Origin of the sequence: Paenibacillus mangrovi, assembly GCF_022898935.1 — a bacterium.
GTDB lineage: Bacteria > Bacillota > Bacilli > Paenibacillales > Paenibacillaceae > Paenibacillus_AQ > Paenibacillus_AQ mangrovi.
Map to the genome: position 1 here is coordinate 230,687 of NZ_JALIRP010000007.1, position 57,671 is coordinate 288,357.

At 46.6% G+C, this 57,671-nt stretch carries 43 protein-coding genes and 1 other annotated feature (2 of these 44 running past the window's edge); of the genes, 4 read left to right on the forward strand and 39 right to left on the reverse strand.

What is annotated here, in order from left to right:
- The 4 genes from MUG84_RS18165 to MUG84_RS18180 all read right to left on the reverse strand — a co-directional run.
- Positions 1-1,293, reverse strand: partial view of a discoidin domain-containing protein gene (locus MUG84_RS18165; RefSeq protein WP_244727333.1) — the 5' end (the start) only. It extends 3,213 nt beyond the left edge of the window; the window shows 1,293 of its 4,506 coding nt (coding positions 1-1,293); the start codon lies at positions 1,291-1,293; its stop codon lies off the left edge, out of view.
- A gap of 246 nt (positions 1,294-1,539) precedes the next feature.
- On the reverse strand, positions 1,540-2,625 hold the full coding sequence (asd, locus tag MUG84_RS18170) for an aspartate-semialdehyde dehydrogenase (RefSeq protein ID WP_244727337.1): 1,086 nt from the start codon (positions 2,623-2,625) through the stop codon (positions 1,540-1,542).
- 187 nt (positions 2,626-2,812) lie between these two features.
- Positions 2,813-3,072, reverse strand: a binding site (T-box leader).
- Positions 3,073-3,155: 83 nt separating this feature from the next.
- On the reverse strand, positions 3,156-4,157 hold the full coding sequence (locus MUG84_RS18175; RefSeq protein WP_244727339.1) for a VanZ family protein: 1,002 nt from the start codon (positions 4,155-4,157) through the stop codon (positions 3,156-3,158).
- Between the two features lie 263 nt (positions 4,158-4,420).
- Positions 4,421-5,305, reverse strand: coding sequence for a LysR family transcriptional regulator (locus MUG84_RS18180; RefSeq protein ID WP_244727341.1), 885 nt, complete (start codon positions 5,303-5,305; stop codon positions 4,421-4,423).
- Between the two features lie 182 nt (positions 5,306-5,487).
- Here MUG84_RS18180 and MUG84_RS18185 point away from each other — a divergent pair, with 182 nt between their 5' ends.
- Positions 5,488-7,083 (forward strand): DHA2 family efflux MFS transporter permease subunit, encoded by a 1,596-nt coding sequence (locus tag MUG84_RS18185; RefSeq protein ID WP_244727343.1) that lies wholly within the window; start codon positions 5,488-5,490, stop codon positions 7,081-7,083.
- A gap of 162 nt (positions 7,084-7,245) precedes the next feature.
- Positions 7,246-8,682, forward strand: a complete 1,437-nt coding sequence (gene pdxR / locus MUG84_RS18190; RefSeq protein WP_244727345.1) for a MocR-like pyridoxine biosynthesis transcription factor PdxR — start codon at positions 7,246-7,248, stop codon at positions 8,680-8,682.
- 77 nt (positions 8,683-8,759) lie between these two features.
- Here pdxR and MUG84_RS18195 read toward each other — a convergent pair whose 3' ends face one another.
- The 18 genes from MUG84_RS18195 to metE all read right to left on the reverse strand — a co-directional run bounded on the left by MUG84_RS18195 (position 8,760) and on the right by metE (position 30,430).
- Positions 8,760-8,963 (reverse strand): hypothetical protein, encoded by a 204-nt coding sequence (locus MUG84_RS18195; RefSeq protein WP_244727347.1) that lies wholly within the window; start codon positions 8,961-8,963, stop codon positions 8,760-8,762.
- Positions 8,964-9,066: 103 nt separating this feature from the next.
- Entirely contained in the window at positions 9,067-9,471 is a 405-nt protein-coding gene (locus MUG84_RS18200) for a helix-turn-helix domain-containing protein (protein WP_244727349.1), read from the reverse strand.
- 556 nt (positions 9,472-10,027) lie between these two features.
- A complete protein-coding gene (locus tag MUG84_RS18205) occupies positions 10,028-10,969 on the reverse strand; it encodes a GNAT family N-acetyltransferase (protein ID WP_244727351.1) in 942 nt (313 codons plus the stop codon).
- 66 nt (positions 10,970-11,035) lie between these two features.
- Positions 11,036-11,377 carry a hypothetical protein gene (locus tag MUG84_RS18210; protein WP_244727615.1) on the reverse strand — a complete coding sequence of 114 codons (342 nt, stop codon included), beginning with the start codon at positions 11,375-11,377 and terminating at the stop codon, positions 11,036-11,038.
- Between the two features lie 103 nt (positions 11,378-11,480).
- Positions 11,481-12,380, reverse strand: coding sequence for an alpha/beta hydrolase fold domain-containing protein (locus MUG84_RS18215; RefSeq protein ID WP_244727353.1), 900 nt, complete (start codon positions 12,378-12,380; stop codon positions 11,481-11,483).
- Between the two features lie 81 nt (positions 12,381-12,461).
- The gene (locus tag MUG84_RS18220; RefSeq protein ID WP_244727355.1) at positions 12,462-14,534 is read right to left on the reverse strand and encodes a multicopper oxidase domain-containing protein; all 2,073 of its coding nucleotides are present in this window, start codon (positions 14,532-14,534) and stop codon (positions 12,462-12,464) included.
- Positions 14,535-14,753: 219 nt separating this feature from the next.
- Positions 14,754-17,489: a hypothetical protein gene (locus tag MUG84_RS18225; RefSeq protein WP_244727357.1), complete on the reverse strand. Its 2,736-nt coding sequence runs from the start codon at positions 17,487-17,489 to the stop codon at positions 14,754-14,756.
- 13 nt (positions 17,490-17,502) lie between these two features.
- Positions 17,503-18,339 carry a carbohydrate ABC transporter permease gene (locus MUG84_RS18230; protein ID WP_244727359.1) on the reverse strand — a complete coding sequence of 279 codons (837 nt, stop codon included), beginning with the start codon at positions 18,337-18,339 and terminating at the stop codon, positions 17,503-17,505.
- Positions 18,340-18,354: 15 nt separating this feature from the next.
- Entirely contained in the window at positions 18,355-19,272 is a 918-nt protein-coding gene (locus tag MUG84_RS18235; RefSeq protein WP_244727361.1) for a carbohydrate ABC transporter permease, read from the reverse strand.
- 92 nt (positions 19,273-19,364) lie between these two features.
- Positions 19,365-20,720 carry an ABC transporter substrate-binding protein gene (locus MUG84_RS18240; RefSeq protein WP_244727363.1) on the reverse strand — a complete coding sequence of 452 codons (1,356 nt, stop codon included), beginning with the start codon at positions 20,718-20,720 and terminating at the stop codon, positions 19,365-19,367.
- A gap of 33 nt (positions 20,721-20,753) precedes the next feature.
- Positions 20,754-21,500 (reverse strand): sugar isomerase domain-containing protein, encoded by a 747-nt coding sequence (locus MUG84_RS18245; protein WP_244727365.1) that lies wholly within the window; start codon positions 21,498-21,500, stop codon positions 20,754-20,756.
- Positions 21,497-22,471 carry a BadF/BadG/BcrA/BcrD ATPase family protein gene (locus MUG84_RS18250; protein ID WP_244727367.1) on the reverse strand — a complete coding sequence of 325 codons (975 nt, stop codon included), beginning with the start codon at positions 22,469-22,471 and terminating at the stop codon, positions 21,497-21,499. Before MUG84_RS18250 ends, MUG84_RS18245 begins: the two co-directional genes overlap by 4 nt.
- 26 nt (positions 22,472-22,497) lie before the next feature.
- The gene (locus MUG84_RS18255; protein WP_244727369.1) at positions 22,498-23,175 is read right to left on the reverse strand and encodes an N-acetylmannosamine-6-phosphate 2-epimerase; all 678 of its coding nucleotides are present in this window, start codon (positions 23,173-23,175) and stop codon (positions 22,498-22,500) included.
- 13 nt (positions 23,176-23,188) lie between these two features.
- A complete protein-coding gene (locus MUG84_RS18260; RefSeq protein WP_244727371.1) occupies positions 23,189-24,064 on the reverse strand; it encodes a MurR/RpiR family transcriptional regulator in 876 nt (291 codons plus the stop codon).
- A 238-nt stretch (positions 24,065-24,302) separates the two neighbouring features.
- Positions 24,303-25,427 (reverse strand): Ger(x)C family spore germination protein, encoded by a 1,125-nt coding sequence (locus MUG84_RS18265; protein WP_244727373.1) that lies wholly within the window; start codon positions 25,425-25,427, stop codon positions 24,303-24,305.
- Entirely contained in the window at positions 25,424-26,518 is a 1,095-nt protein-coding gene (locus MUG84_RS18270; RefSeq protein ID WP_244727375.1) for a GerAB/ArcD/ProY family transporter, read from the reverse strand. Before MUG84_RS18270 ends, MUG84_RS18265 begins: the two co-directional genes overlap by 4 nt.
- A 45-nt stretch (positions 26,519-26,563) precedes the next feature.
- Complete coding sequence (locus MUG84_RS18275; RefSeq protein WP_244727377.1) at positions 26,564-27,982, reverse strand: spore germination protein; 1,419 nt, start codon at positions 27,980-27,982, stop codon at positions 26,564-26,566.
- A gap of 159 nt (positions 27,983-28,141) precedes the next feature.
- Positions 28,142-30,430: a 5-methyltetrahydropteroyltriglutamate--homocysteine S-methyltransferase gene (gene metE / locus MUG84_RS18280; protein WP_244727379.1), complete on the reverse strand. Its 2,289-nt coding sequence runs from the start codon at positions 30,428-30,430 to the stop codon at positions 28,142-28,144.
- 238 nt (positions 30,431-30,668) lie between these two features.
- On the opposite strand from metE, the gene MUG84_RS18285 reads away from it, so the two are divergent.
- The gene (locus tag MUG84_RS18285) at positions 30,669-31,538 is read left to right on the forward strand and encodes a CAP domain-containing protein (RefSeq protein ID WP_244727381.1); all 870 of its coding nucleotides are present in this window, start codon (positions 30,669-30,671) and stop codon (positions 31,536-31,538) included.
- A 178-nt stretch (positions 31,539-31,716) separates the two neighbouring features.
- Here the strand turns inward: MUG84_RS18285 and MUG84_RS18290 are convergent, their stop codons facing one another.
- The 6 genes from MUG84_RS18290 to MUG84_RS18315 form a co-directional block, all read right to left on the reverse strand.
- Positions 31,717-32,172 carry a GNAT family N-acetyltransferase gene (locus tag MUG84_RS18290; RefSeq protein ID WP_244727383.1) on the reverse strand — a complete coding sequence of 152 codons (456 nt, stop codon included), beginning with the start codon at positions 32,170-32,172 and terminating at the stop codon, positions 31,717-31,719.
- Positions 32,173-32,357: 185 nt separating this feature from the next.
- Complete coding sequence (locus MUG84_RS18295) at positions 32,358-33,497, reverse strand: toxic anion resistance protein (RefSeq protein ID WP_244727385.1); 1,140 nt, start codon at positions 33,495-33,497, stop codon at positions 32,358-32,360.
- A gap of 43 nt (positions 33,498-33,540) precedes the next feature.
- Complete coding sequence (locus MUG84_RS18300; RefSeq protein WP_244727387.1) at positions 33,541-35,229, reverse strand: vWA domain-containing protein; 1,689 nt, start codon at positions 35,227-35,229, stop codon at positions 33,541-33,543.
- 12 nt (positions 35,230-35,241) lie between these two features.
- Positions 35,242-35,979, reverse strand: coding sequence for a hypothetical protein (locus MUG84_RS18305; protein ID WP_244727390.1), 738 nt, complete (start codon positions 35,977-35,979; stop codon positions 35,242-35,244).
- 723 nt (positions 35,980-36,702) lie between these two features.
- A complete protein-coding gene (locus tag MUG84_RS18310) occupies positions 36,703-38,439 on the reverse strand; it encodes an ABC transporter ATP-binding protein (RefSeq protein WP_244727392.1) in 1,737 nt (578 codons plus the stop codon).
- A 227-nt stretch (positions 38,440-38,666) separates the two neighbouring features.
- A complete protein-coding gene (locus tag MUG84_RS18315; protein ID WP_244727394.1) occupies positions 38,667-39,197 on the reverse strand; it encodes a hypothetical protein in 531 nt (176 codons plus the stop codon).
- Between the two features lie 183 nt (positions 39,198-39,380).
- Here MUG84_RS18315 and MUG84_RS18320 point away from each other — a divergent pair, with 183 nt between their 5' ends.
- Positions 39,381-40,883, forward strand: coding sequence for a stalk domain-containing protein (locus tag MUG84_RS18320; protein WP_244727396.1), 1,503 nt, complete (start codon positions 39,381-39,383; stop codon positions 40,881-40,883).
- A 300-nt stretch (positions 40,884-41,183) separates the two neighbouring features.
- Here the strand turns inward: MUG84_RS18320 and MUG84_RS18325 are convergent, their stop codons facing one another.
- The 11 genes from MUG84_RS18325 to MUG84_RS18375 form a co-directional block, all read right to left on the reverse strand.
- Complete coding sequence (locus MUG84_RS18325; protein ID WP_244727398.1) at positions 41,184-45,572, reverse strand: fibronectin type III domain-containing protein; 4,389 nt, start codon at positions 45,570-45,572, stop codon at positions 41,184-41,186.
- 250 nt (positions 45,573-45,822) lie between these two features.
- Positions 45,823-47,397 carry an extracellular solute-binding protein gene (locus MUG84_RS18330; protein ID WP_244727400.1) on the reverse strand — a complete coding sequence of 525 codons (1,575 nt, stop codon included), beginning with the start codon at positions 47,395-47,397 and terminating at the stop codon, positions 45,823-45,825.
- Positions 47,398-47,454: 57 nt separating this feature from the next.
- Positions 47,455-48,384 carry a carbohydrate ABC transporter permease gene (locus MUG84_RS18335; protein ID WP_244727402.1) on the reverse strand — a complete coding sequence of 310 codons (930 nt, stop codon included), beginning with the start codon at positions 48,382-48,384 and terminating at the stop codon, positions 47,455-47,457.
- Between the two features lie 20 nt (positions 48,385-48,404).
- Positions 48,405-49,310, reverse strand: coding sequence for an ABC transporter permease (locus tag MUG84_RS18340; RefSeq protein ID WP_244727606.1), 906 nt, complete (start codon positions 49,308-49,310; stop codon positions 48,405-48,407).
- 299 nt (positions 49,311-49,609) lie between these two features.
- On the reverse strand, positions 49,610-51,898 hold the full coding sequence (locus tag MUG84_RS18345) for a helix-turn-helix domain-containing protein (RefSeq protein ID WP_244727404.1): 2,289 nt from the start codon (positions 51,896-51,898) through the stop codon (positions 49,610-49,612).
- A 25-nt stretch (positions 51,899-51,923) separates the two neighbouring features.
- The gene (locus MUG84_RS18350; protein ID WP_244727406.1) at positions 51,924-52,694 is read right to left on the reverse strand and encodes a DeoR/GlpR family DNA-binding transcription regulator; all 771 of its coding nucleotides are present in this window, start codon (positions 52,692-52,694) and stop codon (positions 51,924-51,926) included.
- Positions 52,695-52,794: 100 nt separating this feature from the next.
- Positions 52,795-53,349 carry a D-lyxose/D-mannose family sugar isomerase gene (locus MUG84_RS18355; RefSeq protein WP_244727408.1) on the reverse strand — a complete coding sequence of 185 codons (555 nt, stop codon included), beginning with the start codon at positions 53,347-53,349 and terminating at the stop codon, positions 52,795-52,797.
- Positions 53,350-53,443: 94 nt separating this feature from the next.
- Positions 53,444-54,658 (reverse strand): carbohydrate kinase family protein, encoded by a 1,215-nt coding sequence (locus MUG84_RS18360; protein WP_244727410.1) that lies wholly within the window; start codon positions 54,656-54,658, stop codon positions 53,444-53,446.
- Positions 54,655-55,821 (reverse strand): Gfo/Idh/MocA family protein, encoded by a 1,167-nt coding sequence (locus tag MUG84_RS18365; RefSeq protein ID WP_244727412.1) that lies wholly within the window; start codon positions 55,819-55,821, stop codon positions 54,655-54,657. The genes MUG84_RS18360 and MUG84_RS18365 overlap by 4 nt, the downstream gene beginning before the upstream one ends.
- Positions 55,821-56,663 carry a class I fructose-bisphosphate aldolase gene (locus MUG84_RS18370; RefSeq protein ID WP_244727415.1) on the reverse strand — a complete coding sequence of 281 codons (843 nt, stop codon included), beginning with the start codon at positions 56,661-56,663 and terminating at the stop codon, positions 55,821-55,823. Before MUG84_RS18370 ends, MUG84_RS18365 begins: the two co-directional genes overlap by 1 nt.
- A 373-nt stretch (positions 56,664-57,036) precedes the next feature.
- Positions 57,037-57,671: the final stretch of a hypothetical protein gene (locus tag MUG84_RS18375; RefSeq protein ID WP_244727417.1), read on the reverse strand. Its footprint extends 1,906 nt past the window's final position; the window shows 635 of its 2,541 coding nt (coding positions 1,907-2,541); the start codon falls outside the window, past its right edge; it ends in the stop codon at positions 57,037-57,039.

Below are 57,671 nucleotides of genomic sequence, written 5' to 3' on the forward strand. Positions count from 1 at the left end.
ATAGTCATGCGATATCCCTTTGGGAAGCTGATTGTGCCCGGCATCTTGCTTCAAGATCTGAAGTACGGACCTGGTTCCCCATAGGACTCCTTTTTCAGCTGGTGCCGTGATCGATACATAATCATCCACATTCAGTACATAACCTTCTACTCCCAAATAGTTCTGGGAAGCATCAAGAGATAAATAGAGATCTCCGGTAGAAGGTGCGCCTTGAATGGTCTCCAGCTCCAGCCCAGCGATGTCCTTCAGATCATCTTTCAGTATATTCGCCGTTGTCTGCAGCACCTCGTCATGATAGACGATCTTTGAAGAAGAGGTTAACGTAAACTGGCCGCTTTTCCCTACCCATTCCCGCAAGGAAGGAATAACCTTGGGCTCCGGATTCAGATCCGCTGTTTGCGTATGTAATCCGGGAACCGTGACCTCAAAGGAGGGCGTGATTCCTTTTTCATTAGGATTCGCTTCATTCTGCACCTGCAATATGACATGGACTTTACGATCCACTAATGGCGGATGAATAATGGCTTCTTTATCGATAACCGGGAGTGCATCACTGCCAAATACGGACACTCGATATCCTACCGGAACCGCAGGCAGCACAAGCTCAGTTTGACCTTTGTCAACCGGCTGCAGCCCTGTAATGCCATTGATAATTTTCGCGACGTTATCCTCCTTGAACACTTGGAACTCGTAAAAAGAATACCCGTAATAGATGCCTTCGACGGGCGCTCTTTCCACCCCTTGAAACTTAACATATTGGGCCTTTCTTGAAGGAAAATCAAGAACATCCTTTCCCCCGCTGCACACAATTATTCCATCATTTTCTTTGATATTGATCCAGTTTTCTCCATCTGTAGAAGTGTAGATTTTGTACGTTTTAGCTGGCGTTTGCCAATGGATGACGACTTGGCCAATGTCCTTCTGCTCGCCCAAGTCCACGATAAACCACTGATCGTCGGTTTTGTCAGATGACCAGCGTGTACCCATGTTGCCATCAACGGCATATTCCGGAAAAAGACCATAATCTACCTCATTGCCTGATACCTTAACGGGCTTCTTTAGGGCATAGTTTTCCGCCCCACCCCCTAAAGCGGTTTCAATTTGCGCTGTGTCTGTATCCGTATTCTGAATATCCGTAGGAATATCAGCTGCAGGCTCCTCCAAGTTGACCGGTTGGTCTGTGCTTTCATCGGCATATGCAGCGGGTTGATGCGAAGAAAAAACGATCGAAAATAAAAGTACAAACGTTAATAAATACGCAAATCCTTGTTTCATCCGTTGTCCAGTTTTCATTTTCTCATCCTCTTTTCCTTGAGTGAAATGGCAATGAACGTTTCCGCTCTTACTCCGGATATTCAATGATCATCAAAGCATCACCCTCTTTCCATATTTACTGTTTATCATAAGTGCAACGTTCCTTAATTCAGAAGAGATTCTTCTTGACTTTTATATACATTTGTTGCTGTTTGACCATTTTACTCGAGCAAAGAAAAAGAGGCTTTCCGGTACGGGCCGGAAAACCTCTTGAACATCCGTGTTTTATTTCGCCTGAATGTACCCTTCAGCTTTAAGCAGTTCGGCGATCAGGACAGCACCACCTGCGGCACCGCGCAATGTATTATGCGACAATCCTACAAACTTATAATCGTAGATGGAATCCTCGCGCAATCTTCCTACCGAAACGCCCATACCGCGCTCAATGTCACGATCCAGTTTCGTCTGAGGTCTGTTTTCTTCTTCAAAATACGTAATGAACTGCTTTGGCGCGCTTGGTAGACCCAGTTCCTGCGGACGACCTTGGAATTGGCGCCAGCGCTCAATGATTTCTTCTTTCGAAGGCTTGTTCTCGAACGATGCGAATACGGTAGCCAGATGGCCATCCGTTACAGGAACGCGAATGCACTGTGTCGTAATCAGAGGCGAGCTTGCTTTCACAATTTCACCATTTGAGATGCTGCCCCAGATGCGGAGCGGCTCCTGCTCGCTCTTTTCTTCCTCGCCGCCGATGTATGGGATCACATTATCCAGCATATCCGGCCAATCGGTAAAGTTCTTGCCAGCTCCAGAGATCGCTTGATAGGTGGAAGCAACTACTTTTGTCGGTTTGAAATCGAGCAATGCATGAAGAGCAGGAACATAGCTTTGAATGGAACAGTTCGGCTTCACGGCGATAAAACCAGTGCTCGTTCCAAGACGTTTTCTCTGAGCTGCAATGATTTCAATATGCTGAGGGTTAATTTCCGGAATAACCATCGGAACGTCAGGCGTCCAGCGATGAGCTGAATTATTGGAAATAACAGGCGTGCCTGTTTTGGCGTAAGCTTCTTCTAAGGCTTGGATTTCATTCTTTTTCATATCAACTGCGCAAAAAATAAAATCGACATCAGAAGCGACATCTTCAACTTTCGAAGCATCCTGAACGACGATATTTTTCACTTTTTCAGGAATGGAACCAGACATCTTCCATCTGTTTTGTACAGCTTCCTCATAAGTTTTGCCCGCTGAACTGCTGCTGGCTGCAATGGCCGTTACCTCAAACCAGGGATGCTCATCCAGCAGCTGTACAAAGCGCTGACCAACCATGCCTGTTCCTCCGACAATACCTGCTTTAAGCTTTTCTGACATACGTACTCATATCCTTTCGTAAATGGCATCAAGTTTCGTCGCATCGACTGTCATCCGTCAAAACAGAATATCAGTCAAAAACCTCTATTAGATAACTATTCAAACCATCTGAAATGGTACCTAACTTACATACGTACCGCGGGCTCCAAGGGTAACAACAAAAAAATCCCACCCCTAAGACCGTAGTCTCAGGGACGAGATATGTATGCTCGTGGTACCACCCTAGATTCGCCAATATGTCGCCATATTAGCCTCATCAAGTACAGCATTGCAAATGCATATACTATAGCTCTGTAACAGGAGCTCCTGGCACGTCATCCCCTTGATCCACGGTTCCGAAGTGCTGCTCTGAGGCTTTATTCAATAAACAACTCTTTACTCCTTTTCAGCGGACGGAGCTCTCTGTAAAAGAATTCATTTATTTACTCGTCTCTTCATCGCATTTATATATTACTGATTATAATATAAAAAAAATGACCGAAGGTAAACATTTTTTTAATTTTCTTAGTCTCACTTTTCGGATCTATGCGTCAGTTCCACCAATATTTCATCTTTTTAAATGTAACATCCCACAATTTTTCATTGCCCTCAACCGTGATTGTTAATTCATGGACTCTATTCAGTGGAACCTGGAAATCATGTGGTTGATTCTTCTCATTCTCGGTAGGACGACACACATCAGAAAGAGAGAACTCGTTCCCATCCCATGAAAATGTTACTGCACCATCATCATCCATATGATCGGGAATACCGCAATGTCCAGATATTATGATCTCTTTATTTCCCATCATGTAAGTGTATTTTTTAATTTGTTTGCCTTCACTGCCGTAAACATTAAGTTTGGGCACAACTTCCTCACCTCCAATAATAAAACTTTGCAGATCCTTACTCATTGAAGTATTTCCGGTCTTTTCGCGCAATTCATTTAATGCCTGGTCCGGTCCTTCTATTTTCGTGAAAAAACTTCTGTCTATGATCTCGGATAAACCCAGTACAGCTATCGAAAGGATAACCACGGAAGTGCCTGCGACAACAAGATTTTTCCAAACGTCTTTGGTACGAAATCCGATTTTGTATGCACAATAACCGATAGAAGCACCGATTGAATTTTGAATGGCGTCGTTGATATCAAAGCTGCCGAGAAAAGTGAGCATTTGTAAGGTTTCCAGGACAAGAATGGATAAGAAGAACAATGAAATAAATTTAACAAATCGGATACGATACAACAAAGGAATCAATATGCCGAATGGTATAAATGCCACAAGATTGCCCAATCCGACTAAATCCATGAGCGTAAAATGCTGAAAATCAGCCATTTTCGGAAATTTCAAAAATTCATCAGGAATATAGATGAACGTATATTCATGAACGACTTCTGATGCCCCTATTCGGCCGAAACCCAGGAACATAAAATATAAAATCAAAATGGTGTAAAGGATCGTTATTGTAAGAATAACCTTGTGCTGTTTGGTTTGATTTCCTATATTGGCTTGGTCAGCTAATTTTGTAGGAATCTCTTGTTTTGTTTCCATAGTTACCTCCTTTTTTTACAAAATATCCTCTTGTGTCTCTATCTGTTAAAATGCGTTGATTTCTACCTCAAGTATAACAAAAGTTCGCCATCCCTCCCCATTTATTTCCTCAAGCAAACCTTACAGCATCGTAAGGATTTGTGGTGAAGCTTTTATTGACATGCCAGCTTCAAACGTGCCACTCTCCCCTATATCCGTATAAAAGTGCTTTTCGAGACACAAAAAAGCGGTTCGAGATGAACCGCTTAATGGACAAGCTATCTCTAATTTTGTTCACAAAAATGATGACTACAAAATTCTTTAAATAACTTGGCGGCAGGTGACAGATAACATTTCTCCTTCCATGCCAAACCTATCGTGCAAGTACATTCCGTTTTTTTGACTGTCAACCAGGAAGTTCCATCCATCTTTAGTCCTGATGTGGAAGGCAACAATGAAACGCCAAGTCCGGCAGATACAAATCCTGCAGCCGTGGAAAGATCTTCTGCCTCAAAAGTAACTTTGGGATGAAAACCTGCGCTTTGGAAAATGTCATCCAATATTGAACGGAATCCACAGCTTGTGTTTAATCCGATAAACGGCTCTTCGGAAAAAGCGTGCAAATCAACCTCCCGTTGACCGGATAATTTGTGGCCCTTCGGAACAACAACATAAAGCTCCTCCGTAATTAGCGGCAACCACATCATTCCATCGCAGTTGATTTTTGGGGATGTGATGCAAAAGTCACTCGCCCCATTTTCTAACTTCTGGATAATGAATGAATTCGAGCCCTGGTAGAGTTCAAAATGAATGTTAGGGTATCGCTTGCGAAATGAACTGATCAAAGTTGGAATGAATTCGTTTCCGAGCGTGTGTAAAAAGGCCAAAGCAACCGTTCCTGATTCCGGATTCGTTAGTTCCTCAATCTCCTGCTTTCCTTTTCTGATCTCCAGAATGGCAGCTTCGACTCGTTTAGCAAACACTTCTCCGTATCGATTGAGCTGGACGTTCCGACCGCTCCGTTCAAACAGTGGCACACCAAGCTCTTCTTCCAATTTTCCAATAGAGTGACTGAGAGCAGGCTGAGTAATCGAGAGCTCCTCCGCGGCACGAGTTACATGCTGCAACCGCGCTACTGTTAAAAAGTACTCCAGTTGATTCCATTCCATAGATCAAGCAGCCTCCTTTTTAAATGAACAGAACTATTCCATAAATCTCGTGCATGTATTTGATGAAAACAATAAATTAGACGTATTGTTTTGTCAACAGATACAATGAAATTGACAGATCGATCCAATACCGTTCTAAGGATCTCTGCATATATGGCAAAAAAACAGGAGGATGATATACGATGGCTATGAAAGAACCGATTGGCACGATACAACGCCGTGGCCTACTTCTGACTTTCCTTTGTTTCGGCTTGTTCATGGTGTATCTGGACACAACGATTGTGAACGTTGCGCTTCCGGACATCCAAATCAAGTTGAATGCAGATATGTCAGTGTTGCAGTGGATTATCGACGCATACGCACTCACATTCTCATGCCTTTTGCTTTCTGCGGGCACTATCGGTGATGCTATTGGGCGTAAAAAGGTTTTTATTACCGGTCTGCTCGGATTCTCCCTAACCTCGATTGTTTGTGCAGTTTCCCCCTCCATCGAAATGCTGCTTGTGGGGCGCATTTTACAAGGAGTTTTCGGATCGTTTATGATCCCGGTTTCGCTTGCGATCATCAGAGGAATCTATGAGGAACCTGTTTCCAGAGCAAAAGCGATCGGGATATGGGCGGGGATCGGGGGAATAGCCTTCGCTGCCGGTCCAGTTGTGGGAGGATGGCTTGTCGAATACTACGGTTGGCAAAGTATTTTCTGGATCAATGTGCCCATTGGTATTGTAATCGCACTCGTGTTAGTTCGCATTTTGCATGAAAATCGGAGTGTGGCATCCCGAAAATTTGATATCATTGGACAAACGCTCTTTATCCTTGCCATTGGTGCGCTTAGCTACGCCTTAATTGAGGGGAATTCTTTAGGCTGGGATTCAGGGACAATAATTACAACGTTCATCGTTGCCGCAATCGCTCTTCTGCTATTTGTATTCCAGGAGTATCGATATGAAAAACCGCTGCTGCCACTTAGTCTATTCCGTAATCGGATCTTCACGATCGCATGCTCCGTTAATTTTCTTGGCTTATTCGGCTTGTATGGAGCTATCTTCTTGCTAACCCTGTACCTCCAGAACATTAACCATTTCTCTCCCATCGAGACTGGCATCCGGTTTTTGGCGCTTACGGCTGCGATTATGGTGGCCTCGTTCTTTGGTAGTGTGCTTGCTGCCAAGGTAAGCCCTAGACTTCTCATTGTCATTGGCTTGCTCATGGCTGGGGGAGGCCTCCTTGCACTTATCATGCTGGATGTGGGCAGCAGTTATGGCACATACTGGTGGGCACTCGTGCTTCTCGGTATCGGCGTCTCTTTAGTGGGCTCCTCGGCCACAGTGGCTCTTATGACGACCGTTCCGCCTGAGATTGCGGGTACCACGTCTGGGGTGTCTAACACTTTTCGTCAAGTGGGAGCTGTATTCGGAGTGGCCCTCTCTGGAGCGTTGGTTTCACAATATATCCATACCGCTTTGCCGTCCCAATTAGCTACCATGCAGCTTCCGGATGAAATAAAAGAACAGATCTCCATTGCATTCTCACGAGGAGACATGTCTTTATCTCAGGTTGATCCTGTTCCGGAGGATGTGAGACAACTTATACAATCTGCCGGTGCTCGGGTGTTCGTCGATGGAATACACCTTGCCTTCCTCGTCAGTGGAACTGGTACCTTATTAGCAGGAATCTGTGCACTTCTGTTTATGGGCCGAATATATCACAAAAGCAATAACAAAGCGTCAATGGAAAGCATCCAAAAGATAGGAAGCTCAAGTTTTGAAAAATCCTGACATGTTTTGTCCGGAGCGATTTGCCAAGGAGGTGTGCATCTTGCGCGGCTCCTTTCTTTTTTCATAACATCTCCTCTCCTACTGGTCCAATACTTTCCTTGGAAAAAATGCTATGATTAACATTACTGTTATGAAATTAGTTGCTAGCAAGGAAGTGAGTTTATGTGGAAGCCTGATCGTCAGAGTAAAAAGCCACTTTATGAGCAAATCGCAGATCATCTGGAGCAAAGAATCTCGTATGGTGAATTTCCGCCAGGGAGCTTGCTTCCATCCGAACGAAAATTAGCTGAACAATTAGGTGTAAACCGAAGTACTGTAATTTTGGCTTTCGCAGAGCTCAGGTCTATGGGAATCATCGAAAGTCGTTCTGGCAGCGGAACACGGGTGAGCAAATATAAGTGGGGAGCTACTCCAAGACATACCCCAAACTGGAAGAGATATACCGAAGGTGGGAGCTTCCTTCCCAACGTCCCTTTCCTTAGAAGAATTCGAGATGCGCTGAGCCAGAACCCTTCCATGATCGATTTTGCGAGCGGCGAGCTTTCCGGCGACTTATCACCTATGGACGAGATCGCGATGCTGATGAAGGATCATCATTACACCTCTTATCTCGGCTACGACAATCCGCAAGGATATATTCCGCTCAGGCAAGCGGTAGCTGCTTATCTTGATCAATATCGTGGCATCCAGACAACCGAATCATCCATACTGATTACATCGGGTTCTCAGCAGTCGTTATTTTTGATTACACAGTGTCTTCTGTCTCCAGGCGACGCTGTAGCTATAGAAGATCCATCTTACAGCTATTCCTTGCCCATGTTTCAATCTGCGGGACTCCGGTTATTCCGTCTGCCTGTAGACCATGATGGTGTCCGTCCGGAAGAAATCCGCTCCTTGTACAAGAAACATCGTATCAAAATGATTTTTACAAATCCGAATTATCAAAATCCGACAGGTACGTATCTTGCAGAGGACCGACGAAACAAACTGCTTGAAATCGCAAGTGAGCTGGGCCTTCCGATCGTTGAAGACGATCCTTACAGCCTAACAGATTACGAAGGGAAGTTCTGCTCGCCGCTGAAATCAATGGATCTGCATGGCAGCATCATTTATATTGGATCTTTCTCCAAAATCGCCGCTTCGGGTTTGCGCATTGGATGGATGGTTGCCCCGCATGCCATTGTGGAGAGATTGGCGGATGCGCGGCAGCAGATGGATTTTGGTCTAAGCGTGATTCCCCAACAGGTCGCAGCACAATTTTTGAAGTCGTCTTACTTCGAGCCTCACCTAAATCGTCTGCGGATGCAGCTCCTTTATAAACGGGATCTTATGATCGAAGCGCTGCAGAAAGAGCTTCCAGGACTAATCCATTTCAATATCCCTCAGGGTGGAATACATATGTGGTGCAAGCTGGTACCCGAAGTCAATGATACCAAGCTGCTGGAAGAAGGGATTAAAAATGGGGTTGTTTTCGTACCGGGCAGTGTATATGGATCAGATTCGGGCTTTGTAAGGTTCACTTTTGGCCGAGCCAAAGCGGATGACATCGGTCCCGGAATAACGAGATTCGCGGAAGCATTGCGGGACCTGATCAAATAACAGCATGGATAAAGAGTCAAACGAAAACAACCGTAGAGTATGGACCTCCGCGGTTGTTTTTTGATTTTCTGAATGCTTCACGTGTTCCAAACCACTATCATGATGATCGCCAGAACTACGGTGCAAGCAATATATATTCCAGTGAGACGCATCCACTTTTTCCCTGTATGCTGAAAATATTTTGAGTCTGCTTTTTTGTTGCTTTTGGATTGCCCAATCATCATCGTTGCGATAAAACCGGCTACCATCACAATGACGGCAATTATGAATAACCCGAGCATGTTTCCCCTCCTAGATGGGCTACTTATTCAAACATGTCTCATTATAATGAATTGTCCGTATTGTGACACCATCCATTTATCCAACGATTTGACCCATCCAATTCTAATATTCGCTTTCCGCTTGTTTCCGAATGGAATCCACCGTAAGCGTAAAGGCTTCAGCAGCTTTATAAGCATCCAGTGCGTTCTGAAGACGTTTAACCTGTTGGTCAAAACCGCTTGAATTTCCAACAAATTTCACGATCGAACTTGCGCTATGAAGCAGCTCTTCTCGAGCAGACTTGAGAGCACGGTTATGGGTTTTCTCGATCATCTGTATAGCCATATGTGTATAAATGGCCGAGAATTCCTTGTTATCGATTTCTTGTTCACGTGCGGCAAGATCACTTTCTCGAATCTCCCAATCTCCGGAATCATTTTTCGATGCCGTTAAGCGCCCATCATTGATCATATTCAGGACTGTCTTATAATGAACTCCCAGCAGCGCTGCTGCTTCCTTCGCATTCATTAGCTCCACTCCTTATCCATAGTTATCCTTATTTTAAAGGACAATTTGAGATAAGTAAATAATCGGAATTCAGTTCTGTTTGACCCCTACCAGTTGATTACAAACAAAGAGGCCAGGGGAAGATCCCTAGCCTTTGTCTTTTATTTTAGCCGATTAACCTTGAGATCAGAATAATCTCTGCCAGTCGCATGATGAGTCGTCTTCTACGTCCTCCAATGATGGCGCTTAGAATAAGAAAATCTGTACCAACCGATAAGAGTCTCCCAGTAAAAACACTGCCGGTGGTTGAAACCTGTACGGTTTTTCCTTGTAGTAATTTGGCTTGATCGCGAAATGTCACGGTCCTTCATCCCCCTTTCTCTTACTCATTTAAAACGCATAATATATTATTCCTGTTCTGTAAAGTTTGAAAGGGACAATATGGTAACAAGCCACAATAATCAGCAGTTCCGCGTCTATTTTTGCTAGGAAACACTCAATAAATAAGAAGAAAGCAAACACTTTCCCCGAAGGAAAATGTGTTTGCTTTCTTTCGTCAATCAAGCTTTTATTCTTCTTACTCATGAACAGGAATATACATACTTTGTATCTCTTGAACTCCTGCAACAAAACCAAGATTAACATAAACAGACTCTGCAGCATTTCCTTCCATGACATACAGTCTCAGAATAGGATAATCCTCTTTAAGAATCGAGAGCGCCCTTTTTAACATGAGCGTTGCAAGACCCCTTCCTCTGTACGAGGGTATGACACCAATACTATAAACAGCTGCCTGATTGTCCTGCAAACATAGGCGACAATTCGCAACGAGTTGGCCTGTGTGCTTATCATAAACAAGTGTGGACGCTTTAACTAAAAGTTCATTTGTGTAATAAGGATCTTCACTTGGTATAAAGTCATCTATAGAATGCTTTTTTCTCCTTGCTGCTTCAATACTTCCAGAAAAGCTATCAAAGTCACAGCGAGCTATTTCGTCTTCTTTCGTAAATCGCTTGATTCCACTCTCGTTTTCTTCGATTTGTGGGTAATCCACTCTAAAGTTCTCATCCCAATGAACCTCAAAATGATCTGTAGGCCGATGCATCCAGCGGCATCTAAACTCATCCGGCCAGAACCCTGCCCTCGCATATAAATCAACCTGGTCTGGAAGAATCTCGAAAGTTTTGATCGGTTTCGTTGGATCAGACCAATGGATTAACATTTTTTTCAGCAGTTTCAATACTTCAAACGTATCGTTAAACGGAGGAATGAAAAACAAGTGATATATCTTATTGGGTTCCATCCTTACGCCACCAATTTTACGATCTCCTTTTTGAATCCAAAAAGAATTTTTCTTCGGTGTATTGTACTTTTCTTCTCTAAAAAATCCGTTATAGCGCATATTATAATAGATTGAGCAGAAAATCCCCCATACCTCAGGCTCTGCTCTTTGAATTGAATATTCATCCGATAAATGAAACAAACAAGTATCTTCCGTGTGGCTGTTTATAAGATGCATATGTCGTTTCCCCCTCTAGTATTTTAGTTAATTGTAAAATTATATCATAATATGGAAAAACTTTATTTATCCTCTCTCTCGAATGCAGTGAAAAACAAATAAGACTACAAATGAACATCTCACTACCGACACACAGCACTCCACATGCAGCGTTACTCCAGACACGATAAGAAAAAGTAAGCCATCAGATAATCGTATAGATAAGGATACATCTCTTCCTCCATCCATTTTGAAAATTTTGAGCGGGATTCGTGTTCCAACAACTCTTTCAAAATGAAATAGACAGAAGTCGTAGGGCACCAGTATGCAAACGGCGCCAAGCGAAGATAACAGGCCGGAGACGATCATCAGTCCACGCTTCTCTCCAGCGATTTCGAGCAGTCGTGCAATCCCTGTTTTACGTGTCATTCTACCCTTCCCCCAATCCAAGAAGATCCAAAGTAAGCCCGACGAACCGATCTTATGGGTCCCCACATAATCGGCAAGAAGGGCAAAGCTTTCGTGTTTTATTTCAAGAGATCAAATCAATGATTTGTCTGATTGCTTTTTTGGCTTCTGGAATCGGCATCGCAGGAAAGACATGATTCATTTTCGGATATTCGTAGTAATTGATCATGACCCCTTCCTTTTTAGCTCGGTCTCTAAACTTTCGCGCATCAGCTAACATCAGCTCATGAGTTCCGATAAATAAGGAAATTTCCCCCAAGCCTTGAATATCACCGTTTATTGGGCTTAAAAGATAGTGATTCGGGTCTGTGTCGCCAGCATATAGTTTTCCGAGGATGGCGAGTCCATATGAACCTAAAGTGGTATCTTGTTTCTCGAAATTCTGAATATCCGGATTCGACAATGTGATATCTAACCACGGAGAGATTAATATAATTCGACTCGGTTGTGGCAGACTTTTTTCCTTTAACAATTGAGCTAATGCTAGTGCAAATCCACCGCCTGCCGAATCTCCCATAAATATAATATTTTGCGGAGAGGTTTTCATTAACAGCTTTTCATAAATGGGGAGCACTTGATCATAGGATTCATGATACTGATGATGAGGGACTTTTGGATGGACAGGTACAATCATGGTAGCATTGCTCATGTCTGCTATTTTACGCATGAATTTCCAATGCGCACCCCGAGGCTGATTTACATAACCTCCACCATGTAAATAAATAATATATTTTTCATTGGTTTGTCTATTTCCTTGTAAAAAATAACAATCCTTTCCATACGATTGTTCCATCGCAATATCCAGTTTCTGTTGGATTCCTCTAGGCAAAATATATGGTTTTGAATTCTCGATTCGCTTTTGTTCGAGGAATTTCGCAAACTTCTCTTTGTCTGAATAACGTTGTTTTAGACCACTCATTAATATAATATTTTCTATCAGTTTGCTCCGTATGCTTCGCTTCATCTCAATAAACCTCACTTTTTGTTTTTTCATACATAAGGAACGAGTAAATATTTTCAAAAATAATGTCTACAAAGTATTTGCTCATTCCGGCGGCAGGTTAACTGTCGCACTGCCCATTTCAAACGGTGAGTAGACGCCTTCATATGCGATGTGCGCCGACATCCCGACGGCGGCATGTTCGAGATTGTGACAATGATCCATCCAGATGCCAGGATTGTCAGCAATAAATGCCACTTCATACGTTTCCCCTGGAGCCACGTTCAGCGTATCGGTGATCCACGGACTGCCGGTAACAGCTTTGCCATTGCGGCTGAGAACTTGCATACGATGACCGTGCGGATGCATCGGATGATCGTCAAAGCCACGGTTTACGAATGTCATCTTTACGAGTTCACCCTCACGAACCATAAACATCGGGGCATCTGGAAAAACGGAACCGTTAATCGTATGCACAAAGTTAAACTTCCCATTATAAAAGCCGGGCCGGTTGTCGAATACAAGCGTATAATTCCGGTCGTACCGGGTATCGGGACCGAACATTGTCTGTGCGGGTGTTCCATAGGACGCGGGATCGAATATCGGTCCCTTAACGGCGTCCGGCGGCATTCCCTCATTCGATGGGCTAACAACGAGAACGTTGCCGTCATGGGCAAACGGTCCGGTTTGCCGTGAAATGCCGACAACCGTATCCGGCATAACGAACGTAACATCGTATCTTCCTCCGGCCGCCAAATCCAGACGGCTGTCGATCAAATCCTCCGGTTCAAGAATGTCGGTGCCGTCAATGGCCTCCACTTGAAACGGAACGCCCGAAATATGAATCTGGGCAGTCAAATTTTCCGCATTCACGAACCTCAGTCGAACGAGAGTTCCGGGTTCCGCAATTTTGCGCTGCAACCGGTTCAGTTCGCCCAAGGAAACGGTCGTTCCATTTTCCGCCTGCCAGTTGTGCAAGACGACCGCCATATCTGCCGTTTTCTGCGGCAGCGTTGTGTCCGGTTCTACAATGAAGACGCCGTAAAGTCCCATTTGCACTTGTTTGGACGATTGCTGATGGGAATGATACCAATACGTCCCCGTTTGCTCGGCAATGAAACGATATACATACTTCTCTTGCGGCATGACGGCATCTTGCGTCATTCCCGCGACTCCGTCTTCAGCGTTCTGAACGTTCACACCATGCCAATGGATCGTAACACCATCCTCAATGTCTTTGTTGATCAAGGTGACCTCGACCAATTCCCCTTGCTTCACTCGCAATTCCGGTCCGAGAATTTGCCCGTTGTAAGTCCAGGCTTCTTTAATCTCACCTGAATGCAGCGCAATCATCGTTTTTTTCGCTTCAAGCGTAAACGATCGGTCTGGGGTCCCGGTTCTTGGTCCGGTCAACTCGGCGACGCTCACGAATTGCGGTGAGATACCGTCGGTATGAGCATGCATATGGGCGTGCATATGATCGGCCATGCTCATCCGCTCTGCCAAGCGGCTTGACTGCGCTCCGAGCATAAACCAAACTGCGGAAACTAGCACGACCGTCAGTAACACTCCCAATTTTCGGAATACTCGCACTGCCAGAGTACCTGTTTCCGGCGACCCGGTTGCGACTAAGCGGTGGTAACGACTTTTTTGGCGAATCCATAGCAGATAAACGACAGCCACATAAACCGACCAAACCGCGATTACCGTTCCGATTTGTAGCGGCCATTGTGCAATAAACAACGCTTGAACCACAGCCGCAAGCGAGGCGACAAACGAAATGAGGACCGGGAACACCCAGCCTGGCGCGGCCGCCGCCAAACGTTCTTGGGCCGTAGGCGGTTCCTTCGAAGCTTTGACCGCAGCCGCCCGAATCGCCCTTGTGGCCGGAATCGAGAACAGTACGATCGCTGCGGCAGGGATCGCCAGCATCGGCAGCTGCATCGCCAATTTATCTTCGGCGAATACCCACCCGGACGCTGCTAGGACGACAACCGCCGTCACTTTGACGATAAAAACCAGTCCGCTTATTCCCATCCAAATGAGCGACGACCGTAAACGGGAATATAATTTTCCTTTTGTAGTCGCTCGATAGGTTCGGCTCACATTCCAGGCGGCAATTCCCGAAAAAATGGCCAATAATATCGTCGACGCCATATGAACCAACAACCAAATCATGTACAATTTCCTCCTCATAATACATTTTCCGATTTCGCAACTGATACTACACACCTTATATGAACGTTTCATGAATCAAATGGGGAAAAATGTAAAAAGAGATGAACGGATCGTTCACCTCTTCGCACATACGGGTTTTCTGCATCATGCTTCGCTTTCGCTTCGTCAATCAACTTGTTTAGCGCGGTATTGTCAACGCTTTGTCTTGTCAGCCTTTTCCTAATCCTTCACTGTATGAGCAGCAAGCATCGCGTAGCCTGTACTTGCCACATTCCAATCGGCCGGCAATTTCCCGTCCTTGATCGCTTTCGTCATCCGTGTCAGACTAACCATCGCACGATCGTGATCCCCCATGAGAGTTGCCACGTACGCGGCGATGCCATGCAGACCGGTTAACTGATCTGTAGAATGCCATTTTGGGAAATGTTTGTTTACAGCCGCATATATAGCTTTTGCCTTGTCACTGTCTGGAGCAACAGCGCCTGTTGCAATCGCCGTAAGCTGAGCACATGCATCCTCCCATTTACTCCAATCTACTGTAGTATGTTGATCCGCTGCATCTATCGACATCACGTATTGATTAGTCTCTTTATCCCAGAACTTATCTTCGATGCCTTTGCGAAGTAATTCCTTATAACTGTCGAAGTAAGATGCCGGACCGTCATCCTCAAAATGATTACGGAAGAGCCACACGCTATCCTCCATGCCTTGTAAAGCCAACAAATTATCCTGCAAATGTTTGACTTGCCCCTCTTTCTTCTGCCACATTAAACCATCAGCAGCCTGCAAAGACATCAATCCCAGACCGCCTGTCAGTATATCAAGCTGATATTGGGTAATCATGAACTTACCGGTGCTTTCGTAATAGGCGCGCTGCAGCGTGATGAAGGTAGCAATATTGGCGGCAGCGCTCTTATAGTCATCTGTAGATACCCAAGTTCCGCTCTGCTTATCCAGCTTCATTTCATACTTGGTTCCATAGACTCCGAACCGATCTCCCCAATTCCAGCTGCCCACATAATCCTTAATATATCGCTCAACCAGTTCCACCGTCTCTGGTCTTAACAATAAACCGAGCGCAGCGATATTGGACATCGTCGGATCGATATCGTTTTGCTTTCCATTCACTACAATAGCCCCGGTTTCCAACTGGCGTTTGGCCAACCAGCCCGACATCACATCCAACATTTCATCCTGCTTCGTAGCAGCCTGGCGTGAAATACGTATTGCAAGCTCATCGGTCTTGAGTACATCATTGCCTTTGGTAACGAAGGCCCATAGCTTAATATGATCAACAGCCTGATCCAATGGCAATCCGCGCAGCGTAAAGCGGTTTGCGCCATCAGATACAAGGAGATTTTCCCGATCCATATGATAAGTAATTTGCGCATCGGATAGATCCAACTGCTTGCCATCCTTATTGAAGGCTTTGATCTCGATTTGTGTACTTTCATTGCGTCGCAGAAGCTTGCGGTCAGCCTTGATCGTGACCTTAGCCATTCCTTCGCCTTCAGCCCCAAGACGGACCGTAACTCCCAAATCACGAGTATAATGATTATTGTTAAATCGATCCTTGGCATTTACTTTAACCTGATAATTGCCATTGACCAGCCCTTGCAGCGCAATCCCCCACGTTCCCGCTTCAGGTACTGCATGAAAGACCTTCTGTTCGCCTGTCAGCTGATGGGTAAATGTGACTTCGATATCTTGCAGGCCAACAGCTGTACCTGTTATTTGATAAGGAAGAGCTTCGATGACGGTCCCATCTTCCATCGAGGCCATATCGAATTGAATCGGCGTATCCGTCAACTTCAGCATTTGGGCAGCCGCGAGCATGCTCATGCCGCTCTCCATGACGTACCATGGCCACGGATGGTCCTTATCTACATAAGTGGCTTCAATCGATTGCAAAAATTGGTCGACACGCACCTTGTCACCCATCAACGCTGCCGAACTGGCAAGGACAGCCCATGGGAAAGCATCGCTCTTATCCAGTGTCGGCCAGCCGGGATGATATGCATTGAAGCTATTATACAACTGTATCGCCCGTTCGCTGTCGGGAGCGATGACACCTGCCCAAATCGGAGAAATCTGAGCCGTCGCATCGGCATAGAAGGTCCGCCAATCCGGATTCAGCAATGATCCTGACTCTGTTTTCCCCGGAGAATACATGTTTTTATTTTCAAGCCACAGCTCTGACTGAATCGCCGTATGAACCTGCTCTTTGATCGCATTAAATCTGGCCGCTTCGGCCGTGTCTCCAAAAATATGTTCAGCGATCCATGCCATATCGATGAGCCCTCGATACACCTCTGTGTTGTCCATCAAATACTTCACTTTATAGGTCGGCTTAGCCCAAGTCAGGCCATCCGTGTCCTGCGTGGATAGCATCGCCGAAGCGATCTGCAGGACTTTTTCCTTGTGCTCCGCTACATACGCCGTATCCCCTGTTACCTCTGCATATTTGCGCAGCACGTTCAAGAAGGTAGAAGCATAGGAATCCGTCGAGTCAAAATCTAGGGTAGCCGTTTCTGTCTGGCGATCCGTTTCTACGACATAATCGTATACCGAACCATCCGGCACATCTGGTCCTTTCCCTTCGTTCAAATGGGCAAAATACCAATCCATGTATTTTTTTGCGACGTTCGCATATTCCGGCTTTTCCAGCAAGCCGAGAAGAGCAATATGCGAGAAATAGGGAATAACCTTGTACTTTCCATTGTAGCTATCAATCGGCTTGCTGTACGTTGGAATTGCCCCATTCTCGAATTGCAGACTGGCAATCCACTCCGCTTCTGCGTCGATAATTTTTTGATACATTGCACTTGCATCCTTCACATCATTGAGATCTAGCGGCCCCTCGCTTGTATTTGAGTTCGCATAGCCTGGAGCAGCAGTCGTTACGACCATAATTGCAACAATAAAAAAGGCAACAACTTTTCTCAAATGAACCATTTTGGTTCCTCCTTTAGCCTTTTATCGCACCTGATGTAATCCCTTGGATGAATTGTTTTTGCATCACAATATACACAAGCACAACTGGCAGCACCATAATCGTGGAGGCCGCCATCAACAGTTCATACTGCGTCGTATACTGTCCGACGAATACCGATAAGCCCATTTGAATCGGCATCAGACGATTTTCCGAGAACAGAACCAACGCAAGCATAAACTCGTTCCACACCGATAATGTATTCAAAATCACAATCGTAGCAAGTGCCGGGCGGGCAATAGGCAGCATGATTTTATAATAGATTTGAAAGCTGCTCGCCCCGTCGATAATCGCCGCTTCCTCCAGCTCGCGCGACATGTCGTCAAAAAAGGCTTTCAGAATAAAAATCGATACTGGAAGGGCTGCGGCAATAAGCGGCAAAATATAGCCGATTCTTGTATTCGCCAATCCCAAATTGCTGACCACAATATAAATAGAAATAAAGGCACCGGGAATCGGGATCATCAACGTAGCCATAAAGCCAAAAAAAATAACCTTTTTTCCGGCCATATCCAGTCTTGCTATCGCATAGGAAGCCAGAGATGCAAATAAGACGACACAGAACACGACAATCAAGGAGTATACAACGCTGTTGAACGTGTAGATATTAAAATCACCCTGAAACCATGCATCTTTGTAATTTTCAAAATTAAGCGCATTATTCGGAATCAAACTACGGTTTGTAAAAATTTCATTCCGCTGCTTCAGTGAAGTAGAGATCATCCACACTAATGGAAATATAGATATGATGGTCCAAATGATCAGGGATAGATGAGTGATGCCTTTGAAAATGAGCGCTCCTGTATTGCGCATACTTTTATCCCCTCTCTAGTCTTTCTTCTGGGACAATTTTAATTGAATGAGCGACAAAATAAACAGCATCACGCCGAACACAATCGAGAAGGCACTCGCCATACCGAAGTTGGAATTTGTAAACGCTTCGCGATAGATACGTAGAGCTGGAACTTCTGTTGTATATCCAGGTCCCCCCATGGTCATGGCATAAACGTGATTGAAAATACCTAGTGCCCCAAGAATCGTTAGAATATTGACCAGCGTATATACTTTGCGCAGCGATGGAATCGTAATGTAGCGCAATTGCTGAAATCGACTCGCACCATCTATACTAGCCGCTTCATACAAGTCTTTCGGAATGCCTTGAAGCCCCGCTAGGAATAAAATGAACGAGCCGCCGACACCTTGCCACATCGAGCTGACCGCTACCGCATAGAGTGCCGTATCGATCGAACCAAGCCATACATGCGTATATTCGCCAAGACCAATGTCTTTCAGCAAACCGTTCAGAAGCCCCTTTGGCTCATAAATCCATTTCCATATATACCCCACTACAATGCCGGACAGAATAGGCGGAATATAAAATACGACACGGTAAAACTTACTGCCACGGATATTCGAATTTGTAGCTACAGACAATAACAACGCAATGGTATTCATAAATACAAGCGACAGCAGCGCAAAAATAATGCCATTGCCGACAGCTTCCCACCACCGAGTATCGGTAATGGCTGTCAGATAGTTTTTGAATCCGACATAATCATAGTTTTTATTGACACCATTGAAATTCGTAAAGCTGTATTGTACCGTACGAATGATAGGAAGCAGTGAAAACAATATAAATAGCAGCAACGCAGGCAAAACATAAGTCAAATTGAGATAGCGCTTCCTGACTTGCTTTCGCTTGCTTTTAAACTTCCCTTTTGTGCTTGGAAAGCTGCTTGCCCCCATACAATCACCCTCTGTATCATGCGTAATCAAATGAAAAGGTCCGGATTTCATAAGCAGGATGGGAAGCCTTGCCGCTCATCCATGCATTTCTACTATTTCTTTTCCTTCAGCGCCTTTTGCAGCTCCACATCCATTTCTTTCAGCACTTTATCTGGTGTCGACTGTCCAATGGCGATCAGCTGAATGCCTTTTTGCAGAACCGTCTCCACGCTAGGATCCGGGTACGAACCGCCGTTCTCGATGATATGATTCATACCGAGCGAGAAGTTGTGCAATGCTGGCGTCATGCCGCTCTCAGACGTAGCTGCTTCTATGTTGGCAGGCAAATTAAAGCTTTTCGATGCATATTTTTGCTGCTGCTCCTTCTCAACAAGGAATCTAACGAATTGCATGGCTGCTTCTTTATTTTTGGTATGATTGTCAATGACTAACGGAACCCCGATACCTCCGGGTATTTTCACATCATACGCCGCGTCTGCCGGCTTCGGTGGCTGGAATACATCATAATGCGTAAAATTTGGATTCATCTGATTGAACACGCCGATGGCCCAGGATCCGTCAAAAATCATCGCAACCTCTTCATTCACAAACATTTGCTCTGCCGCTGGCAAATCCATCGTAGCGATACCCTCCGCGTACGCACCATGTTTGTACAAGTCCTCGAATCGCTGCAATACTTTCAGATAACCGGAATCTACTAACGACTCGTCACCCTTCTTCACGTTCACTAGCTTCTCTTCACCTAAATAAGCAACCTCATAAGGTGCAGCCATGGAACCAGCCACCCAAGAGCCAATTCCTGTTGCAAACGGAACAATCCCTGCTGCTTTCAGCCTATCGACGTCAGTGAGAAGCTCATCCCATGTCGTTGGTGCGGAAGTAATGCCTACTTTTTCAAATAGCTTGGTATTGTACACAAACTGCATATTGTTCGTATCCATCGGGATCGCATACGTGCCGAATTTTTTTACGCCAAAAATATTGTTATTGTCAAAAGTAAACGTTTTCAAAATGGTGCTAGGGAACTTGTCGAACATATCTTTCATGTCACTAAGCTCCATGACATTTCCCGCCTCTACAAGCTGTCCCAGATCTCCTGCACCGCCCGCGAAAGTCATCACATCGGGTAACGCGTTATTTTGTGCCGAAGCCATGATCTTTTGCTTAAAGCCGTCACCGCCAAACAATTGAACATCTACCTTTATCCCTGTTTTTTGCTCAAAATCGGATGCCATTTCCTTTAATAAATCATCTCGGTCATTCAAATAATGCCAGAACACCAGTTTAACGTCTTTCTTATTTGTGACGTCAGTTTGATCGTTAGTCTGTGTCATATTTTTATCATTGGACGTAGTATCTTTGGAGTTGGAGCTACAGCCCGTCAAAGCAATCAACATGATGATGGATAAAATGAACATCCGCCATTTTACACGATGATCTTGTATCATTGTTTAGACCTCCTCAATTATGATACTATGGGGTTAATATGTTATTTTTCTATGTCCATACCGCTTTACAATCTCTTTGTTGTGCTCGTCGCCTCCATCGACATTGGCGCTAATGAATACTGGCGGAGTGCGATCCGCTTGGATGAAGCGTGCAATGATTTCTGCGGTCAACGATTGTGCGATCATCGCGCCGATAACACTGGAGGCAGAGCCGGCTTTTTCTGCAAAGCCTGGAATTTCCAATATTACATCCCCATACGGACAGCAATTATCGATCACAACATCTGCAATTTCATATAGCTTCTTGCCGCTGGGATGGCGGCTGTCTGCCCGCTGCGAATGATCGAGCGAAGTTACGGCAATCACTGGTATCCCTCTTCTTTGACTCTCCAGCCCCAGCTCGTTCGGAGCGCCGTTTCTACCGGAATTCGATACAATGATGAATGCGTCCTCCGGCTGAACCTCGTGCATTTCCATTAATCTGTGTGCCGTATGCGAATCTCTCTCTAAATCCACCAGATTAATGCCTGTGATCCCTTCCAGTGCAGCAATATCCTCAAGACCGACTAGCTTCACCGGTGCAAGCCCGCCGGCTCTGCCGCACATTTCCATCCCGAAAGCACGAGAATGGCCTGCACCGAAGACATGGATAATTCCGCCTTTTGACAAGCTTTCAAACAGTCTATCCGCAGCTTTGCTCATATTTCCCATCTGGGTACGTTCCACTTGTTGAATAATGTTTGTAATCGCTTCAAAAACCTCGTTCGCTCCAATGCTCATACCTCTTCTCCTTGTATTGCATTATTTACGATCGTCATATCCAGGCTTACCTGAAGCGCTTGCGCGCATAAAATGATGGCTCCAACTACCGGAGGGTATTGTGGCTTGGAGATGCTTACAGATGCATCATAGCGATGAATCGTTTCTATCATGCTGGTTACAACCCGTTCTGAATGTAAGACACCTCCTGTTGTGTATACAGTTTCCAGCTTCAGTGTGCTGTCATCCTCTCTTGCCTGCCGCAATACGGATATGGCGAGTCCGCCGAGCTCTTCTCCAGCTTGCTGCAAAATGGTCTGCGCCACTTCATCTCCTGCATTAGCAGCCTGTTCAACCAGCAGTGACAGCTGTGCAATATCGCTTCTTTGAATGATGTCTGCATGAATTCGTTTTTTGATTCCCCAAAAGGATTCCTCGCCGAAATAATCAAGAACTTGCCTACGGAGTACAGTTCTCTGACCGCGCGCTTCACTGTCACGAATCCCAGCTTTAATCGATTGAAGTCCAATCCAATAAGCACTGCCCTCATCTCCCAAAATATGACCGTAACCGCCGGCAACAAATTCCCGCCTGTCGCCGAAGTAATATCCTATGCTACCACCTCCCCCAATAATTAACACGCCATCGTTCTTCCCGTTGGAAGCCCCTGACAGATTGGCTTTTACATCGCCTTCAATCATAAATGCATCCACCTGAACACATTCGGCAACCCAGCTTTTAATTAAATATTCATGTTCTTTGTGTACACCGCTTATACTGATAAACGCCATATCAACTTTACGAATCAGCTTTGCTTGCTCGAGAAGCGCTTGGAGCGATTGCTGAATCGCTTGCTTGGTTTTCACCTGGCCGTTAAACGTCAACATATGATCTATTGACGGTCCACTGGCAAAAAGACAAGTGCTGTTCTCATGATCATAAAGGCAAGCTTTGGTTGACGTCTGCCCTCCGTCAATTCCAAGTAAAAGCATGGATGTATTCCTCCTAATCCAACCCTTTAAATCGCTCTAGCGAATCTCGCCGTAATTTCCCAAGGTGCTGTAATCGATGTTCCAATCACAACGCTGTGTGCGCCGCGTACTTTAATCGCCTCGCAAACATCGGATGGAAGGGCAAAACGTCCTTCACCTATGACCGGAATATTAACCTGCTCGACAATACGAGAAATTAATTCAAAATCCGGCCCTTCTGTTTTATGTTCCTTCGTATAGGAGGTATAACCAGCCATTGTTGTTGCTACTACATTGGCACCAAGTCGTTCTGCGCGCACAGCTTCTTCCACATTCGAAATGTCCGCCATAACTGGAAGCCTGAGACGTATTTGAATATCTTGAATCAACTGCTGAAGCTCCGCTTCATCTTCTCTCGACTGCACGGTAGCATCAACCGCAATCAGATCCGCCCCTGCTTCCGCCAGTACGCGAGCGCTTTCAAAGTCTGGTGTAATGATGCGAACACCGCGTTTATCCGGAAGCTTGTTAATGCCGATCACCGGTAGATCGACCGTTGTCTTAATCTCCCGTATATCATCGGCGCCATTCGCACGAATACCGCCTGCGCCTCCCATTAAAGCGCTTTCCGCCATGGCACGCATAAGTCTGGGATCCCCGTAGAACGGTGTTCCAGGCCATGCTTGACAAGAGACAATAATTTTGTTCTTCATCGTTTGGATCATGCTAGCACACTCCTTAATACAGTTTGTCGAGTATGGAATCTGTCGTCTTCCATAATTTTTTTATATCAAGCGACTGGTCTGACATTTGGAGCGTCAAACTTACGCTTAATAGCTCAATAACGTACAAGATCGAGGCTTTACTCTTGAAGCTTTCTAGAATATTGCTCAACCCGCGATTGAAGCAGACCAGACTAATATCCGAAACCTCTGTGATAGGGGATTTTCCATGCCCGGTGATGCAAATCGTCTTCGCCCCGGATTTACGAGCCGTCTGCATGACCGCCACAATATCCTTTGTACTGCCCTGTTGCGAAATACCGATTGCGACATCTCTCGAATCTAGATGCGCCGCCGCAATGGACTGCAGATGAATATCTACCTGTGCATCAACCATGAGTCCAAGTCCCAAAAGCTTAATCTTGAGCAGCTGAGCCATCGGGCCCGATTCCCCAAGCCCAAAGATATGAATTCTTCTGGCATTTACAATCGCCGCTACCGCTGATTCGAATACAGACTCTTCAATGTGTGCGGCGGCATCGAGAATGCTATTCGCTGCATTGTTCGCCAACTGCATGGGAAGGCTCTGAACTTCTTGCACCTGCGGAGCAGGCTGTCTACGCTCCAGCTCCTGAGCCAAACGAATTTTCAGCTCTTGATAACCCCGTAAATCGATCGTGCGACAAAATCTCGTAACCGTGGATTGCGCTACTTCAAGAACTTCGGCCACTTGTGTGACCGTATTATAAATGATCGTTTCCGGAGAATTCAGAATTAGATCGGCGATCCGTTTCTCCGTTACGCTTAAGTTTTCATAAGCATTCTGAATCATAGTAACTAAAGTCGGCCCTTCTACACTTCTTTCTTGAACAGGTCGTAATGCATCACTCATTATGATTTTTTCTCCTTTGGTGCTGGCTTTGGCATCAGTATAGCACCCACCCCTAATATATACAAGAATATTTTTTTCGTAATATATTTACGGATAAATATTTCTTTCCTATATCCTCTAGATGAGTAAAATACAATTTATTAAACAAGCATTTTAATTCGAAATAAAGGGATTCTTTTATTGGAATTGAAAAAGGAACCGAATAGGGTTCCTTGGCCACGAATTTTCGGCCAGTTCTTTACTGCGTAATGCCAGTATCAATAATGGAAACCTGAACATTCGTATGAAAATGTACTTTTTGATAATCCTCCTTCCAGTTCTTTTGTTTCCAAATTGGATTATGGTAAGCGATCAACTTTCTCCCTACTCCGAATATATCGCATTTTGCTTTCTGGAGCTCTCTGATGACATCTTTCGCATCGCTGGTCATCATGCTGGATAACTCTTGATTCAATCTTGCGATTGCTTTGTCATCAAGGAGATGGGTACCTGTATATTCTTCGAGAATCGCTCTAAGCTTTATGTTCAACGTGACATGTACATCACCGTTATTGGCTACGTTAACCTTGAAGGTGCGTTTAATCTTTTTTTTGCCAACATTGTAACTGAGTTCGCTCCGGCTCGAATCCGTGCTTCCGATATCAATTGTTTTGGTAAAGCGTGCGTTTCCACCCGTTTTTCCTTTCAGAAGAACCAGAAGAATAGATTGTTCGGTATCAAGCATTCCGCTGTAATATTGATCATGGAACAAGGCCACACCTTTGGCGGCAACTTCGTCCCCTTCCATGCCGATCAAAGGAAGCGCAAAATCCTGTCCAGGATCCTTTAAAGAATGAAAAACGGTATCCATGGTTTCGGGAGGATAAAAGAGACTCATATTCTCCAGGCTGGTGATTTTTGATGTAAGAAACTCCCCGATTTTCAGCTCTCCAATTTTTTTTTGATTAACAATATCCCCCGCTTCTTTGTCTGCGATCAGCATCCGTACATTGGAGGTCGGATTTTTGGGATCTCTGAAATTCACATCCATGGGAGCATCCAAACCGTTTATTGCTAGAGATTTACCAATAAGCTGCACGCCATTTTTGATCACTCGCATATTTCCTCTTACCCGGTTGCGCAATTCATTGCTTGCCCCCCGAGTCGAAAAGCCTGTCGCCGTATGTATTTCATTTTTGGTAGCAGACTGTTCGGTTTCCGGTGGAATAATGAGCTCAACCGTCTGCTTGATTTTATGATCCTTCGTCAGATCAAAAGCGATGCTGTAGGCAAGATTCATGTCCTTTAAATATTCGTGATCCCAGCAGCCAGTCGTCAAGGCGATGATGATGAACAACAGTAAGCCATCAAAAATTCGTTTCATACAGTCCTACCTGCCTTTCTCTTGACGAAGAGTGATACGATCATCAATACCGCTGGGATCGTGGCAATAAACAGGTACGCGGCAAACTCAGCCATTTGGTCAAAATGATGAATTGTGATGGGCGTAATTGGCAGCAATGCAATGAAATAGATGGCAATTTGAACGTAGGGCGCGAATGATCTGTGGTTTTTTTGCTTAAACAGTACGCTTAGCCCTATAGAAGCCGAATAACAGTAACTGACAATGGAACATACAAGCGTAATCGACCAGATCGACAGGAAAATGATATCGGCCCGGTCAAAGATGTAGAAGTTTAGTGATTTCACCAGATAAATAACGGGTTCCGGGATGATTCGCAGCTGGTCAGAAGTGAATACCATAAGACAGGTGCAGACCACGAAAGTGTAAAACAGCGTGACGAATAAATTCGACATGCTGATGATGAACAGCTTTTGTTTATCTGAAGCATCAATGAATGGGAAAATGATCAAAAACACTTCGAACCCGTACATCGAGTTCGTGGTATCCTTTGTCCCTCTGAGAATGTTCCAGAAACCTGTTTCCATGATCGGGAACATATACTCGATATGGGCTTGGGTTAGACCATAGCTTACAAATATAATTAACGGGATAAATAATCCAGATGCTAAAGAATAAAATCTAGCTAGTACCGTAAGCTTTTCTCTCGCCAGGTAGAATGTCATGATCGAGAACAAGCCCAGCAAGACCCATTTGGGAGTTTCCTGAAGTATCCAGCGCGAAAGAACCTCAATCGCACTAAGCATAATATTCGCTCCAAGAAAAAGGAAATATCCGATGTAGCAAATAATGAGCATCCTTCCTACAATAGGTCCTGCCAACTGAAGACAAATTTGAAACAGGTTGCGGCCGGGGAATTTCCTCATTAAAGCCCACATCATCAAGATGATGATCTGTGTAATGATCCCTGCCATGATGACAGAGATACCTCCCCCGCCCTTTGCAGTCTCACTCAGCTTGTATGGAATTGAGAGGACGCCTACCCCAATCTGCGCTTGGATAATAAACAAGAACTGCTGCTTTGGAGACATGAATTTTTCATCTTGAGCCATAGGGTCCTCTCTTTCTTCACGGTTTGATCTGAACCAGGTCAGTTATTATTTTGGGGAGCCGTCAGCCTTTTTCCGGATTCTCCAAATGGGGAAACGCATGAAAGCATCCTTGAAATTTTTCATCTTTAAAGGCGCCACAGGAAATAGGTATGGCTTCCCAAAGGATTCCAGCTTACACAGGTGAATAAACAAGATGGTCAGTCCAAAGGAGATGCCTATAAAACCGAAAAGGGAGGCGGCAATCATCAAGGGAAATCTTAAGATCCGAATCGCCGAACTCATCTCATTAGATGGAATCAGAAACGAAGAAATAGCGGTCATAGCCACGACAATAATCATGGTATATGACACAAACCCTGCTTTGACAATCGCATCTCCAATAACCAAACCGCCTACAATGCCAATCGTTTGGCCTACTCGGGATGGAAGCCGAAGACCCGCTTCTCTCAGAAATTCAAATATGAGCTCTAGTAACATCGCTTCCATTAACGGTGGGTACGGAACTCTCGTGAGTGACCCCTGCACCGTGAAGAACAATTGGATGGGCAATACATCGGAGTGAAAGGATACGATCGCAATGTAGAATGCCGGCAGCTGAAAAGCCGTAATGAAGCTGAGAAGCCTGATAAATCTCACAAAGGAAGCGATCATCCACCGATTGTTATAGTCGTCAGGCGTTTGGTAAAAGGCAAAAAAGCTTACCGGCACAATAAGTGCTGTGGGATCCCCTTCGAGCATCATAACGACATGTCCGTCCATAAGATAAGCTCCCGTATGGTCCGGCCGCTCCGTATTCAAATGCTGGGGGAAGATCGAATGCGGATTATCTTCTATTAATTCCTGAATGAACCCTGCAGACATAATGGCATCAAGGGATATGCTTTTCAGTCTCTTTTCAACCTTCTGAACCAACTCCTGCTCCGTCAAATTATGCATGTAAATCATAGCTACTCGTCTTGGTGCCGTATTGCCAATATTGAAGTATTTGACTGTAAGATCTGGTACACTGATTTGTTGACGGAGCAAAAATAAGTTTACAGTCAAATTCTCGATAAAACCGTTATGAGCTCCCCGAATAATCGCTTCATTTTCCGGTTCCGTTATGCTTCTGTCATAATTGGCTGGTGCGGTCAGAGTATAGAACACTGGCTTACCCTTCACAAAATAAAGACAGTAACCCTGCATTAGCCCTTGAATGCCATCCTCTAGTCTCTCATGAACTTCCAGATGCATCGTCGTAAAAAGCTCAGACAGATTGTCAGCTTCTTTAAGACGAAGCGGCGCTATAATATTCCGTTCAACAAGTATAGGATCAACCAGGGATTCCAAATACACCAATGCTGCCGGCATATCTTTGTAAAAATGATGCCTAATTTTGAGATCATCTGTATGGAACAGCGCATCCTGTATGTATGTGATATTTTGATCTACGGTAGAAAAGATGGTTTGAGATGATGGTTTCATGATCGATCGCCTGACTTTCCGGATTATGTTCTTTGGTAATTTTCCCACTCAATAGTAATTTATTCCGAGATGTAACATCGGCTCGATCATGATCCTGGATAAAAAAACAAAGAAGCCTGATGGCTCAGACTTCTTCGCAAGATATGAAAGCTGCTATTGTTATACGTTTACGGAATACTTCTCACGGGCAATCCGAGTTGCAGCAACCATGTTGCGCAAGGAACTAACCGTTTCATCGACTCCACGGGTTTTTAGTCCGCAGTCCGGATTGATCCAGAAAAGCTTCGGATCCAGCACGCACAGAGCGCGGTCAATCATTTGGGTCATTTCCTCAATTTGCGGTACACGCGGGCTATGAATATCATACACACCTAAGCCGATTCCCTGTTTATACGTATTCAATTCGAAGCTGTGAATGAGTTCTCCATGACTCCGGGATGTCTCGATTGAGATCACGTCAGCATCCATAGCTTCAATGGAATCGATCATGTCATGGAATTCGCAATAACACATATGTGTGTGAATTTGCGTTGTATCTTGAACCGTGCATGAGGTCATACGGAACGCTTTGACGGCCCATTCCAGATACTTGGCTTGTTCTTCTGTCTTAAGCGGCAAGCCTTCGCGAACCGCCGGCTCATCCACCTGAATCATACCAATACCGGCATCCTCCAACGCTTCAACCTCTTGTCTCAACGCATAAGCCAGCTGGTAGGCGATTTGTTCCCGCGTGATGTCCTCACGGACAAACGACCAGTTCATGATCGTGATCGGACCTGTCAGCATCCCTTTTACAGGACGCTTGGTCTTTGACTGGGCATACTTTGTCTCCTCGACCGTCATGGCTTTCTCGAAAGCGACATCTCCATATATAATCGGCGGTTTTACGCAGCGGGAACCGTATGATTGAACCCAGCCATACTGAGTAAATGCAAAGCCTGCAAGTTTTTCACCGAAAAATTCAACCATATCTGTTCTTTCAAATTCCCCATGAACTAGGACATCCAGTCCAATCTCTTCCTGCAGCTTAATCCAGGTATCAATCTGATCGCGGATGAAGCCTGCATATCGTTCGTTGTTCCATTCGCCTTTACGCCATAATTGGCGGGCTTTACGGACTTCAACGGATTGCGGAAAACTGCCGATGGTCGTTGTAGGCAAGAGCGGCAGCTGCCATTTCTGTTGTTGAACAATGTGTCGCTCAGCAAAAGGAAGATTACGTTTCGGCTCCTTCGAGCTAACGGCAGCAACTGCTTGCTGAATGTCCGTACGGTTGCGCTCGCTTGATTGTTTGAGTGCTTGAATAGCAAGCTCACATTCTTCCAGTTCTTTTACAACGGAGGCTTTGCCTGAAGAAATTGCTTTCGTCAATAGGACGATCTCGTCCAGTTTCTCATCTGCAAATGCGAGAGCATTCTTTAGTTCTGCCGAGAGTTTCGTTTCATTCTGTACCGTTACCGGAACATGAAGCAAACTACAGGATGACTGTACAATTAGCTTTTCTGCCACTACGTGTTCAGATAACTCTTCCAGGAGTGCTAGTTTTTCTTGAAGTGATGCTTTCCAGATACCGCGTCCATCGATGATTCCCGCACCAAGTACCTTGTCTTTGGGAAAACCATTTTCCTTGACTGATTGGAGATTACCAGCGTAACCATGCACGAAATCCAGACCAATGCCTTGAACCGGCAGCGCAGCGATGTCACTGTAATTCTCTACCGATTCAAAATAGGTTTGAAGCATGATGTTCAGTTCTGGTACCGATACGGCAAACGTTTCATAGATTGTCTTGAGGCGTCCGAGATCGGCATTTTCTAGTTTCGTGACAAGAATGGGCTCATCGATTTGTACCCATTGAACTCCCTCTTGCGCAAGCTCCTGCAAGATTTGTACATAGAGAGGAAGCAAACGTTTAAGCCATGCATCGGTTTCCGAAATATCGTAGCCTTTTGATAGTTTTAGGAAGGTTAATGGTCCAATAATGATCGGTTTACTTTCGATACCCAGCTTTTCTTTTGCTTCCCGGTATGCTGTCAGCGGCTTGTTTTCTGTGATGACAGGAGCAGCCCCATCTAGTTCGGGCACAATATAGTGATAGTTGGTATTAAACCATTTGGTCATTTCACTTGCAGCTGCTTCCTTCGTCCCGCGGGCAATGCCGTAGTAAACAGATACAGGTACTGCGCCGCCTTCATATGGAAAACGCTTCGGTACAATGCCGAACATCGTAGCTGTATCCAGTACATGATCATAATAGCTGAAATCATTGACAGGAATGAGATCGATACCCTTTTGCAGCTGTTTGCGTAAGTGATCTAAACGTATTTCCTGCAGTTTGCTGTTCAATTCCGTTTCCTCGATTTTACCTGCCCAGAACGCTTCGAGCGCCTTCTTCCATTCGCGGTCCGCACCAATGCGCGGGTATCCCAAAACACTGCTTTTCGCCATCTCTCGTACACCCCTATAACAAATTGTTACAAGTAAGATATCACGTATTTATCGTTATAGTGTAACTGGTATAAGCTATATCCAGTTATAGCCTTAGGCTATAGCAGACATGCAAAACACTGAAACATATGCCAGCTGACACGCTGCCGGAACTTTGTCATGAGGAATAAATCCAGGCCAAACAGTAAACCTTAATAGCGGTAATGCACAAAATTTAATGGACTAAGGAGATTTGTTGATGATAAAGTATATCGTGCCCGCCGTCTTCATTTTGGTTGCAGGCTGTACATCCAATAACAATGTGACCCCAAAGCAAGTAACTCAAACACCAATAACACAACAGCAAGTAAATCCCAATCCAGTCCAAATAACGTCCCAAACACGAAAAGCTGGACCGTTATATACCTCCACTCAAGCATCCTCCACTGCAACATCTTGGACGAATGCTAAAGTATCAGCAAAAGGAACACAAAACGGGATTCCTCCAGAATTGCTTAATTTGCTTCAACCGCCAGGTACCAATCAATCAGCAGGACAAGCACCAGCATCGCCGAACACTGGAAATAAGACGTACCCGGGATATAGTAATGGAAATGGTTATGGAAATGGAACCACCACAACTACTCCTGGACAGGGACAAACAACAACACCAGGACAAACAGCACCTGGACAAGCAACACCAGGTCAAACTACGCCTGGAAAAACAACATCTGGACAAACACCAGGAGCCCAAAAGGATTCATCCCAATACGCCCAGCAGGTACTGGATCTGGTCAACCAGGAAAGATCCAAAGCAGGATTAAGCTCTTTGAGTATGAATGATCAGTTGGCAAAAATGGCTATGGCAAAAGCAGAGGACATGTACAATAACAATTACTTTGACCACAACTCACCAACGTATGGATCACCCTTCGATATGATGAAGCAATACGGAATCACGTATAACACCGCTGGTGAAAATATCGCCAAAGGCCAGACCAGCCCTTCGCAGGTCATGAAAGATTGGATGAACAGTCCAGGTCATAAAGCCAATATCCTGAATAATAGCTACAAGAATATTGGTATAGCTTTTTATAATAATGAATGGGTTCAGGAATTTACGGGTTAACCCTGTGAATATGAAAAAGCTTAAGCCTTGTTTCATGACAAAGCTTAAGCTTTTTTGCATCCCCTTGATTCTCCCCTTTTGACTCATGGGCTTAAATCAGCCGCGATTGCGCTGCGATGCAGGAATCGTATAACCCGTTGGATATGAAAGGCTGATGTATTAACGGGCCAGAAGATATTTATAATTCCATGGTCATAAATACACTATTGGGATCCTCGACGTAATTCGAAAAAGGCTGGCAGTATTGAAAACCGAAGCTAGCATACAGTCTTCTGGCTGGCGCGAAAGCTTCCATGGAACCCGTCTCCAGGCTAAGTCGCTGGTATCCACGCTGTTTGGCTTCATCAATAATGTGTGCAAGAATTCTCCGGGCAACACCTCTTCTTAGGTGTGAGGATGAAGTACGCATCGATTTAATCTCCCCATGCTGTTCATCCAGTTCTTTCAGCGCACCACAGCCGGTCAATTCTCCCTGCTCCCATGCGCTCCAAAATGTCACGTCCTTACTTCGAAGTCCATCCAAATTCAGAGCATGCGTACTTTCAGGAGGAGAAAGCTCAGACATATTTTGAAGATGCTGTCCTACTAACTCAGCCACTTCCGGCCCGGTTAGATCGTCAATCTTAATATCCATTTGAATCACTCCTTCATGGCTGTGCAGAGAATAGTAAAGCGACTAGAGTTGTATAATCAACTTATCATAAAAAGAAGGTCCCGTCCTCACACGGCCTGTGAAGTCAAGAAAAACAAATAGCCCTCCACATGTGGAAGGGCCATGGTAATAAACATGCGCACAAGAATATGAGGTGATGATTCCTTTTATAAGCCTAATTTATGGCCTCTTTCCAGACGCTGAATCTGTTTTTCCCCACTGTCAGCCATTTCGCGGAATTGATTGATTGTATCACGCATTTTAGGCAGGGCTTCCTGCTTGTAGGTGCTGATCGAATCTAGCGCGGACAACACATCGGCAAAAGCCTGTTTCAAGGTATCTACCGAAATGCTGGCTTCAAGCGCCTGCTTTTGGATTTCAGCCCCTTGATTTTTCAGCATTCTGGATGTGCTCGAGATCAGTTCATTCGTGGTTTGATTTAAGAGCTCGATCTTCTTTAATACGATTTTTTGATTATAGAGGGCGCTCGCTACCGTAACGGAAATCTTCAGTGCGGAAACAGTAACGTTCTTGGCCCGATCTACGCCGCGGATCAGTTCCTTGTTGTTGCGGATAACCACTTCGATGGCCATGATCCCCTGCTGGTTGACGACCAGCATCTGCTGCAGGTCCATTACCCGCTGACGCAGCGGAAACAGCACTTCTTCAGTAATAAAACGGATTTTGTCGGGATCTTCATTACGCACTTTTGCCGCTTCGACCTGCGATTCGATCGATTCGTCCATAAGTCCACCGAGCTGAATTTCCTTTTGAAGCTTTTTGGTTAAATCCCGAAGCGTCTGCTGTTCGATTTCAAGCGTAGTGTTATCGTTCTTCAGGGTCTGCTTCCCTTTATCCAAAGAAACTACGATATCCGCAATAACGCTATCCGCCTTTTCAAACCGAAGGAAGTAGGCACGCAGCGGATTAAACAGCTTGCCGAGAAGGCCTGTTTTGGCAAAGTCGATTACGCTTGGGTCCAAGTCTTTCAGCTGTGTATGCAGCTCAACCAGACCTTTAGCAACATCCCCTCCCTCATCACCGGTTTTGGATAGTTTACCTACGGATACCTGCAACAAGGCATTTTTATCCGAAGACATTTTCATGGTGTTTAAACCGAAGGTATCGATGGACTGCAGAATTTCTTTCCGTTTATCCAGTGACTCGATATCCAGCTCCATAATGGCTGCCACGTTGGAATTTGCCAGCTCCTGGAGTTTTGCTACTTCCTCCGGCACAGGTTTTACCTCTTCTTCAATTGCTGCCTTAATCTCTTCCGGGTTTACTACTTCCATCGAAAACGACATATAAATCCCCCTTTGATTAGTTTAAGAATATTCGCAGTTTTGCTTACATTTGCACGTTGAACAGGTTGCCAATTTTGTAGACCACATCATCCGTATCCGCGTTAATGCTGGCAGCTTCATTAATGCTGGAAATGTTCTGAAGCGCCTTAATGTTCGCGTTGTACCCGATTGTATAAATCGGAATTTTGTATGCTTCAATCAGGCTCTTGATATCTTTGAGCGTATGCCCCTCATTCGTCTCCCCGTCGCTCAGAACGAAGATTAACGGCTTACTCGAAGGATTGACGGCCAGTTCATCCTGAAGCATTTTGATTGCCACCACGATTCCATCGAACGTAGCCGTCCCCCCGCCTGGCTGCAGACCTTCAACTGCTCCGACGAACATGGATTGCTGATTCGTATCATATTTTGCAATCGGCAAATTAATGGTGACATCACTTGAATAGGAGACCAGACCAATGCTGTTGTCTCTGCCTAAAAACTTCTGTCCCTTGAGCAAGGACTCTTTCAAGCGGTTCAAAGGTTCGCCCGCCATGCTGCCTGATACATCCGTCACGAATACAGCTGCAATCGATTTATTCCCGTTTTTCTTTTCCTTCCACAGCTTTTGCGCAGCAATCAGAAGATTCCCATCAACTGGAGCGAGCTCCGATTTGTAATCTTCAAGGCTGTTAAAGCCTTTATCCTTCGCAGCGGATTGATATTTGTCCTGAGAGACAAAATCCGCGAACTTGGTGATAATGTCACGCTTGTTCTGGGGCAGATCGCCAATGGCGTACAATGGACTGTCATGTCTAACCCCAAAAGGAGTAAACACATATCCACCCTTAAGTTCTGCCGCATTGACGAATGTTTGATATTCCAAAACGAACCCGTCAAGCGCTCCCGACTTGGCTGCATCCCGCATCTGGATGGTAGTCGACGCCGTGAATGGCACGTTCGCCTGGAATTTCTCAAAGCCCTGTACGGCTTTGTCTCCCAAGATATTTGAGCTATCGAATGTGCTCAGAGCGGTGACGAGGAAATTGAGGCCGGTAGAGCTGGCAAAAGGATCGGTATATCCCATCGAAAATTCGTTGTTCGCGATCGCCTCGGTCACGGTTTTGACATTTACGGCTCCGTACTTGCTTACAATGGCATCGTATTTAGACTTGGATAACACGATTCCAGGTACATTTCCGACGAGACGTTTGGATACCAGCTGTGTTTTGACACCGCTTGCCTTAACCATTTCACCCCATAATTCATTGGAAGGAGTAAATGCGTCGGGTATGTATTTTTTCGATTTAATGTAATCCACGCCTGTACCCGAAGCAATATTACGGATCTTGACGGATGCCGGTTTGCCGTTGACGATGATGTTGGCCTTATTGAACTCGGTCGCCACCTCCGTCAACCAGCCGTCTACGCCTGTTCCTGCTTTCTCCGGAGACGAGAATATTTCCACAAAATTATCCGTCGTGTTATTTACCGTCATTGGGAACTTGGATATATCCGGAAGCGATTCCCCTACATCTGCCGGATCAAGGTCAATTTGACCCTTAACGGGTGTATCGGTAGTTACTGAAATATTGGAGTACAGTTTGCCCAGCCGTTTGGCAGCATCTTGAGCAGTCACCTGCATTTTTGTTTTTCCTAAATTTGAAGTCAAGTTTACCCCCACATACACAAGGACAAATACGATGACCAAAATAATTCCGGATACTAGGAAAAATTTATTCTTCTTTGCCATTCACTGCACCTCTCACTGTTTATAATATTTGGTCTGCTTAATCAAAGAGTCGATCTCCTGCATACATGGCATATTGTCGATATCTCCAGGCTCCAAGCTGTCCAGACGAGAGATTTCCACCAGCAGTTTATCCAGCTTCAGCAGAATCTCTTCGTTGGTGCTTAAGGAATTTCGCATGAAAGAGATGAACTCGTTGTACACATTCGTCTTTTCCTGAAGCAGCTCACGGGAGAATTTGCCCGGCTTCTGGTTCATCACAATCAGAAACTCCGACTCGTCAAATATACTCAGCCTGTTCAGGATGCTTTTGATGTTCAGATAAAACAGCTTTTCAACCTCATACGTAACGGATTCAAACTTCTTATAGCTTAACTCCGCAGGATCAAATCTTTGATTCAGGACATTCAGCAGGGTGCCCCTTTTCTTTTTCATACGTTCCAGCTGCTCCAAAGCAAGATTGATGTCTTCCTCGAGCGATTTTACGTGTTTGTATTGATTCAACCCCTCTACATAATCTTCATGCGTCTTGATCTCTTTTACAGGCAGAACCACAGGAGGCTTAAACAATAGTACGTAACTCCCATACAGCAAAACGATCGCGCTCGCGACCAGTAATGTAACCCCAAACGCCGTGGAGAGAGCGCTTCCCCCGATCTCAACTCCAAGAAATCCGGGCGAGAGCACTAAGACGTTTAATACCAGAATCCCTATAACAAGTCCTGCAAATTTTATGTATTTGATTGGGTTCAATATCTTTTCCTCCTCTTGCCCCATCAAGAATATCTGGATGGTAATGAAGTGACGCCAAGGCCTAATTCATGCGCTTTCTCCGTGTTATCGGCAACCCGCGATGATCATGCCGCTTCGGTCAAGGAAGCAGTCATTCTGGTGACTCATGATTTGTTGTCATATGTAAAAGAATCACGTTTGAACCTATCCTTAAGGCTGCTGTTATCGTTGCTTTATACCTACGTTCTATTTCCGGATCGGTTCCGTCCGGTACGACAAAAATGGCCTGATGTGCTTCCCCTCCTGTGCTGGTATTCCTTCAATCCTCTTAATGCACTGTAAGCATTACATACTAATAATCATCTTTTCCTGATTTGTATGTAATGACCGCAGCATGAAAATTGTACCATAAGTTGCAGTCCGCCGGGACCATAAAAGTTTAAAAAGTTCCGTATTATTCTTGAGGCTTATATGGCCTGACGCTAAAGGTTTGAGCCGAATCTGTAAGAAGTTGCATGAATCATGATATGCAAAAGTCCGCGCTTTTTTTTCCGCCTTCCGTATGGGTATAAAGATTCATTCCAGCCGTAAGAAAAACGTCTATCGACGTACTTTCACAGAAGACAGACCGCTTTTGGATGTAGTTTTTCTTGCGATTATAGAATGGTTCAGCTTCGCTGAGATTTAAATTCTATAATCTTAAAAAACAAACCCGCCATGCATGATGGCGGGTTCTTTCAAATATTATGATTTCAAATGCATGTTGTACAGATTCGCGTATGTTCCATTTAAGGCGATAAGCTCTTCATGGGTTCCCTGCTCATCGATCCCATTCTCGTTCAGCACGACGATCCGCTGCGCGTTTCGAACCGTAGACAAACGGTGGGCTATCACCAGGGTAGTACGGTTATCGGATAACCTTTCGAGCGAATTTTGAACGGCCTTTTCGCTCTCATTGTCCAAAGCGCTTGTCGCTTCATCAAATATTAGGATCGGCGGATTTTTCAGGAAAACGCGCGCAATACTAAGCCTCTGCTTCTGACCGCCAGAGAGTTTAACGCCTCTTTGACCGATATCCGTGTCATATCCATCCGGAAGTTTCATAATGAAATCATGGGCATTCGCCTTTTTCGCCGCTTCCACGATCTCCTCCTTGCTTGCGTCCATTTTACCGTAACGGATGTTATCCGAAACCGTACCGGCAAATAAATAGACGTCCTGCTGAACAATGCCGATGTTTTTTCTTAGCGAACGAAGGCGAATGTCTCTGATATCCCGATCATCCAGAAGTATTTGCCCCTCATTCAACTCATAGAAGCGCGGAATCAAAGAACAGAGAGTGGACTTGCCGGCACCGGATGCTCCCACGATCGCAACATATTCCCCGACATCGATCTGCAGAGATACGTCCGTCAGGACATTTTGGTGCTCTTCAATATACTTGAAGCTTGCATGCACGAATTCCAATTTTCCCCGCACTTGTTCCAGTTCTATCGCGTTGGGGGAGTCTTGGATATCAGGCTCGATCTCCATAATCTCCATAAACCGGTCAAAACCCGTTATTCCTTCCTGATACAGCCTCGCGAAGTTCACCAATCTCTGAATGGGCTCGATTATGATGCCAATACATAAGAAAAAGGTCAGCAAATCGGCGAGCTCAAGTGAAGTATTCAGAATAGCAGCTCCGCCAAAAATGATAACGGCCACAGTTATCAACTGCGTGAACGCGATCAGTCCTTCGTAAAAGTATGTTTCACTTTTATAGCCATCTCTTCGGCTGTCAACAAAACGGTTGTTTTCGTAATCAAATTTTTGCTGCTCAATCTCTTCGTTTGTAAATGATTTCACAACACGGATACCCGAGAGGGAATCTTCAACCTGCGCATTGATGTCACCGATCCGATCCTTGCTTCTTCTTAAAGCTACATTCATTTTTTTATTGAAATAAAACGCGTAAACCGCCATTACCGGTAAAAAGAGAAAGACAATAAAGGTAAGCTTAACATCGATATAAGCCAAAATGATGAAAGCGCCCGTAAACTTGAGCAGTGAAATGACGATATCTTCAGGACCGTGATGGTAAAGTTCAGTTAGTGATAAGATGTCATTGGTGGTGCGGGTCATGAGTTGCCCTATTTTTTGTTCATCATAAAAACGGAACGATAGTTTCTGCAGATGATCAAACAGCTCTTTTCGCATGTCACTTTCCATCATGGCCCCCATCATATGACCCTTATAGGAAATAAACATGTTGCAAAATGTATGGACGATGATGAGGCCGATCATGACGGCACCAATCGTGTACATTTGAACCAATGTATTGGGCGTATTCTCTTGTAGAATCTGAACGGTAATATAGCGAATGCACATTGGAAGGATTAATGTAATGAGCGAAACGATCAACGCACAGACCATGTCGGCACATAATAATCCCAGATGAGGTTTGTAATACGATAACAATTTCTTGGTTCGTGAATTCAAATCTATCTCTCCTCCATGATTTGGAGGGTCAGATCATGATCGCCCTCCAAAGATGATTTATGTTCGCGATCATTGTATTTTTCATTAAAAACACCCTTCCCATTGGAATGTAGACATACAGTTCAATCATATTCCGATCTTCCTCGGTTGAATCAATAAGATATATTTATAATTAAAAAATATCAAAGGCCGCCGGATTGCCGGCAGCCTTTGGTCAACCGCAGTGATCATGGTTTTTCAATTTCTTCCCATTTCTTCGTAAACACGTCAAGTTTGATATACACTCGCTTGTGGTCTTTTAGAACATCTCCATAAACGTAGCCATCCCCATATCCTCCCGATACCCATAGTTCACGGTCGGGAACCATTCCGGTATGAGCAATAGCGGCGTTAGCAAGCTTTAAAATCTCTTTCCAATAGGTCGTACCATTCCAAATATCTTTGAAATTAGGTGATTCCTTGATGTACAGATTGGTCTCGGGTCCACCGGAGGTCTCATCGTAGACGGTTCCCGTCTTAGCGTTCACAGCATAGGTTCTGCCATTGGCTTCAGGGTCCGCTGGCCTGGACGTGAATAAGTAGGTATCCCCTTTCCGCGTAACGTCCCATCCGTTTACATCCATCTTTAGAGCCATCAATCGTGTCACTTCCTGCTCGCCCATAGGCATCACGTGCGGAGAAGGATTCCAACCTGACATACAGCAAAGCATAAGAATGGAAATGAATATGCTGTTCAAGAGCGCACCCCGTTTCATCATTCTGAAGTGAGCCTTCAGAAGTTACTACAGTTTAAGACGGAGTCCAGTGAAGAATGTTGTGTAATAACGTAAAAAACCGGGAAACGATTAGACGTTCCCGGCTTTGTGGAATTAGAGTCGCGCAACTTTTTCCCCTTTGTTCGCGTCATTAGATTCAATAAAACATGTCTCTGGAGGAATATTATGAAGAAATCTCTTTGCATGCCAGCACTCCATAAGCAGCTTGCAGTTATGGCTATTGCGGGTCTAGCCATTTCCCCTCAAGCTTCGGCTCTGACTGCTGCAAGCCCGGTTGCCGCTGTCCCATCATCCTTCCTTTCCGATTCTTCAGCTACTTCGATCCATATTCCTGTTACCCAAAGTACGGCCTTTAGTCAGGTAACAGCCGGCAATTACTATTCGGTCGGACTGCGAGCAGATGGTTCCGTTTGGACTTGGGGCCGAAATTTATATGGTGAACTGGGCATCACGGATACGACCGCAACTTCAAATATGATCGCACCTGTCCGATTAAGCACGCTTTCAGAAATGACTTCAATTGCTTCCAACGGCAACGGATATCAGCTTGGGGTTAGGAAAGACGGCAGTGTATGGGAATGGGGGAATCGTTATAGTACAGACAGAGAATCACAGCCGCCAAGGCAGTTGCCACAAATTTCAGATGTCTCCCAAGTCTCAACGTTGAATGAGATTAGTTTTGCGCTCACGAAGGATGGAACCGTAAAGGCATGGATGAGGGATCATGAAACCGGAGAATCCAGCAGGCCCGTCCAAGTCGAGGGACTCCGTAAAATTGTCCAATTGGATGCTGCGGCTGGAAAGGGATATGCTCTTGATTCGTCCGGATCTGTCTGGATCTTCTCGGCGGAGCTGAAGGACAAGCAGCTCAATCTCTCGTCTCCTTCACAGATATATGGATTACCGCCATTAAAGCAAATTTACGTGTACAATTCCACTGAGGCTTACGGAGTCGACGCCGCTGGATCTGCTTGGAAATGGTCTATCACGAACGCATCGTCCGTGATCAAACTGTCTGGAAAAGCTTCGAAGATCTATCCTCAGCTCAAGGTAAAAAGCATACAGGCTGCAAATGGATATGCTGTTCTGCTAACCCGCCAAGGAGAAGTGTGGACTTACGGCAAAAAGCCAGCAGGCAAAGAAGGAAAAGTGAAAGAACTTAGTGGCATTGTTTCCATCTCCGCCGGTGACACTCACTGTCTGGCGATCGACTCCAAAGGACAGGTATGGGGCTGGGGAGCCAATCAGTGGAATGAAATCGGGGTACCGAGGAATTCCGGGGATGGAATGGAGTATGTACCAGTACGCATCCAGACTCCAATTACGGTAGTCATCAATGGTAAACTGCTCCCTGCTTCTTTTCCAGCCATGATGAACAACAATCTGATCAGTGTTCCGTTGAAAAGTGTCGTGAAAGAGCTGGGCGCATCGCTTGACATTTCTCCTGTCACGAACGGCAGCGTATATACGATGAAGCACCAACAAAATACAGTCACTTTTCAAATAGGATCAACGGAAGCCGAATTGAACGGGCAAAAGCTGGCTTTGTCCAGCCCAGCCTATCTGATCACAGGTGCAACGATGATCCCCGCTTCCCTGTTGAAGCAAATGGGCATCCAGGTTGTTTGGGATTCCAAGCTCTCCACTCTCAGTATTAGCAGCTCTTAATACGCAAATGAACAAAAGAAGCGTATTCTGATTTCAGAATGCGCTTCTTCTTTTGAGCTTTGACAATGGTTCTCACTACCTGAACGACTCGGTTTATGTTAAGGCCGCAGTTATAGTTTCCTTCATTCCAGAATCTCTAATCTGATCTGCGATGGCTTTCCATCTGGATTCGTGACTTTCATGAGTAAGCTTAGGTACAAAGCCAGAAATCATCCGTATTCAAAAGCGCCTTGTCTCTTCCTTCTTTCCGCATTTGCAGCAGAGCTGCATGAGTTACCCGGTAAAAGTCGCAGCAGTCGTTTATTTGATCGGTCTAACCGACACTTGATCAATTTCCACGGTGTTAGCTGCTCCGGTACTCTTTAAGGCGAACCCGATTCCGCCTGAAGAGAGTGACGAGTCGCTGAATGCACCCACTACCGTTCCGTCAATGGACAGCTTGATATCGTTCCCGTTAACTTCCACTTGGTACGCATGCCAATCCGCCAGAGAGAATCCCGGCAGGAATGAACTGATATTAATGGCGGAACCAACTTGGACATTCGCTGCCGAATCAGCGTACTTCCACAGCTCCACCGCATTGGAATTTTTAAATTCCAAGAAGTAATAGCTCGTGCCCGAGGAGTACCGGAACATCGCCCGGAAACGGTCTCCCTTTGCATGAAAGTCCAGACTGTAATTCTGGGTACTGTATGGAAGCAGATTCGGCTTGACCACCACTCGTTGAGGGTAGGTCAGCGTCGTCGTTCCCATCAGCTCCGCTGAAGTTTCGCTCCCCTGGATTTGCCATGCCGTGCTGCCGAACAAGTCCCAGTTGGAGAGCCCGCCGTCAAATTTATCCTCGAATAAGGGCTTCACCGGGGGTACCGTTACAGCCCCTTCGCTAATCAGCCCCACATCGTCGAACCAAGCGGTACCCGCTCCGTTCAATTCAAGATCAATCCTGATCTTGGCCGCATCCGCAGGAGTAACGGCGTTCACCGTCAACTGCGTCCAACCATTCGTTCCTCTTACTTCGTTCGAGAAGGAAGCATTTCCTGTCACGGTCCCATCGCTCCTGTAACAGGTAATGACAGCGCGTGCTCCATCAGTCGCATTGACATCGCTGGTCTTAACCCAAGCTTTGAACGTATACGAAGCCGAAGAATCGATAGCGATCATATTGGTGTCGGACAGGCTCCATCCGCCCTTATCCTCTGAAGCGGCATTGACGATCTTGGCAGAACGGCTGCCTGTTCTTGCCAAATCAGAGTCCCAGGTAACGGAGGGATTACCTTCCGTGGACACTTCCGTCCAAAAGTCAGGAGTTCCGGTTCCATCCTCAAAACTGGCGTTAGGCACGGACACGGGTTCTCCCGTAGGGGTAATCGTCCAATCTGCGAAATTGTAAACCAGCTTCTCACCACCTTCGGTTGCCGTGAACACGTCGGAGTTAGGTTCCTGCTGCAGCCAAGGCGTGTCGAAGAGCTTAAATGAATTATAATCAATCGCCTTATTGTTGATCTTGTGTGTATTGTTGTAGGGTCCTTCGGCCGAATCGAAAGTGATATCCATCGTATCTCCACTTAAGCTTTGATAGATGAGACGTGGATTGGTATCGTTGATATGGCTGCTGTCTACCGATGTCTTGGCAAGAATGGCGCTCTTGAAACTGGCGAAATCCGCATATTCTGCCCGATCCGCCGTTTCCAGCACCCAGCCGTTCGTGTCGGCCTGGCTGCGGAGAATGTTGTAGCTGTATAGCAGCTGCGCTGTAGGATGCAGCTGCGTCGTCGTCTTGACCTTGTTTGACGGATCGGTTGACGTCTGGTAATACCAGGAAGTCGGCTTGACGAACTTGAAGGCGAAATACATTGTCCCCGCATTGCTGAACACCCATCCGGATTGCTCTTCTCTGCTGAGAATCGAGCCCGTGTCCGGGAACATGGCGTTGATATAGTTGGTCGTTGGGCTGTTCAGCAGTTTGAATACCCCGACCGCCGCCTTGCCATCCTGCATGATTCGGTGACTGGAAGGCTGGTCGTAATTTCCTATAGGAGCGGTGCCCTGATCGGTAGATAATCTAAACAAAGGATTCGCGGAATCGGATTGCCAGCGAAGAACAACGGGAAGATCCTCGATCCAGTTATCGACCCTGCTGTACTGCACCTCGGTTGCCAGGCCCCATGTCGGCTTTACATACGCCTGACGATAAATTTTCATCCCCCGCCCACTCGAATTTTGTAGATTGGACTTGCGTGACTCATATTCCTTAGAAGCGGTTTGCCCGATTCGAACCGCCATCTCGGGCGGCTCGTAGTCCATCCCTCTATAGAGGACTAGGCCCAGATATTCCAGGTACGGCCGGTAAAGCGATGGCGCCGAGCTGTCTGATTCGCCTACCGTTTGTTGTGCGCGATGCGATCCGAAATAAGACCACGCGAGCGCCGTATGGTCCGCCCCTCTCCAGGTAGGGTCGCTGGCCGAGACCGAGTCTCCTTTCGCTCTGCTCACAGAGGAGATGGTGTATCCGTCAATCCAGTCATTTGCCCATTCGAACCACATGACGTCCATCGCCATTTTGGCTTCCTGCTTCAAGTCAGGCTCATCGGTATATTGATAGATGGCGTTCAGGCACAAATAGGTCATAAATGTGTATTCCGGACTTTCGTACTCCGCCCACCCCTTGTGGACGCCGGCATGAATCATGTCTTCAATGTTCGTTTTATTCATGCTTTTCAGCTTGGCTCCCGAATTGCCGTTCAGGTCTACGAGGTCAGGAAAATACTGCCCGACCAGATATCCGGTTGCATAATTGCTCATCCGTAAATTTTCCGTTTGGGGCAGAGCAGCGTAAGCGTATGACGCAAAGTATTGTTTGACATGCTCCATCATGGCGCTGCTGAATTGATCTCCGGCCATCAGGTAGGCGTACATCTTGGCCATCGTCTTGTATTGCTCCCAATCATAGGTTTGAAATAGCGCGTCCAGCTTCTTCAGGTTGCCTGCGACATTCTGGCCATCCAGAATTTGAGCGACATATTCCGCAGTATTGATAGGTCCGCTCTCTTCCTGCATCGTCTTGGTTTTGTTCCACAGCCATTGTTTCCGGCTCTCGATTGTTCCCGGAAAAGGCGCATAGGTGCTCTCCACCGGCGGCGCTTCGCCGATGCTCACCTGTCCGAAAACGGCAGCAGCCAATCTGCTATTGGTATGGCTGGTAACCGCCAGCCCGATGTAGACGGTATCCGCCATGCTGATGGTTTCCCGCTTGATCATAATCCAGTTCGTCCCGTCGCTTGAATCGTATGCGCTGATCCCGCTCTGATCCCGCACAAGCTTCAACCAATATGGAGCCGTCGTCGTTGTTCCCGTCGTCAGGGTCGACGCTCCGGCAGACTGCTGGCGTGATTGGTAGATCGAGCCATGCGAAGGCGTAAGTGCCATGAACGCATATGGCGATTGCTTCGTCATGTCGCTGCGGATCATCAATCCCGCTTTCGTCCACTCGGCAGAATTCTGAACGCTGTCAACACGCGCTATGATCTGTCCATTCCCCGTCCACGGCCGATAGACATAATGGAACGCGTCCTCAGTTCCCCAAATGTCGCTGCCGGAGCCCTTCACCTCGTACGAGTTCGTATCGGAATCGTAACTCGCGCTGCCCGCAATCGTCACGCTGCCGATGTCCCGATCGCCAAAAGGCGCGGGAAGTCCACCTGCCGATGCGTCCGTCGTCACCGTTACTTCATTGCTGGGATCCGATACATTCCCCGCGCCATCCTTCGCTTTTACGGTATAACGGTACTCCGAGTTCGGCGATAATCCGCCGTCTTCAAGCGTTGTCACGAGTCCGCTTACGGATTGGGTCAGTACGCCATTTCTGTAAATGTCATATCCTTTCACACTCACATTATCCTGCGAAGCCGTCCAGCTTAAGGACGCGCTTGTGTCGGTCTTGCTCACGACGATCAGGTTTGATGGCGCCGTTGGCGCTTCGTCGTCCTGTACGGTACCCACCTCGTAGACCGCCAGATCGTCAATGACGTAGGCTTCGTCCGTCCCACCGGTGTCGACCCTAACAGAGAAGCCCAGCTCTACAGTCGAGATATTGCGCTGCCCGCCGTTGGGAGTCACCGTAAACCGGTAACTCGGAATGTCGCTGTCGGTCACCGTCTGAAGCGCCGCGGAAGAGGTATTCAGATAAGCTGCTGTCCCGGTAATGCTCGTGGCGCTCACCGGGAACCGTGGGATGAGATTATTATCGAAGTTGCCGAATTGAATCTGGGCATAGATGTCTTTGGCTACAGGCTTGTCGCTTACAGCGCTGCGATGGAGCTTATACTCGAGTATAAAATCCACCGGAGGGCTTCCGATCGGCAAATTATAAACTTCATTAATGCGATTCTTCAAGGTTCCGGAAGAGGTCCGGTAATAGAAGTAGCTCGACAGATTCGAGCCAAACGAGGCGTCGCGAAGCTCGAGCGCGTTGTTGCCATCCACCTGAACGATCTGCTGCGAGCCTCCTGATGCTGCATTGGAAAGCGTCAACGGACTGGATCCTCCGTTAAAGTGCACATCCATGTCTGCCGCCAATAAGTTGACCATCGAAGGCTCCAGGACCGCTTCCTCCGCATTGGCATGCATAATGGGTACATAACCGAGGACAAGCGTTAGAGCCAGCAACCAGCTTACGATTTTTTTGTTCATGAACTGGATCAACCTCCATCGTTAGATAAGAACTGCTTCTTGGCGTTCGCGAAATTTGCCGATATAGTCAGCTCTTCTTCCCTACCCATGTATAAAAGTTGATCACCCCCTTCCAGTCCCTGAAGTAGCCTTCACGTCCCCATCCGGCAATTCAATGCTGTAGCTCATTCTGTTCTGCAGTCAAAAAACGGGTACCCGGGCCATATGCCGAATACCCGCCGATGATCGACTGGACCGATGGGATCTCGCCTTATTTGCTCGCTAGAAACGCATCGATTTGCTTTTGAAGCTCAATCTGAATTTTTTTGGCGTTGGCTTCGCCCTCTTTTTTGAATTTCGCCCACGTCTCGTTCGGATCGGCCGCGCCGTCGAATAATGCGCTATAATATTTATCCTCAGTTGCGTTGTACAAGGATATCTCATTGATTACCGGGCTCGGATCGAACGAGAAGCCCGTCAAGATGCTGGTGGTTAGATTATTCGCATCCTTATTGAATTTATAGTGCTTAATCGTCTCTTCGTCGAAGCCGGCATTTAGACGGTCCATCGTAGGATTCCAGATCCAAGCATAAGGGAAGTAAGAGTAATTCGTGCCGATTTGCTTATATTGATCGTCTCCGACCGCTTCGTAATGCGTTCCTTCGATCCCATATGCGAGCAGGTCATAGTTTTCCTTCTGAGCCGTCCAATTCAGGAACATCATGGCGCGCTCTTTGTTTTTGCTGACCTTCGGAATGGCCTGGAAGTTCGCCTGCTTAAAATTGGTGATGTTCTTGCCCTTCTCCGTTTGGATGAAGGTAACCGCTTCCAATTCTGCGCCCGGAACGTTCTGGGCAACGGCAGCGCTCATGCTGGACGGAACGCCGAATTCGTTGTAGACGGCAACGGCGATTTTCCCGGAATTAATGACGGAATCAATGTCCTTCAGGGCGAGAATATCGGGATGAATCAGGCCATCGGTATACAGCTTTCTGGCATCTTCAATCCAGGACCAGACTCTTGGCTCCATCTCGTCGAACAGGTTATAGACCTTTCCGTCATTATTTTTGTAGTATAGAACCAGGCTTTGCCCCAAAGCGTCTGATCTTAGAATCTGTGGATCGTACTCCATGAAGGCTCTGAAAGCGCCCCACGAGACGTCTTTCTGTCCGGCTTGGCCGTAAGCGAGCAGCGGAATAACATCCTTCTCATTCTCCTTCACTTTGTAAGCGAATTTAATCAAATCGTCATAGGTTTGAATCGGAGGAAGGCCATACTTCTCCCTCAAATCCTTGCGGACCAAATACGTTCTTCCTGCCAAATGCGTGTTGCCAAGAGGAAGAGCGTAGATTTTGCCTTGAAATTTGTTGGCGTTAAACATTTGCTCGGATCTCACTTTAACGGCATCCTGACCGTACTTGCTCAGCAAATCTTCCAGCGGCTCGTAATAACCGGCGCTGATCATTTGTTCCATGTGCAGCCACGGTGCATCAAAGATCAGATCAACATCTTCACCGGATGCAAGCATGACCTGAGTCTTCTGGGCCAGATCTGACCAAGGTACGAATACGAGATTGAGCTTCACATTAATCGTGTCTGCCATCCGTTTCTCAGCTTCTTTGATGATGAGATCCATGTCGGCCGGCCTATCGCCCGGAAGTATAATCTTAAGCGTAACCGGATCCAGCTTGGTCGTTGCTGCTCCCGCAGATGGCGCCGTGCCGCCCTTTGAAGAAGAATCGCCGGCAGCATTACCAGTATCGTTGGAACTTGCGCTGCACCCGACTAACGTCGCCATCATAAGCGACAGGACCAGCATCATCGACCATCTTTTTCTTATTTTCATACTGTGACCTCCTAATGTGGTTGGTTCTATTCTCAACCGGATGTGTCCGGGTTAAGACTAGCCTTTCAGGGCGCCAATGGTAATTCCCTTGACAAAATACCTTTGAATGAATGGGTACAAAAAGAAAATCGGACCAATCGTTACGCATACCGTTGCCAATTGCACGCTATAAGTTGGGAGCGGCTGGGTATATGTGGTTTGACTTCCGCCGACATAGGCGCCGATATTAATGTTGGAGATCAACTGGCGAATCATCATCTGCAGCGGATGAAGCTTATAATCGTCGATGAACATGAGCGCCAGAAAGAAATCATTCCAATATTGCAGCGCATAGAATAAGCCTACTGTCGCGATGACCGGCTTGGAGATTGGCATGATGATCTTGAAGAAGATTTTCAGATCGTTGGCACCGTCGATTGTTGCCGCTTCATTAATCTCATAGGGCAGCGTTCTGAAGAAAGAAACCATAATGAAGGCAAAGAACGGATTCAACATGTAAGGAAGGATAAGCGCCCAGAGCGAATCCTTGAGGTGAAGCCAATTGGCGATAAGAATATAGAACCCGACCAAACCCGCTCCGAAGATCATCGTAAAATAGGTTAAAAAGGACAATACATTGCGGTACTTCACCTTGGGATGGGACAGCACGTAGGCGTACATAGCGGTAATCAGCACCGCGAGTACGGTACCTATGATCGTAACGGTCATGGATACGGCATAACTGCTGGCAATCTGCCTGCCATTCATTAGATATTGATAAGCGTCCAAGGAAAAATTCTGCGGAATCAGTTGATATCCGCTCCGCTTGATGGAAGATTCCGCGGCGAACGAATTAATGAACACGAGCCAGAAAGGAATAAAACAGATCAAGGCGAACGCGCCGCTAAACGCGTAGATAAAGAAAAGAAAAATCTTCTCGGATAGCGAGCGGTCTGTCTTTACCTTTATCGCTTTAACAGATTTGACCTGACGAATCGAACTTTCCATGTTGAGCCTCCCGAGTTCTTTTAGAATAAACTGGAATCCTTGTCGATTTTCTTGGCGATGGCATTAAAGATCAAGATCGTCACAAGCCCCATGACGGATTGATAGAGAATAACCGCGGAAGATTTGCTGAAATCGCCTAACTGCCGAAGCGCCCTGTAAGAGTAGGTGTCGATGACATCAGTGGTTGGATACAAAGGAGCGGTGTCTCCGACAATCCCGTATATCATTCCGAAATCTCCATAGAAAATCCGTCCAACCCCAAGCAAAGCCAGCACGATGAGAACGTTGCGAATTAATGGGATGGTAATATGAATGATTTGCTGAAACCGGGTGGCCCCGTCTATCTTGGCACTCTCGTAATATTCTCCGGAAATCCCCGTAATCGCGGCCAGAAAGATGATGGAGTAATAACCTGCGAATTTCCATACGTAAATGACCGTCAGAATGGCCGGCCAGACTTCGGGCATCAGGTACCAATTTTTCGGATCCAACCCATTGGCGGCCAATGTCCGGTTCAGAATGCCGTCCGTCGTGTTCAGAAAAGCAAACACCATCATGCTGACGACCAGCCATGAAATAAAGTACGGCATAAAGATAAACGACTGTGCGATCTTCTTGAAGACCACTTTTTGAATTTCATTCAGGAGGATCGCGAGCAGCAGGGCCATGCCCAGGCCGCAGACGATGAATAATCCATTGAGGAAGATCGTATTAAACGTAACCTTATACCAGTCGCTGCCCATAAAGAAGAACTTGAAATTATCGAAACCGACCCATTCACTCCCCCATATACCATCTGACAAACGATACCTTTTGAATGCGATCAAATGCCCAGCCATAGGCAAATAGGCGAATATTAGCAAAAACAGCAATCCCGGCAAAGATAGTACATATAAGTATTTGTTCTTGACGATTTCTCTGACCATTCCCACCTTGTGTCCGTCTCCTCTCCGCATAAGCGATTGTTTTTTCTACGACCAAGCTTAAAATTCCTGCGGGTGGTCTGTATAGTTCTAATAACGGAAGTAACGGCTTAAACCCCCTAAAAATCAAGGTTCTCAATTCGGAGATCGGGTTCGCAAAACGGAAAAACACCGTATATGAGCCCGCAATTCCGCTTTTTGCCCCTCGATTTCAGTGATCGCTGCCATTATGCGGGGATGGATGAGGGATGAGCCTTCATTAGAAAAGGCCTCCACCCGAACGGCTGGAGGCCTCCCATCTTTTATCCCATATCCCGGTATTGGCTCGGCGTCATTCCGGTCGCTTTTTTGAAGATCGTGAAGAAGTGGCTCTTCGTCTGGAAGCCGGCCCTCTCTCCGATATCCGTAACGGTCCAATGGGTCGAGACGAGCAATTCCTTCACCTTCGTGATGCGAGCCTGCAGAATATAATCAGACAGCGTCAGGTCCAGGACGTCTTTGAACAGTTGCCGCACATGCCTGGTCGATAAAGATAGGTGTTCGGCTATCTCCTCGATCGTGAGCATCGGGTCATGAAGGTGATTTTTGACGTAATCCACGATCTCGGTAACGATTTCATCTTTGCGGCTTGAACCTTTACGAAGACTTAATTCGTCGATAATACCGAGCAATTCCTTCTCCAACCAGCCCCTCACTCCAAAGAGCGTATCGAACGACTCCAGGATGTTCTCTATTCCTTCTATAGATTCAATGGAAGGAAGCTTGTTGAAGGACTTAAACAGCGTATATAACATCAATGAGAGCTGAAACCTGCTCTGTGAATAATGCATGGACTGCATATGAACGAAAATTTCATTCAAGCCTGCGATGACCTCTTCAGGCTTGCCCAATCGGACTTTCGTAATCAGTTCCTCCACCAGATTGTCATCAGCCAGTGGCTGAACACTTCGCATGTAATTTTCGAAATCGCCTTCCATATAAATTTTATCTTCACCTGAGACGAATTTAAGCATCGTCAATTCATGGATATGCTGGTATATAGCACGTATATCGTCGCTGATTCCCTTTCGCTCGCTGACCGATAACGTAATCCGGACTTGTGTCCAATGATATATCTGTTCTTTTACTTCCTCTAGGAGTGCCGTTATATGCTCACTAGAGAGCGGGTTGCCGGCTACCAGCAAAACGAGATGGTCGCTGCCCAGATCAATGGATTCTGCGTAGCCTCTTCTATTCATGATCTCTTCTGCAATGTTGCCCATTGCGTACTTGATTAATTTTCTGGAGGCGAAACTATACTTCTCTTTAAACGCGCTGTATCCGTTAATCCGAATAACGCTAACATACAGTCCTTCGTATTGAAACAGCTTGGTTTGTTCTCGAAGATACTGCTCAACCGGCGTTATCAGCTTGCCTTGAAGGACCCATTGCCTCAGGTATTCGGTCTTGATCACGTCGCGGTGCTCCCGCATAGACGAATTGAGCTGGACCATTCGATCCTCCAGCATCTCGATTCCGTAACGGATGACTTTATATTCTTCCGTCGGGCCATAATCGTTTTTTTTGTTGTTCAAGAGAAGACCGAACTTCATTTCCAATTGATTCGCCAGCTGCGAAAAGGGCATATAGGTTCGCCTTGAATTCCAGAATAAAATAGCGAGCAGCAAAGCGACCATGCAAGCAATAAACGCCATCATCTTCGCTTGGAACGATTGGAAGTCAGAGCGAATTCCTTCCATCTTGGCCATTTGATAGAGACTCCAGCCCTGCGGTTCAATGCGTGCATACTGAATCGACCATGAATCCCCTTCGTAAATCTGGGTTAGTTTCCCGGAGTCGTGGACCGATTTGGCAGCCAACTCGGCATATAGCTCCTTAGATTCGGAGGATCCGAGCATGACCTCACCTTTATCATCGAGAATAAAGGAATTGAACCCCGCATTCCCGTTATCCTTGAGCAAATACTGCTTCAATAAGGCATTATCCAGAAAAAGAACCAAATAACCGTATGAGGGCTGACCGGAAGGCACCGTTGGAATCATAAGCGCAAGCATCTGCAGTCCGTTTATCCGGTGAATGAAATACCGCTGGTAAGCGCTCCGTGGTTGCTTGGTCAAAGCCAAAATGTCCTGGTCCTTGAAAGGTTTGAACGAGGATATTCCATACTTGAGATCAATGACGTGTTCCGTCCTCATGTTGATCAAATAAGCATTCTCAAGGAATGGCTCGGTCGTCATATATCTCGTTCCGGCAGAAAGAGCCTCGACCTCCGCTTCCCCCGTCTCCATACCGGATGACATCCATGCTTGGATGTCTTTGTCGGCGTACATATTTAAACCGTATGCGATCATTTTGTTGAAGATAAATTCCGCATTGTCCCGTGAATGCGCAAGCTCCGCTTGATTCACTTTATCGATCTGTTTCATCGCGTATTTCGAGAACTGGCTTGTCAACAAGAAGATAAAGGGGACGGAAACAAGAGTAAACAGAAGGCATAACCCCAGAAAAATCCTGATATGCGTTTGCCTTGGAATAAAACGATTGTGTTCTACAAACGAACGCAGTTGTTGCAGTTTGGGGTACCGCAGCATGGCCGAACCTCCTGTGTACTGGGTGTCAATCCGCGATATCTACTTGAACGCCGTTATCGATGCACGCCTGCAAAAGGGCTTCATCTGGCGACTCGTCGGTAATCATTCGATGAATACCCGATAATGAAGCGAAGGAAACGAGCACTTTCGCGCCGAATTTGGTGTGATCCAGCACAATCACCGCATCGGACGACTGCCTGATGGCAATCTGTTTGATCTCCGTTTCATAGATATTGGAGTTGCTGAATCCATGTTCAATATCAACGCCCGTCGCCCCTAGGAAGACGCGATCAAATGCCATCCCCGCCAAGTTCTGGGCCGCCATGGGACCAACGAGGGAATGGGTGGATTCCAGAAGCATGCCGCCGGTCATCATCGTAGGAATTTGTTTGGCGGATAGTTCTGCCGCGACGTTTAATGCGTTGGTAACCACGGTAACATCCATCCCTTGAGGGAGGAACCGCGCTACCTGCAAAGTGGTCGTTCCTCCATCGAGAAACACGGACTCTCCGGGACGTATAAGAGCTGCAGCTCTGCGTCCGATCTTCATTTTCTCTTCCATGAATAAAACGGAGCGCTCTTTGAGCGCCACATCCTGACCTACGTATATGGCACCGCCGAATGTTCGTTTAATGGAACCCGCTTCTTCAAGCTTCTCCAGGTCACGCCGGATCGTCATTTCTGTCACTTGGAACGATTCTCTAAGGTCGGCGATCCGCATTTCTCCTGCCAGGGAGATGCGATCCAGCATCTGCTGCTGTCGTGCATTAAGTTGAATATGTGCTGTATTTCTCATTCCTGCCTCCTGGCTTTATTCATGTTTTAGATTCTACTATCGCCTTTTACAGGCTTCGATCGATTTCAAAAACGATATAGATTTGCGATGGTTCATGAGGCTAGTGTTCCTCATCCTCAACGATAACAGGCATTCGTGCTATCTTCGGATCCGTGAAAATATCGAATTCATCTCGGCTCGTGCTGGAGAACTCAGAGACGATCGCCCCTTCCGGGCCACCCTGGAACCAGTGCTTCGTCCCCGGAGGAATGGTATGCTGCTCTCCAGGATGCAGGACAATCTCGTGGAACACGGTGTAACAAGACTCGCTGCCAGCAGGGACAATAGCCTGGATCTCTGTCGTCTTCTCACCTTCAACATAGAGATACACACATCCCCAACGACAGCGGAACGTTTCCATTTTGCCGGGTTCCCCATGCACGGAAGGATGCAGATGTTCTGGACAGGTCTGCCTTGGGAAAAGCACGAGCTCCTTCGCACAGTAGCGATCCGTGTTGACGTACGTGATCAGTTCGAGTCCCTGCTCTTCCAGGTTGCCAAGCCCAAAGCCCGCCACTTCGATTTGACTTTGCTCCTCGGCCGACAGAACAATGCCGGCACGTGCGAACATCTCTGATGTCCGAGCCTGCGCCCGTCTTGCTTCACTTCTCATCATCCTCTTTTCTCCTCCCCTTCTATAGAGGGCCAGTGGAACAAAAGCCACGGTAGGAGTGGCTTGTTCTTCCAGCCAGTATTTTTCGCATGTCAATTCAACGTCTTAACTCCCATATGCCCGGTTTGCTCTCGTAAGTCCATCCCGGAAGCAATAGAGCTGCTTCGCTGCGATTCCAGCCTGCAGCCATTCGAGCCTGTACCTCGGCCCAGCTTCGAATCCCACTCACCGCATCGGCCCGCTCCACGTTGCAGGCGCCGACGCCTACCGCTCCGAGCAGCACTTCCTCGATTGTAGACCTTTTCCAAAGCCCTCCCAAAAAGCCCGCGATCGTGCAGTCGCCGGCTCCTGTCGTACCGACGACTTCAACTTGAAAACAAGGGGCCAGCAGTTCCCTATCCTGCCAGTCTGTTAGCCGCTCTTCATCCGGCGTGCACGCCCCCATGGCAGCAAGGCGCTCCCGACTGGAAGCCGTTCGCAGGTAGAAGCCGTACTCCCCGAGCTTTAAACCTATCATTGCCGCTCCCATGTTCAGCAATTGCTCGGAGAGCGAGCTGAGCAGAGGGCCGTCTGCATAGGCGATCATATCGGTTGTTCCGTGCTGCTCGGACAGCTCCCGGTAGACTTCTGGCCGGAGCATATAGACGATTTCCTCGAAGCTTGGCAGGAACACATCCACATAAGGAAGCACGCGGGCCAGAATAGCAGGCCAATCCACTTGCCCCGCTGGAGAGTCCGGATCCGGGCGTGCCAAATCCAGCGAAACGGTAAGCCCCTGCGCTTTGACTTTGTACAGCAAACGCTCCAGCTCCGTTCCGCCGTCCGCAAACATCCGTCGCATGAGTGGCGGATATCCAAAGTGAAACAGCTTCGCGCTCTGCAATGACTCTGCCGTGACATCCTCGGAAGCAAACGTATCGTTGGCTCCGGTGCAGTGCAGAAAAACCCGATCGACGCTCGGCGGACTGATTACGATCGAATAAGAGCTGCTCTCGCCGCGCGCCACGATCATGTCTCGAGCGAGCGCTTCCCCGTGACCCTTCAGAATTCCCATAATCAAGCCTCCGAATGGATCGTCCCCGATCTTACCCATCAGCTTAACTGGAAATCCGAGACGATGCAGGGCGAGTCCGGTGTTGGAGACTGCGCCGCCCGTAGACAGCACCGCCGGCCCGATCTCGACCAGCTTGCCGGGGACGAGCAGTTCTCCAAGCCCGCTGCCATGCTTATGGCCATGTATCGCCGGAATAACGTCCAGGCATATATGTCCGGCGATCACGATATCGGCTGCCGGCGATTGAAGCGCTCTCATTTCAAGCCCTCCCAGTCCACGGTGACCGTGCTTCCCGTGCGGTGCGAGTCTAATGCTGCGGTAAATATGCGATGGCTGCCTGCCGTTTCTTCGGGCAGTGCACAGTAGAACGGCTGCGTCATACGATCGCGGCCGTGAACGACCTCATCGCAAAAAGCGGCCCACATCTGCAGAATGGAGTCGGAGAAGCCAAATTCGAAGATCGCTCCCGTTATAGTGCCATACGCGCTTTTATAGGGCACATCAACAATATGCCAAGCTTGCTGGCCTCCTGGGACGTATGGAAGAGATGCAAGCTGCTTCGGGTTCTTCGTCGTAAATTCCGCCGAGAATTCCGTTCCTTGGATCCGGATAAACCAAGTGTTGGCGTGGCCAGGCGCAATCCTTTTCGTAGATAATACCATCGGGAATTGCTGGTCGGCTCTCTTCACCTCACAAGCAAGAATGGCGTTGTCCCACGTCTCGCACGGTGCTGCTCCTCCCCTGCCGTCGGGCCGCTCTTCGACAACCTTCGAAAGCAGCGCACGCACATTGGTCGGCTTCCAACCGAACCGCATCGGCAGGTGGAGAACATGAAGCCCGAGATCACCCATGCATCCGTATTCCCCATTGGTGGCACGCCGGCGTTTCCAATTGATCGGTTTCGTCGGATCCAGATCGCTGGAATGCCAGAAGCCGGCCTCCACCTCGATGATCCGTCCGAATCTGCCCTCGTTAACCCATTTGGCAATCTGCTGAGCACCGGGGAAAAAGGGGAATTCGGAGGAGCTGCGGACGATAACCTGCGGGTTCTCTCTTATCGCTGCCGCTATCGCTTCGTTCGCTTTGCGGTCGATGCCGAACGGTTTCTCTCCGAGTAGGTGCTTGCCAGCTTGGATGATATCGGTATAGATCTGCTCGTGAAGATTGTGGGGAACCGCACAGTAGACCGCCTCTACGGTGGGATCTGCCAGTAGATCCCTGTAATCGGTATAAGCATGGGTTACGCTTGGTACATTGTCCTTAAACCATTGCATCGCCGATTCATTGGCGTCGCACACCACTACGATACGAGGTTCGAAATCCACATTCGCCAGATGGCAAAAGCGGGCTGCCGCACTGGCAAACTCTTTGCCCATGAGGCCACAGCCGATAACACCGAAAGGAACGACTCTCTTGCCCATTAGGAATCAGCCCCCTTCAAAATCGCTAAACCCTGCTCCGCCGAAGCCCCTTCATGAACGATAGCCATGAGGGCTGATGTCATCGCTCCGGGATTGGGATGCTGAATGACATTTCGGCCGTATACGATACCGGAAGCGCCCTGTCTCATCAGCTCTTCCGTACGCTTCATAATCTCTTCATCGCTGGCCCGTCCTCCGCCGCGTACGAGAACAGGAACACCGGAGGCGACTTCAATGACGCGTGCGTATTCGCTCACATCGTCCGATGGATCCGCCTTAATGACGTCCGCGCCGAGTTCGACGCCTTGACGAACGAGAGACATGATTTTCTGAATATTGCCATCCGTCATGTACCCGCCCTTTACTTCGTTCGGAAGCATAACGAGCGGTTCAATCATTAGTGGCATTCCGTATTTCTCGCTCTCAGACTTCAGAAGCGTAATATTGCGCACGCATTGATGATGCAGCTCGGGCTGCCCAGGAAGAAGCAGCAAATTAATGCAAACGGCGACGGCATCCAATCGAACGGCTTGCTCAATAGCCCGGTCGATGAGCTCACTAAATAGATATTTGGGCAACTCAGTCCCATAGATGTTCGCTGCGTCCGTTCTCAGTACAAGCGCAGGCTTCTGCTTGCCCGGAATATCCTGAAGCAAGCGAGCCTGACCGGCGCTTAGCTGAATGCAATCAGGACCGGCTTTAATTACCGTTTCGATGGCGCTATTCATGTTCTCAATGCCGGATAGAAAGGAAAATTCATTGAAAAATCCATGATCGATGGCGACGTCGAAACATTTACCTTGTACGCTGAACATCCGATTCAATCGAGGTTTGGTAGACATGCTGGCGGCAGCTCCTTTTTTGTTAAAAACAGGAATATGTTCGTTTATAACATTATCATATATACAAATAAACAATTTTTCAATCCAAAAAATTGAAATTATCGAGTCAACATTTTTCATTATGAAAGCAAAGAGAAAACGGAAAGCCGCAGTGAGCAAGGTTATGCTCTAGCTAGGGTCGTGTGGCTTTCACTTACCCATAATTTGCAAAAGAAAGCAGCAGTTGACCAAAATAGAAGAATGGCGGTACAGGAATAACCCCCTGCACCGCCATTTTTTCATTTTTACATCATTTTTTTCTCTATGCGAGCTATGTTTCCACCGAGTCTTACCTCTTTTGGGACAGCCCCTAGTCAAATCATAATATGAATATCTATCGATCCGATTCTGTTGGATCCTCTATGAATAAAGGATATCTCTCACTACCCAGCTCAATGCGTTCACCAGCGATCTCGTCATACAGGGTTAATAGATAGGATTCTCCCGATTGTCTCTTTTGTTGACTAAAGCTAAAGCTAACCGAGTAAGAATGATGATTCCCCGGAGTTAAATCCGTGCCAATACTGAGCGTTTTTTCCTGTGATTGTCCATATGAATCCGTCATTTTCAGCACCAGTTTATGGTTCAAACCACCCGCTTCGGCTTCGGCATTGTCTTTCAGATTCAGATTATAGTTCATATTGATTTGAATGCTGTTACCACCCGTGATAAACAAACCTTTCGAATTCAGGACCGACAGGGTGTATGGAGCCAGCGGGATCTGCGACAAGTTTGTCTTTGGCTGAATATCGACCGGATGGAGCTTCATTGAAACTGGGTTCACATAACCGCTCGGTTCCTCTCCGGTTTCGCTGAGCTTATTTCCTGTGATTCCCTGACCAAGAACAAGCTTAAGCCCGGAGGTGTCCACAGATTTGGGAAGTTTGGCCCAGAATGTGATCCTCTGGTTGACGCCCGGCGATGCCGGCGTATCCGGCTGGTTGGCTGTCGCATCATATAGTTTCCCGT

Excerpts from the sequence above, each read along its gene's own strand:
- asd (WP_244727337.1), bottom strand. The coding sequence starts at position 2,625 with ATGTCAGAAAAGCTTAAAGCAGGTATTGTCGGAGGAACAGGCATGGTT.
- MUG84_RS18175 (WP_244727339.1), bottom strand. The coding sequence starts at position 4,157 with ATGGAAACAAAACAAGAGATTCCTACAAAATTAGCTGACCAAGCCAAT.
- MUG84_RS18180 (WP_244727341.1), bottom strand. The coding sequence starts at position 5,305 with ATGGAATGGAATCAACTGGAGTACTTTTTAACAGTAGCGCGGTTGCAG.
- MUG84_RS18185 (WP_244727343.1), top strand. The coding sequence starts at position 5,488 with ATGGCTATGAAAGAACCGATTGGCACGATACAACGCCGTGGCCTACTT.
- pdxR (WP_244727345.1), top strand. The coding sequence starts at position 7,246 with ATGTGGAAGCCTGATCGTCAGAGTAAAAAGCCACTTTATGAGCAAATC.
- MUG84_RS18195 (WP_244727347.1), bottom strand. The coding sequence starts at position 8,963 with ATGCTCGGGTTATTCATAATTGCCGTCATTGTGATGGTAGCCGGTTTT.
- MUG84_RS18200 (WP_244727349.1), bottom strand. The coding sequence starts at position 9,471 with ATGAATGCGAAGGAAGCAGCAGCGCTGCTGGGAGTTCATTATAAGACA.
- MUG84_RS18205 (WP_244727351.1), bottom strand. The coding sequence starts at position 10,969 with ATGCATCTTATAAACAGCCACACGGAAGATACTTGTTTGTTTCATTTA.
- MUG84_RS18210 (WP_244727615.1), bottom strand. The coding sequence starts at position 11,377 with ATGACACGTAAAACAGGGATTGCACGACTGCTCGAAATCGCTGGAGAG.
- MUG84_RS18215 (WP_244727353.1), bottom strand. The coding sequence starts at position 12,380 with ATGAAGCGAAGCATACGGAGCAAACTGATAGAAAATATTATATTAATG.
- MUG84_RS18220 (WP_244727355.1), bottom strand. The coding sequence starts at position 14,534 with ATGATTTGGTTGTTGGTTCATATGGCGTCGACGATATTATTGGCCATT.
- MUG84_RS18225 (WP_244727357.1), bottom strand. The coding sequence starts at position 17,489 with ATGGTTCATTTGAGAAAAGTTGTTGCCTTTTTTATTGTTGCAATTATG.
- MUG84_RS18230 (WP_244727359.1), bottom strand. The coding sequence starts at position 18,339 with ATGCGCAATACAGGAGCGCTCATTTTCAAAGGCATCACTCATCTATCC.
- MUG84_RS18235 (WP_244727361.1), bottom strand. The coding sequence starts at position 19,272 with ATGGGGGCAAGCAGCTTTCCAAGCACAAAAGGGAAGTTTAAAAGCAAG.
- MUG84_RS18240 (WP_244727363.1), bottom strand. The coding sequence starts at position 20,720 with ATGATACAAGATCATCGTGTAAAATGGCGGATGTTCATTTTATCCATC.
- MUG84_RS18245 (WP_244727365.1), bottom strand. The coding sequence starts at position 21,500 with ATGAGCATTGGAGCGAACGAGGTTTTTGAAGCGATTACAAACATTATT.
- MUG84_RS18250 (WP_244727367.1), bottom strand. The coding sequence starts at position 22,471 with ATGCTTTTACTTGGAATTGACGGAGGGCAGACGTCAACCAAAGCTTGC.
- MUG84_RS18255 (WP_244727369.1), bottom strand. The coding sequence starts at position 23,175 with ATGATCCAAACGATGAAGAACAAAATTATTGTCTCTTGTCAAGCATGG.
- MUG84_RS18260 (WP_244727371.1), bottom strand. The coding sequence starts at position 24,064 with ATGAGTGATGCATTACGACCTGTTCAAGAAAGAAGTGTAGAAGGGCCG.
- MUG84_RS18265 (WP_244727373.1), bottom strand. The coding sequence starts at position 25,427 with ATGAAACGAATTTTTGATGGCTTACTGTTGTTCATCATCATCGCCTTG.
- MUG84_RS18270 (WP_244727375.1), bottom strand. The coding sequence starts at position 26,518 with ATGGCTCAAGATGAAAAATTCATGTCTCCAAAGCAGCAGTTCTTGTTT.
- MUG84_RS18275 (WP_244727377.1), bottom strand. The coding sequence starts at position 27,982 with ATGAAACCATCATCTCAAACCATCTTTTCTACCGTAGATCAAAATATC.
- metE (WP_244727379.1), bottom strand. The coding sequence starts at position 30,430 with ATGGCGAAAAGCAGTGTTTTGGGATACCCGCGCATTGGTGCGGACCGC.
- MUG84_RS18285 (WP_244727381.1), top strand. The coding sequence starts at position 30,669 with ATGATAAAGTATATCGTGCCCGCCGTCTTCATTTTGGTTGCAGGCTGT.
- MUG84_RS18290 (WP_244727383.1), bottom strand. The coding sequence starts at position 32,172 with ATGGATATTAAGATTGACGATCTAACCGGGCCGGAAGTGGCTGAGTTA.
- MUG84_RS18295 (WP_244727385.1), bottom strand. The coding sequence starts at position 33,497 with ATGTCGTTTTCGATGGAAGTAGTAAACCCGGAAGAGATTAAGGCAGCA.
- MUG84_RS18300 (WP_244727387.1), bottom strand. The coding sequence starts at position 35,229 with ATGGCAAAGAAGAATAAATTTTTCCTAGTATCCGGAATTATTTTGGTC.
- MUG84_RS18315 (WP_244727394.1), bottom strand. The coding sequence starts at position 39,197 with ATGATGAAACGGGGTGCGCTCTTGAACAGCATATTCATTTCCATTCTT.
- MUG84_RS18320 (WP_244727396.1), top strand. The coding sequence starts at position 39,381 with ATGAAGAAATCTCTTTGCATGCCAGCACTCCATAAGCAGCTTGCAGTT.
- MUG84_RS18325 (WP_244727398.1), bottom strand. The coding sequence starts at position 45,572 with ATGAACAAAAAAATCGTAAGCTGGTTGCTGGCTCTAACGCTTGTCCTC.
- MUG84_RS18330 (WP_244727400.1), bottom strand. The coding sequence starts at position 47,397 with ATGAAAATAAGAAAAAGATGGTCGATGATGCTGGTCCTGTCGCTTATG.
- MUG84_RS18335 (WP_244727402.1), bottom strand. The coding sequence starts at position 48,384 with ATGGAAAGTTCGATTCGTCAGGTCAAATCTGTTAAAGCGATAAAGGTA.
- MUG84_RS18340 (WP_244727606.1), bottom strand. The coding sequence starts at position 49,310 with ATGGTCAGAGAAATCGTCAAGAACAAATACTTATATGTACTATCTTTG.
- MUG84_RS18345 (WP_244727404.1), bottom strand. The coding sequence starts at position 51,898 with ATGCTGCGGTACCCCAAACTGCAACAACTGCGTTCGTTTGTAGAACAC.
- MUG84_RS18350 (WP_244727406.1), bottom strand. The coding sequence starts at position 52,694 with ATGAGAAATACAGCACATATTCAACTTAATGCACGACAGCAGCAGATG.
- MUG84_RS18355 (WP_244727408.1), bottom strand. The coding sequence starts at position 53,349 with ATGATGAGAAGTGAAGCAAGACGGGCGCAGGCTCGGACATCAGAGATG.
- MUG84_RS18360 (WP_244727410.1), bottom strand. The coding sequence starts at position 54,658 with ATGAGAGCGCTTCAATCGCCGGCAGCCGATATCGTGATCGCCGGACAT.
- MUG84_RS18365 (WP_244727412.1), bottom strand. The coding sequence starts at position 55,821 with ATGGGCAAGAGAGTCGTTCCTTTCGGTGTTATCGGCTGTGGCCTCATG.
- MUG84_RS18370 (WP_244727415.1), bottom strand. The coding sequence starts at position 56,663 with ATGTCTACCAAACCTCGATTGAATCGGATGTTCAGCGTACAAGGTAAA.